The organism is Rhizobium sp. LjRoot98, assembly GCF_964252935.1.
Classification (GTDB): domain Bacteria; phylum Pseudomonadota; class Alphaproteobacteria; order Rhizobiales; family Rhizobiaceae; genus Pararhizobium.
In genome coordinates this window covers 456,596-514,266 of sequence record NZ_CAXUPW020000003.1, presented here as the reverse complement: position 1 = coordinate 514,266, position 57,671 = coordinate 456,596, and the positions used below count along the sequence as shown (strand labels likewise).

General features: G+C 60.1%; 46 protein-coding genes and 1 tRNA gene (2 of these 47 running past the window's edge). 26 read left to right on the top strand and 21 right to left on the bottom strand.

Annotated elements, in window-relative coordinates; genetic code table 11:
• The 3 genes in view from ACSQ3J_RS14275 to ACSQ3J_RS14265 are tightly spaced (at most 14 nt apart) and all read right to left on the bottom strand, a layout consistent with a single transcriptional unit that may run on beyond the window.
• Positions 1–956: the 5' portion of an AGE family epimerase/isomerase gene (locus tag ACSQ3J_RS14275; RefSeq protein WP_436039336.1), read on the bottom strand. 208 nt of this gene lie to the left of the window's left edge; only the first 956 of its 1,164 coding nucleotides appear in the window; the start codon lies at positions 954–956; the stop codon falls past the left edge of the window.
• A 14-nt stretch (positions 957–970) separates the two neighbouring features.
• The gene (locus ACSQ3J_RS14270; RefSeq protein ID WP_060502818.1) at positions 971–1,465 is read right to left on the bottom strand and encodes a heme-degrading domain-containing protein; all 495 of its coding nucleotides are present in this window, start codon (positions 1,463–1,465) and stop codon (positions 971–973) included.
• Between the two features lie 13 nt (positions 1,466–1,478).
• Positions 1,479–2,375 carry an ROK family protein gene (locus ACSQ3J_RS14265; RefSeq protein ID WP_060502817.1) on the bottom strand — a complete coding sequence of 299 codons (897 nt, stop codon included), beginning with the start codon at positions 2,373–2,375 and terminating at the stop codon, positions 1,479–1,481.
• A 218-nt stretch (positions 2,376–2,593) separates the two neighbouring features.
• Here ACSQ3J_RS14265 and ACSQ3J_RS14260 point away from each other — a divergent pair.
• Together ACSQ3J_RS14260 and ACSQ3J_RS14255 are read left to right on the top strand one after the other, a co-directional pair.
• A tRNA-Arg gene (locus tag ACSQ3J_RS14260) sits at positions 2,594–2,670 on the top strand.
• A gap of 86 nt (positions 2,671–2,756) precedes the next feature.
• Positions 2,757–3,056 carry a hypothetical protein gene (locus ACSQ3J_RS14255; protein ID WP_156393918.1) on the top strand — a complete coding sequence of 100 codons (300 nt, stop codon included), beginning with the start codon at positions 2,757–2,759 and terminating at the stop codon, positions 3,054–3,056.
• On the opposite strand, the gene ACSQ3J_RS14250 is transcribed toward ACSQ3J_RS14255, so the two are convergent.
• The 3 genes from ACSQ3J_RS14250 to ACSQ3J_RS14240 all read right to left on the bottom strand — a co-directional run bounded on the left by ACSQ3J_RS14250 (position 3,050) and on the right by ACSQ3J_RS14240 (position 6,726).
• The gene (locus ACSQ3J_RS14250; protein WP_164491974.1) at positions 3,050–3,214 is read right to left on the bottom strand and encodes a hypothetical protein; all 165 of its coding nucleotides are present in this window, start codon (positions 3,212–3,214) and stop codon (positions 3,050–3,052) included. The genes ACSQ3J_RS14255 and ACSQ3J_RS14250 overlap by 7 nt on opposite strands.
• A gap of 340 nt (positions 3,215–3,554) precedes the next feature.
• Positions 3,555–4,838 (bottom strand): cystathionine gamma-synthase family protein, encoded by a 1,284-nt coding sequence (locus ACSQ3J_RS14245; RefSeq protein WP_060502816.1) that lies wholly within the window; start codon positions 4,836–4,838, stop codon positions 3,555–3,557.
• Positions 4,839–5,007: 169 nt separating this feature from the next.
• Complete coding sequence (locus tag ACSQ3J_RS14240) at positions 5,008–6,726, bottom strand: cation:proton antiporter domain-containing protein (protein WP_436039346.1); 1,719 nt, start codon at positions 6,724–6,726, stop codon at positions 5,008–5,010.
• 233 nt (positions 6,727–6,959) lie between these two features.
• On the opposite strand from ACSQ3J_RS14240, the gene ACSQ3J_RS14235 reads away from it, so the two are divergent.
• The 4 genes from ACSQ3J_RS14235 (at position 6,960) to ACSQ3J_RS14220 (ending at position 10,346) form a co-directional block, all read left to right on the top strand.
• Positions 6,960–7,097: a hypothetical protein gene (locus ACSQ3J_RS14235; protein WP_156393919.1), complete on the top strand. Its 138-nt coding sequence runs from the start codon at positions 6,960–6,962 to the stop codon at positions 7,095–7,097.
• A 137-nt stretch (positions 7,098–7,234) separates the two neighbouring features.
• Positions 7,235–7,447, top strand: coding sequence for a hypothetical protein (locus ACSQ3J_RS14230; RefSeq protein ID WP_060502814.1), 213 nt, complete (start codon positions 7,235–7,237; stop codon positions 7,445–7,447).
• Between the two features lie 120 nt (positions 7,448–7,567).
• Positions 7,568–9,028, top strand: a complete 1,461-nt coding sequence (locus ACSQ3J_RS14225) for an FAD/NAD(P)-binding protein (RefSeq protein WP_060502883.1) — start codon at positions 7,568–7,570, stop codon at positions 9,026–9,028.
• Positions 9,029–9,116: 88 nt separating this feature from the next.
• Positions 9,117–10,346: an SfnB family sulfur acquisition oxidoreductase gene (locus tag ACSQ3J_RS14220; RefSeq protein WP_436039334.1), complete on the top strand. Its 1,230-nt coding sequence runs from the start codon at positions 9,117–9,119 to the stop codon at positions 10,344–10,346.
• Between the two features lie 489 nt (positions 10,347–10,835).
• Here ACSQ3J_RS14220 and ACSQ3J_RS14215 read toward each other — a convergent pair whose 3' ends face one another.
• Both ACSQ3J_RS14215 and ACSQ3J_RS14210 read right to left on the bottom strand, forming a co-directional pair.
• Positions 10,836–12,047, bottom strand: a complete 1,212-nt coding sequence (locus tag ACSQ3J_RS14215) for an acyl-CoA dehydrogenase family protein (protein ID WP_060502812.1) — start codon at positions 12,045–12,047, stop codon at positions 10,836–10,838.
• Positions 12,048–12,120: 73 nt separating this feature from the next.
• Positions 12,121–13,167, bottom strand: a complete 1,047-nt coding sequence (locus ACSQ3J_RS14210; protein ID WP_060502811.1) for a substrate-binding domain-containing protein — start codon at positions 13,165–13,167, stop codon at positions 12,121–12,123.
• Between the two features lie 354 nt (positions 13,168–13,521).
• Between ACSQ3J_RS14210 and ACSQ3J_RS14205 the strand changes: the two genes are divergently transcribed.
• The 6 genes from ACSQ3J_RS14205 to ACSQ3J_RS14180 all read left to right on the top strand — a co-directional run bounded on the left by ACSQ3J_RS14205 (position 13,522) and on the right by ACSQ3J_RS14180 (position 20,837).
• Positions 13,522–15,003 carry a sugar ABC transporter ATP-binding protein gene (locus ACSQ3J_RS14205; RefSeq protein WP_436039333.1) on the top strand — a complete coding sequence of 494 codons (1,482 nt, stop codon included), beginning with the start codon at positions 13,522–13,524 and terminating at the stop codon, positions 15,001–15,003.
• On the top strand, positions 15,000–16,046 hold the full coding sequence (locus tag ACSQ3J_RS14200; RefSeq protein WP_060502809.1) for an ABC transporter permease: 1,047 nt from the start codon (positions 15,000–15,002) through the stop codon (positions 16,044–16,046). The genes ACSQ3J_RS14205 and ACSQ3J_RS14200 overlap by 4 nt, the downstream gene beginning before the upstream one ends.
• Before the next feature lie 145 nt (positions 16,047–16,191).
• Positions 16,192–17,202, top strand: a complete 1,011-nt coding sequence (locus ACSQ3J_RS14195) for a sugar ABC transporter substrate-binding protein (protein ID WP_436039332.1) — start codon at positions 16,192–16,194, stop codon at positions 17,200–17,202.
• A gap of 80 nt (positions 17,203–17,282) precedes the next feature.
• On the top strand, positions 17,283–18,821 hold the full coding sequence (locus tag ACSQ3J_RS14190; RefSeq protein WP_060502807.1) for a sugar ABC transporter ATP-binding protein: 1,539 nt from the start codon (positions 17,283–17,285) through the stop codon (positions 18,819–18,821).
• A complete protein-coding gene (locus ACSQ3J_RS14185) occupies positions 18,811–19,839 on the top strand; it encodes an ABC transporter permease (RefSeq protein WP_060502806.1) in 1,029 nt (342 codons plus the stop codon). Before ACSQ3J_RS14190 ends, ACSQ3J_RS14185 begins: the two co-directional genes overlap by 11 nt.
• Before the next feature lie 2 nt (positions 19,840–19,841).
• On the top strand, positions 19,842–20,837 hold the full coding sequence (locus tag ACSQ3J_RS14180; protein ID WP_060502805.1) for an ABC transporter permease: 996 nt from the start codon (positions 19,842–19,844) through the stop codon (positions 20,835–20,837).
• A gap of 106 nt (positions 20,838–20,943) precedes the next feature.
• Here the strand turns inward: ACSQ3J_RS14180 and ACSQ3J_RS14175 are convergent, their stop codons facing one another.
• Positions 20,944–21,657, bottom strand: coding sequence for an META domain-containing protein (locus tag ACSQ3J_RS14175; protein ID WP_060502804.1), 714 nt, complete (start codon positions 21,655–21,657; stop codon positions 20,944–20,946).
• Positions 21,658–21,825: 168 nt separating this feature from the next.
• Here ACSQ3J_RS14175 and dxr point away from each other — a divergent pair, with 168 nt between their 5' ends.
• Together dxr and ACSQ3J_RS14165 are read left to right on the top strand one after the other, a co-directional pair.
• Positions 21,826–23,016, top strand: a complete 1,191-nt coding sequence (gene dxr / locus ACSQ3J_RS14170; protein WP_060502803.1) for a 1-deoxy-D-xylulose-5-phosphate reductoisomerase — start codon at positions 21,826–21,828, stop codon at positions 23,014–23,016.
• Positions 23,017–23,335: 319 nt separating this feature from the next.
• Positions 23,336–25,471: an Ig-like domain-containing protein gene (locus ACSQ3J_RS14165; protein WP_244481960.1), complete on the top strand. Its 2,136-nt coding sequence runs from the start codon at positions 23,336–23,338 to the stop codon at positions 25,469–25,471.
• A gap of 183 nt (positions 25,472–25,654) precedes the next feature.
• Here the strand turns inward: ACSQ3J_RS14165 and hemA are convergent, their stop codons facing one another.
• The 4 genes from hemA to ACSQ3J_RS14145 all read right to left on the bottom strand — a co-directional run bounded on the left by hemA (position 25,655) and on the right by ACSQ3J_RS14145 (position 30,879).
• Positions 25,655–26,872, bottom strand: a complete 1,218-nt coding sequence (gene hemA / locus ACSQ3J_RS14160) for a 5-aminolevulinate synthase (RefSeq protein ID WP_037097469.1) — start codon at positions 26,870–26,872, stop codon at positions 25,655–25,657.
• A gap of 225 nt (positions 26,873–27,097) precedes the next feature.
• Positions 27,098–27,898: an FAD binding domain-containing protein gene (locus tag ACSQ3J_RS14155; RefSeq protein ID WP_060502802.1), complete on the bottom strand. Its 801-nt coding sequence runs from the start codon at positions 27,896–27,898 to the stop codon at positions 27,098–27,100.
• Between the two features lie 12 nt (positions 27,899–27,910).
• Positions 27,911–30,259 carry a xanthine dehydrogenase family protein molybdopterin-binding subunit gene (locus tag ACSQ3J_RS14150; protein WP_060502801.1) on the bottom strand — a complete coding sequence of 783 codons (2,349 nt, stop codon included), beginning with the start codon at positions 30,257–30,259 and terminating at the stop codon, positions 27,911–27,913.
• A gap of 131 nt (positions 30,260–30,390) precedes the next feature.
• The gene (locus ACSQ3J_RS14145) at positions 30,391–30,879 is read right to left on the bottom strand and encodes a (2Fe-2S)-binding protein (protein WP_060502800.1); all 489 of its coding nucleotides are present in this window, start codon (positions 30,877–30,879) and stop codon (positions 30,391–30,393) included.
• Positions 30,880–31,320: 441 nt separating this feature from the next.
• On the opposite strand from ACSQ3J_RS14145, the gene ACSQ3J_RS14140 reads away from it, so the two are divergent.
• The 3 genes from ACSQ3J_RS14140 to ACSQ3J_RS14130 all read left to right on the top strand — a co-directional run bounded on the left by ACSQ3J_RS14140 (position 31,321) and on the right by ACSQ3J_RS14130 (position 39,552).
• Positions 31,321–31,578: a glycine zipper domain-containing protein gene (locus tag ACSQ3J_RS14140; RefSeq protein WP_060502799.1), complete on the top strand. Its 258-nt coding sequence runs from the start codon at positions 31,321–31,323 to the stop codon at positions 31,576–31,578.
• Positions 31,579–31,830: 252 nt separating this feature from the next.
• Positions 31,831–33,741 carry an autotransporter assembly complex protein TamA gene (locus tag ACSQ3J_RS14135; RefSeq protein ID WP_060502798.1) on the top strand — a complete coding sequence of 637 codons (1,911 nt, stop codon included), beginning with the start codon at positions 31,831–31,833 and terminating at the stop codon, positions 33,739–33,741.
• Positions 33,742–33,840: 99 nt separating this feature from the next.
• Complete coding sequence (locus ACSQ3J_RS14130) at positions 33,841–39,552, top strand: translocation/assembly module TamB domain-containing protein (RefSeq protein WP_436039331.1); 5,712 nt, start codon at positions 33,841–33,843, stop codon at positions 39,550–39,552.
• Positions 39,553–39,587: 35 nt separating this feature from the next.
• On the opposite strand, the gene ACSQ3J_RS14125 is transcribed toward ACSQ3J_RS14130, so the two are convergent.
• Positions 39,588–40,031, bottom strand: coding sequence for an Lrp/AsnC family transcriptional regulator (locus ACSQ3J_RS14125; RefSeq protein WP_060502796.1), 444 nt, complete (start codon positions 40,029–40,031; stop codon positions 39,588–39,590).
• Positions 40,032–40,169: 138 nt separating this feature from the next.
• Here ACSQ3J_RS14125 and rocF point away from each other — a divergent pair, with 138 nt between their 5' ends.
• The 5 genes from rocF (at position 40,170) to ACSQ3J_RS14100 (ending at position 45,524) form a co-directional block, all read left to right on the top strand.
• Positions 40,170–41,105 (top strand): arginase, encoded by a 936-nt coding sequence (gene rocF / locus ACSQ3J_RS14120; RefSeq protein WP_060502795.1) that lies wholly within the window; start codon positions 40,170–40,172, stop codon positions 41,103–41,105.
• Positions 41,106–41,133: 28 nt separating this feature from the next.
• On the top strand, positions 41,134–42,339 hold the full coding sequence (gene rocD / locus ACSQ3J_RS14115; RefSeq protein WP_060502794.1) for an ornithine--oxo-acid transaminase: 1,206 nt from the start codon (positions 41,134–41,136) through the stop codon (positions 42,337–42,339).
• A 348-nt stretch (positions 42,340–42,687) separates the two neighbouring features.
• The gene (locus ACSQ3J_RS14110) at positions 42,688–44,478 is read left to right on the top strand and encodes a methyl-accepting chemotaxis protein (protein ID WP_060502793.1); all 1,791 of its coding nucleotides are present in this window, start codon (positions 42,688–42,690) and stop codon (positions 44,476–44,478) included.
• Positions 44,478–44,957, top strand: a complete 480-nt coding sequence (locus ACSQ3J_RS14105) for a chemotaxis protein CheW (RefSeq protein WP_037097448.1) — start codon at positions 44,478–44,480, stop codon at positions 44,955–44,957. The genes ACSQ3J_RS14110 and ACSQ3J_RS14105 overlap by 1 nt, the downstream gene beginning before the upstream one ends.
• A 150-nt stretch (positions 44,958–45,107) precedes the next feature.
• Positions 45,108–45,524 (top strand): hypothetical protein, encoded by a 417-nt coding sequence (locus ACSQ3J_RS14100; protein ID WP_060502792.1) that lies wholly within the window; start codon positions 45,108–45,110, stop codon positions 45,522–45,524.
• Between the two features lie 65 nt (positions 45,525–45,589).
• Here ACSQ3J_RS14100 and ACSQ3J_RS14095 read toward each other — a convergent pair whose 3' ends face one another.
• Together ACSQ3J_RS14095 and mprF are read right to left on the bottom strand one after the other, a co-directional pair.
• Positions 45,590–46,969: a virulence factor family protein gene (locus ACSQ3J_RS14095; protein WP_060502791.1), complete on the bottom strand. Its 1,380-nt coding sequence runs from the start codon at positions 46,967–46,969 to the stop codon at positions 45,590–45,592.
• Positions 46,966–49,566, bottom strand: coding sequence for a bifunctional lysylphosphatidylglycerol flippase/synthetase MprF (gene mprF, locus ACSQ3J_RS14090; protein ID WP_060502790.1), 2,601 nt, complete (start codon positions 49,564–49,566; stop codon positions 46,966–46,968). Before mprF ends, ACSQ3J_RS14095 begins: the two co-directional genes overlap by 4 nt.
• Positions 49,567–49,787: 221 nt before the next feature.
• Here mprF and ACSQ3J_RS14085 point away from each other — a divergent pair, with 221 nt between their 5' ends.
• The 4 genes from ACSQ3J_RS14085 to ACSQ3J_RS14070 all read left to right on the top strand — a co-directional run bounded on the left by ACSQ3J_RS14085 (position 49,788) and on the right by ACSQ3J_RS14070 (position 53,384).
• Entirely contained in the window at positions 49,788–50,594 is an 807-nt protein-coding gene (locus ACSQ3J_RS14085; RefSeq protein WP_060502881.1) for a potassium channel family protein, read from the top strand.
• 107 nt (positions 50,595–50,701) lie between these two features.
• The gene (locus tag ACSQ3J_RS14080; RefSeq protein ID WP_060502789.1) at positions 50,702–51,100 is read left to right on the top strand and encodes a hypothetical protein; all 399 of its coding nucleotides are present in this window, start codon (positions 50,702–50,704) and stop codon (positions 51,098–51,100) included.
• A gap of 299 nt (positions 51,101–51,399) precedes the next feature.
• Positions 51,400–52,272 carry a DUF6030 family protein gene (locus ACSQ3J_RS14075; protein ID WP_060502788.1) on the top strand — a complete coding sequence of 291 codons (873 nt, stop codon included), beginning with the start codon at positions 51,400–51,402 and terminating at the stop codon, positions 52,270–52,272.
• Between the two features lie 221 nt (positions 52,273–52,493).
• The gene (locus ACSQ3J_RS14070) at positions 52,494–53,384 is read left to right on the top strand and encodes a sugar transferase (RefSeq protein ID WP_244481958.1); all 891 of its coding nucleotides are present in this window, start codon (positions 52,494–52,496) and stop codon (positions 53,382–53,384) included.
• A 128-nt stretch (positions 53,385–53,512) separates the two neighbouring features.
• On the opposite strand, the gene ACSQ3J_RS14065 is transcribed toward ACSQ3J_RS14070, so the two are convergent.
• The 5 genes from ACSQ3J_RS14065 to ACSQ3J_RS14045 all read right to left on the bottom strand — a co-directional run.
• Positions 53,513–55,231 carry an ABC transporter substrate-binding protein gene (locus tag ACSQ3J_RS14065; RefSeq protein ID WP_060502786.1) on the bottom strand — a complete coding sequence of 573 codons (1,719 nt, stop codon included), beginning with the start codon at positions 55,229–55,231 and terminating at the stop codon, positions 53,513–53,515.
• 71 nt (positions 55,232–55,302) lie between these two features.
• Positions 55,303–55,722: a DUF2160 domain-containing protein gene (locus tag ACSQ3J_RS14060; protein ID WP_060502785.1), complete on the bottom strand. Its 420-nt coding sequence runs from the start codon at positions 55,720–55,722 to the stop codon at positions 55,303–55,305.
• The gene (locus ACSQ3J_RS14055) at positions 55,722–56,546 is read right to left on the bottom strand and encodes a carbohydrate ABC transporter permease (protein WP_060502784.1); all 825 of its coding nucleotides are present in this window, start codon (positions 56,544–56,546) and stop codon (positions 55,722–55,724) included. The genes ACSQ3J_RS14060 and ACSQ3J_RS14055 overlap by 1 nt, the downstream gene beginning before the upstream one ends.
• A gap of 18 nt (positions 56,547–56,564) precedes the next feature.
• Positions 56,565–57,431, bottom strand: a complete 867-nt coding sequence (locus tag ACSQ3J_RS14050; protein ID WP_060502783.1) for a carbohydrate ABC transporter permease — start codon at positions 57,429–57,431, stop codon at positions 56,565–56,567.
• A gap of 2 nt (positions 57,432–57,433) precedes the next feature.
• A protein-coding gene (locus ACSQ3J_RS14045; protein ID WP_060502880.1) for an ABC transporter ATP-binding protein crosses the window boundary here: on the bottom strand, positions 57,434–57,671 show its 3' portion. Its footprint extends 833 nt past the window's final position; the window shows 238 of its 1,071 coding nt (coding positions 834–1,071); its start codon lies beyond the right edge, outside the window — the gene reads right to left on this strand; it ends in the stop codon at positions 57,434–57,436.

Sequence of the window (57,671 nt, the reverse complement as noted above, 5' to 3'; positions counted from 1 at the left end):
GTCAGCGCCGCAAAACGAACAGCGGCCTTCAGCCACTCCGTTTGCGGCCAAAGCCGCGCAATCGGATCGGCGACGGAGAAATCGTCCAGCAGCGTCATGACAGCGACGTCGCGTGGCTGGGCAATGCCATATTGTTCGCCAATTTCGAACAACCGCCGCGCCTTCACCAGTGCATCGGCATTGCCGCGCCGCTCGGCCCAACGCAGCAAGAGCCAGGCCCATTCGAACTGGTGGCCGGGCTCGACGATACGGCCCTTGTCACCAGGCATTGGCGCCCAGTCCTGATCGAAGAATTCACGCAGCGCGCCGGTTTCCCGGTCGATGAAATGCTCCATGCAGAGAAAGGCGATTTCATCTGCCAGATTGGTCCAGGCCACGGTGTCGAAGCCCTCCACCGTCTCGCTGGCAAGGCATGCCTCGAACAGGTGCATATGCGGGTTGGAGCAAAGCGGCAGGCGTGATGGATTGTCTTCTTCAAACCCTGCCGACGGATGCTTGCAATGCGCTTCCAACCTGCCGTGCAGCGCATTGCTACGGTCGATCATCTCCGCCTTGCGATCAGGAAAGACCTGCGCCAGATAGGCGAAGGACAGAAGCGCAAAAGCCTGATTGTAGAGATCGAATGACGCGTCGATCAGAGTGCCATCGGCGTCGGCAAGAGCGCCATAAAAACCGCTTGGCTGCAGATAGACCCTATCGAAATAGGCGATGCCATCGCTGGCCACCGTCTGCCAATCGCCGGACCAACCACGTCGCCCGGCTTCCGCGAAGCAATAGACCTGACGAGGCTGGACGCGCGAACGGCGATTGGCCCGCGTCGGCTGCCCGGACATGTCGATCGTCTCGACAAAGCCGCCGCCGACACCATCAAAACCCTTGTCCCGCCAGAGCGGCAAGGCTTTTTCGGAAAGCCACGCGTTCAGTTTTGCGGAAAAACCGGCAATATCCATTGTCATCAATCCGTTCAATCTTATTCGCTCAGCTGCAACTCACCAAGATTTTTACCGAGAAGTTTGGCCAGCGCTTCGATGACCATGGTGTGATCATCACGCTGCGGCAAGCCCGAAACAGTCACCGCGCCGATACAACCAGTACCCTTGACGACGATCGGGAAGCTACCGCCATGCGGCGCAAATTCCGCATCCGGCAAGCCGAACTTGGTGGTGATATCGGTGCCTTGCTTGGCGAGCGACAAGCCCACCGCATAGCTGCTCTTCAGGAACCGGAAGACGCAGTTTCGCTTGCGGCGCACCCAATTCGGATTGTCGGGCGTCGAGCCTTCCAGCGCCGTGTAGAATACCGGCATGGAAAACAGCGTCACATCGATGACGACGCCGAGCTTGCGCTCCACCGCCATCTCGCGCAGCAGCGAACCCAGCGCCCAGCCGGTTTCCAGGCTGAAACTGTCGAACTGAAGTTCGCGTTCCTGCAGTGCAATCTGCTCCAGATCCGCCTCGATAATCATCGTAATCCCTCCATCAATCCTTCCAGAGCCAGGCGGCACCGCGCACGCCGGAACTGTCGCCATGCACCGCCTTGCGGATCGGTGTTTCGAAGCTGTCGCCGAAGATGTATTTGACGATCAGGTCCGGCAATTCGTCGTAGATCTCATCGACATTCGACATGCCGCCACCCAGCACGAACACATCCGGATCGACGATATTGGTCAGAAGCGCCAGGCTGCGGGCAAGCCGGTCGACGAAACGCTCGTAGACGGCGGCCGCTACCGGCTCGCCGTTGCGCTTGTCGGCAATGATATCGCGACCGCGCCGGTCGGTACCCGTGGTCAAGCGATAGTCCAGCTCTACCCCGGTACCGCACGCATACATGTCGAGACAGCCATGTTTGCCGCACCAGCATTTGTGGCCGGGATATTCGTCCCTGGTCATCCAGGGCAGCGGATAATGGCCAATTTCAGCGGCAATGCCCTGATAACCGGCATGTACGTGCTTGTTAATCGCCAGCCCGCCGCCATGGCCGGTCCCGACAATCACGCCAAAGACTGTATGCGCATCCTTGCCGGCACCGTCGACAGCTTCCGAGATCGCCAAGCAATTGGCGTCGTTGGCAAGCCGGACCTCACGGCCGAGTGCGGCGCCAAGATCGCGCCCCAGCGGCTGGCCATTGAGAAGCACCGCGTTGGAATTGCGTACTATGCCGGTGCGCGGATTGAGGCTTCCGGGAATACCAATACCGATCGTTCCCGTTTCGCCAGCGCTCTGCTCGGCGGCTGCGACAAGCTCCTGTACCGCGCGGATACAGGCATCATAGCCGCTGGTCGGCGTGGCGATGCGATGCCTTGCCCGTGTTGCGCCATCGCGATCGAGCGCGATGACTTCCATTTTCGTGCCGCCCCAATCAATTCCGATGAACATGCTGGATCAAACTCTATGGGTGTCATTGTCAAAGGCGGCGCCATCGCGGCCGGGTCTCCTCCCCGTTTCGCCGCACCCTGCTTATCATCGGAAAACCGTTCCGCGCCAGCCCCGGCCTGCATCACACACGTTAGAAAACCCAGTTCGCAGAAAACCACTCAAACCACACCGGAAACACTTGGCTTCCACGCCCACCTTTTGTAAGGGTTCTTCAGGTTGGTCCCATAGCTCAGCAGGATAGAGCGCAAGATTCCTAATCTTGAGGCCACTGGTTCGAATCCAGTTGGGATCACCACTTTTGTCCTGCCCAATACTTGGGGAAAACGCGGACACGACCACCAGCATTGCCTTGGACGATATCGAACCGGCTGGAACTTCGCCGTGGCCGATCAACCTGTTTCCGCCCGCATCAAGGATTTCCATGAACTCGGCGTGAAGAACCGTTCAGAACGGCTACTCTGTGTTTCTGACGATGGCAACGCCGCTGAACAGCCCAAAAAAGAGCACGCCGGAATGAGTGCGGCGATAATCCAGACAGGGGTGCAGCAAGCCCGCCGTAAAGTTTCAGCTGGCGCGCACACAGGAAAACCTTGTTCAACGCCGCCGCATCAACTGTCATGCACGGCTTGCAGGGGCATCCACAATGCCCCTGCAAGCCGTCACCTCAAAAAACGTCAGTAACCGATGCGCACGCCACCGGCATCAGAGGGACCGAGGTCCGGTATCGGTCCATAGCCCTGGTATTGCGCGTAGGTCGTGTTATTCGCGCCGGTGCTGGCGCATCCCGAAAGCGCCAAAAGCGCCAGCGCCGCAACGGCCATCAGAGATTTAAGGGACATAATTTTCTCCTGTCGAGGGGATTGGCCAGCAGGCCGGACGGCCATGGCAAATGTTCGTCTATATCATCGGCAATGACAAGTGGGATCATCCCCGCGAAAGGCGAGATACAAACGACAGCGTAAACACACCTTGAAAGGCAAACCAGACGGCGGGAAATCCGCAAGCATCCGGACAAAGAAAAAGGCCGGGTGAAAACCCGACCTCTCCGACCCGTCTCGACAGCGATTGCCAGTACATCCGTGGTCAACCGCTGGAAACGAATTCCGTATGCCCAATATGGCAAGGGAATGTAACCGTTTCAAGACAAAGCGAAAAATAAGAAAAAAACGGGGCTCTCTGTCAGGCTGCATCCAGCGCAATCGTCAGGTCGGCGATCAGATCATCCGGATGCTCGATACCGATCGAAAGCCGGATAGTCGATTCCAGCACGCCGATCCGCTGGCGGACCTCCAGCGGCACGCCGGAATGGGTCATCGTGGCCGGATGACTGGCCAGCGATTCCGTGCCACCGAGACTGACGGCGAGCTTGAAGATCTGCAGCGCATTGAGAAACTTGAAGGATGCAGGCTGGCCACCGCGGATATCGAAGGAAAAGGTCGAGCCAGCGCCGGTACACTGCGCAGCAAATGTCTTGCCAAGTGGCGACTGCGGGTCATGATAGGGCAGATAATGAATGCCCTCGACCTTGGGGTGATCGCGCAGGAAATTGGCAACCTCGAGTGCATTGTTGTTGGCCTTTTCCATGCGAATCGACAATGTCTCAAGAGACCGGCCAAGCATCCAGCAGGAATGCGGATCGAGTTGCGTGCCGATGGCGCCGCGCAGTGCCTTGACCTGTTTCATCACCGCCTTGGCACCGAGAGCCGCACCCGCGATCAGGTCCGAATGACCACCGACATATTTGGTCAGCGAATAAAGCGAGATATCGGCGCCATGTTCGATTGGCCGCTGGAAGACCGGGCCAAGCAGGGTATTGTCGCAGGCGACGATCGGCGTATGCCCCTGCTTGCGGCCGATCGCATCGGCAATCCGGCGGATCATCGCGACATCGACAAGGCTGTTGGTGGGGTTGGCCGGCGTTTCGATCAGGATCATCGAGACCCGGCCTTTGGTCATCGCCTCTTCAGCCGCCGATTGCACCGACGCCTCGTTGACGCCATCGGCAAATCCAACCGCAGCAACACCCATGTTGAGAAAGGTTTTTGCCAGCAGCGTTTCGGTTCCACCGTAGAGCGGCTGGGAATGAAGAATGGCGTCGCCCGGCCGTACGAACGCCAGAAGCGTCGTTGCAATCGCTGACATGCCGGAGGAAAACAGCGCGCAGCTTTCCGTCCGCTCGTAAACGGCGAGACGGTCCTCAACAATCTCGCTGTTGGGATGATTGAAGCGGGAATAGACCAGCCCCGCCCCGGTCCCCGCAGGCGGCTCGCGGCGGCCGGAAACGAAATCGAAGAAATCGCGCCCTTCTTCGGCCGACTTGAACACGAATGTAGACGTCAGAAAGACCGGTGGCTTGACCGCGCCCTCGGAGAGCTCCGGGTCATAACCGTAATTCAGCATCAGGGTTTCGGGATGCAGTTTGTGATTGCCGATATGAGTCTTGGAGGGATGTGGAGCAGTCATGACGGTCTCCGGGATTTGCGGCCAATGACGCAGTCTACATCAATTTTCGACACCGCTTCTTGCCATTCTTCGGGTTTTTTCATCCGAAAATTGCGCTACAGCGATGGATGACCGGAAAAACCGGATAGTGCAGCACTGGCCCGTCGTCTGCGAGGCCAACGTTTCGCAATCAATCCACCGCACCGCTCTTGAGACTGCCAGGAACATTCATCTTCTTACGCTCACGGGCCATGTCGCTGACGGCGGCACGCAGCCGCGGGTGCCGGGCCATGAAGATATTGAAATCGCGCCGGTCGAGTTTCAGGAACTGGCAGAAATCCACAGCGATCACGTCGGCGGTGCGCAATCCGCCGCTGAGAAGTGCCATCTCGCCGAAAAATGCGCCGGCTTCCAGCATGATGGCATTGCCCGGCAAGCGGACCTCGGCAGCACCGGCCGAGATGAAATACATGGCATCGCCACGCTCCCCAACCCGGATGACCTTGTCGCCCGGTGAGGCCGAGGCCGGACGGAACAGGAGGAGAAGCTCCTCGAGCGCATGCTCGTTGACTTCGGAAAACAGCGGGAAAGTGTGAACCAGCTGCTGTTTCTTCAGCTGCTGTTGGCTTTCCTTTTCCTCCGTCCGCGCCTTGATGATGTCGAGCTCGCGGCTCAGTGTTGCAAATTTCCGCTGGCCATAGTTCGGCATGGCGCCGCTCAGCGCCGTCTTCAGCTTTGCCGCAGCCCAGAAAATCAGTGGGTTGAGGGTAATCGACAGGATGGCGCCTGCCAGGATGAGGTCATATCCCTCCTGTGACATCAAGCCCAGGGAGACGCCGAGACCGGCGACGATGAAGGAAAATTCACCGATTTGCGCCAGGCTCGCCGCCACGGTCAACGCCATCGACAGGGGATAGCGCAGCATGAGCACGAAGGCGGCGGCAATCAGCGATTTTCCAAGCGTGATCAACGCCACAATGGCGAGGACTGCAAGCGGCTGATTGATGAGGATCATCGGGCTGAACAACATCCCGACGGACACGAAGAACAACACCGAAAAGGCATTCTGCAACGGCAGCGAATCGGCTGCCGCCCTGTGGCTGAGATGTGATTCGCTCATGACCACGCCGGCAAAAAATGCGCCGAGCGCAAACGAAACACCAAAAAGCGTGGCCGAACCAAAGGCGATGCCCAACGCAATGGCAAGAACCGTCAGCGTGAACAATTCGCGCGATCCGGTGCGGGCAACCAGCGTCAGAAGCCAGGGAACGATTCGTGGCCCAAGAACAATGGCAAGAACAGCGAATGCACCAAGCTTGACCAGGGTCAGCACGATCGTCAGCGCAACCGGCGTAGAGCTCGCTTCTGCTCCGTGCGCCGCGGCACCTTGAGCGCCCAGAACCTCCGCGACGATCGGCAGTAAAACGAGTGCCAGCACCATCGCCAGGTCCTCGACGATCAGCCACCCGATGGCCACCCGCCCATTCGGCGAGTTGACCAGATTTCGCTCCTCCAGCGCCTTGAGCAGAACGACAGTACTGGCAACCGAGATGCTCAAGCCAAAGACCAGTCCGGCGCCGAGGTTCCAACCCCAGAGTGTGCTGAGACCAATTCCCAGAAGCGTTGCCAGGGCAATCTGCCCGATGGCGCCGGGGATGGCCACGCCGCGAACGGCGATAAGATCGGCAGCAGAGAAATGCAGGCCGACACCGAACATCAGAAGGATGACGCCGATCTCGGCCAATTGGGTGGCAAGGCCGGCATCCGCCGTAAACCCGGGCGTAAAGGGTCCCATCAGAATACCGGCAACGAGATATCCGACCAATGGCGGCAGGCGGAGCCGATCCGCGACATAACCGCAGCCCGCAGCCAGCACGAAGCTGATTGCGACGGTTGCTACCAACGCCATATCGTGATGCACGCACTACCCCCCGGCTGCCTTCATTCCATTCATCTGATGTATTTGCATCGGAAGCCTCCGGCAAGCGCTCGGCCAAGTATCAAATGGGGGAAGGCTGATTTATCGTTTTCCAGGTGCCAGGAGGGTTGATGCCCGCATCAGGACCAACCTTGCGGCCGCCGCTTTTGGAACAAGCCTTCGATCCACACGTTTGCGGGCAAGCTTAAACAGGAAAAAGCACAATGCAAATGACCATGCGCGCCGTTGTCTTCGTTATCGTCGGATCGATCCTCAGCATTCTTGTCATCAAATATGCCGACAACGATCTCAATGCGGCCGTGCCGATGATGGACCCGGCCGCAGAAGCAGCGCCTGTCTGATCCACAACGATAAAAAACCGCCACAATCAACCGTCACTCGTATCGCTCAAGGGCGCGCAGCAACTCTGAACGCGGCGTAAGCCTTGTTGCAGTCCGGCATTGGCAGGTCCGCCTTAGCTGGCACCAGGAGACGAAGCATGACGAAATGGCGCAATGAACCAATGCTCCCCAACCATGTGCAGTTGTGCCAGCGTGTCTTCGACAAAGCAAAGTCGGCCCGCAATATCGCCCCTGACAGCGACGCCAACGACCCGGTGGCGGCGCTGGTGCTGACATTGTACCGCCACGGCGTTCGCGGCGAAGAAGAATTGTTGACCCGTGTTCTCCTAGCACTGGACGAGAAGTCCTGACCGCGATCAACGCCTGCCTCACCATGCTTAAGGCTTGACCGCCGAATAATATTGATAAAAACTATAGACTATCAAACGGCTCGACGGTGAGGTGTGATGAACCAGTTGATCGTCAACCCGATGACATTATCCGGCACCGCTGCCAGCGAAGCGCCGGTGGGATCGCAACGGCCAGTCGTCGCCATTATCGGCGGCGGCGTGTCGGGTGCGGCAACGGCCTTTCATCTCGCGTCGTCAAACCAGACCTGCGCGCCGCAAATCATCGTCTTCGAACCGCGCGAATGTCTTGGCAAGGGCCTTGCCTATGATACGACCGAACCTGCCCATCGTATCAACGTGCCAGCCGCGCGCATGAGCCTCTTGAGCGACGAACCGGATCATTTTCTGCGCTGGATTGCGGCGAATTCGGCAACAGCCGGCGATGTCGATGCCCTGCGGCCGGATGGCGCTCTGTTTCCACGCCGCAGCGTGTTTGGCGATTACGTCAATGCCATGCTGCAGCCACTCGTTGCCAGCGGTGCCATCCAGCATCGACGCAACGCCGTCGCCCATGTCCTGCGCGAGGATGCGCACTGGTGGATCAGCGGCGACGATGGCACGCAGACCAAGGCCGACATTGTCGTCATCGCCACCAGCCACCCGCCACCGGTGGCGCCGGGCCGGCTTCACGCCCTGCTGAAAGACCATCCCCGTTTCGTTCCCGACCCAACCAGTGCGAATGCGCTTGCGGCCATCCGGCCATCAGACCGGGTGCTTATCGTTGGCAACGGCCTCACCTCCGCCGACGTCATCGCAGCTCTCGCGCTGAAGGGTCACACCGGCCCGATTACCGCGATTTCACGGCGTGGACTGCGCTCGCGCGGCCATGCGCCGGTGGCGCAGGACCCCACCGGCGACTTTCTCACGGAACCGGCCTTTACGGCGCGGGCATTGCTCAAAAATATCCGCCGCACAATTTGGCAGGCCGGTCTGGGGGGCCGGACTTGGCACGGCGTCATCGATCAGGTCCGCGCACAGGGACAGGCACTGTGGCAGGTTTTGCCGATGCAAGAACGACAGCGCATCGTCCGGCATTTGCGGCCGTTCTGGGACGTGCACCGGTTCCGCGTCGCGCCGCAGGTGGAAGCAGCACTTGATACGGCGATCGCTGAAGGGCGCCTTGAAATCCTCGCAGGCTCGGTTGCGGCAAGCCGGATTGAAGCGGATGTGATTCATTGCGCGCTACACCTGCGGCGCTGTCCCGGCACCATCGAGAAGAGTTATGACGCCGTGGTCGTCACCACCGGCCCCGGCCATGGCGGCATTCTCGCCAGCCAGCCTTTCCTCGTCGAGCTTTCGCACAACGGTTACCTCGAACTCGACCCGACCGGCCTTGGGCTCTCCTGCACGCGTAACTCGGAAGCCATTGGTCCGGCGGCGGGCGTGACATCGTCCCTGCTGATCGCCGGACCCCTGGCACGCGGCACGTTCGGCGAGTTGATGGGCCTGCCACAGGTGACCGACCATGCCGTGTTTGTTGCCACGAAGATTGCCGAATTCTTGTCGGCGCAAAGGCCAAAGGCGGCGCAAAAACCGCTTTAAGAAAAGACTTTTCTTAGTATAGTGGATCTATAGAAATTATAATCTTATCTTTCCGCCCGACTTCTTCCACCCATGGTCCGTACAAAAAATGGAGCGTGCGATGGAAACCATCCTGCAGTATCAGCCAATCGTCAAACAAACGGCCGGTCGCCTCCGCAGCGATTTCGAAGCCATCGAAACTGCCCGGGCACTGGCCGCCGATTTCGCCACCCGAGCCGCCGATCGCGATGCCAACCGCACCCTGCCCTACGACGAACTCGAGGCGATCGCCGAGTCCGGGCTTCTAGCGATTACCGTTCCCGCCGAATATGGCGGGCTGGATGTGTCCAATGCGGTGCTGGCGGAAGTGACTGCCATCCTGTCCGAAGCGGATGCATCGATCGGCCAAATTCCGCAAAACCATTTCTACATTCTGGAAGCCTTGCGGGTGGACGGCAGCGAGGAACAGAAGCGCTACTTCTTCGGCCGTGCGCTGGCGGGCGACCGTTTCGGCAACGCACTTTCCGAACGCGGCACCAAGACGGTGGCCGATTACAATACCCGCATCACGCCGGAGGGACCGGGCTACCGCGTCAACGGTGAAAAATTCTATTCGACCGGCGTCCTTTTCGCCGACTGGATCACCGTGTTCGCACTCGATCCCGAGGATCGGCTAACCATGTCCTTCGTCGCCAAGGGCACCGAGGGTATCGAGATCATCGACGATTGGGATGGCTTTGGCCAGCGCACCACCGGCAGCGGCACCACCGTCTTCAAGAATGTCTATGTCAATGCCGATGTCATTGTCTTCCATCACAAAGGCTTTGAGCGGCCGACCACCATCGGTTCGGTCGGCCAGATCATCCATGCCGGTGTCGATCTCGGTATCGCGCGTGCCGCCTTTGCGGAGACGCTGGATTTCGTCCGCACGCAGAGCCGTCCGTGGAAAGATTCCGGCGTCGAGCGCGCCACAGACGATCCGCTGACCATCGCCAAGATCGGCGAGATCGCAATCAAGATCGAGGCCGCTACAGGGCTGATCGAGCGGGCTGGCCGCAAGGTCGATGTCGCCCAAATGGACGCGACCGAAGCCAATGTCATCGACGCTACACTCTCGGTCGCCGCGGCAAAAGTCCTGACGACCGAAGTCGCGCTCTCAGCGTCCACGACGCTGTTCGAACTCGCAGGAACATCGGCCACCCGCATCGGCCTCAATCTCGACCGCCACTGGCGCAATGCCCGCACGCACACCCTGCACGACCCGGTGCGCTGGAAGGCCCATGTCGTGGGCAATTATCACTTGAACGGCGTCGTACCACCGAAGAACGGGGCGTTGTGAGACAGACAATTGCGGCGGTGAAATTCTGCGGCCGCAAACGGCTAGGAGACCCGAAAGCGATAGACTGATGAGGACCGCCCCTCACTCCCTGTCATGCTCTCCTCAGGTTTCAACTTGAGGACCTGTGGCGGGCATCCAACGATCCAACGTCCGCCCGGTTAAAGACTCTTCCACTCGAAGACCTAAACGGCACCCCGAATCGGCAGGGCTATCGCATATGGAAGGAGGCAGTCTGGGAACGATCCTATCTTCTCCCCAGCGGGCAGAAGTGCCGAGCGGATGCGAGGCGATGAGGGGGCTTCGGCGAAGCCGGAGCCGGACAAAGGTGGCCTTCGGCCCCTCATCCGGCGCTTCGCACCACCTTCTCCCCGCTGGGGAGAAGAGGGAGGGCGCCGCCAATGGCACATGCGACGGCCCTGCCCACATTCGGGGATACCGCATCGCTCACGCCGCATCCCAGCTGTAAATTGCGATTTCCCTTCACGCTGCTCAGCTGTACAAACTCACCACCGGGATTTTATCGTTCAGCACGAACTCGCCGACCTCCTTCGCCTTGTAGAACACCGGATCGTGCAGCGTGTGGGTGCGCACATTGCGCCAGAAGCGGTCGAACCGGTATTTTTCCGCCGTCGACCGAGCTCCGGTCACCTCAAAAACGCGCGCGGTGATATCGAGGGCGACATGGGTGGTGTGAACCTTGGCAGCGTAGGCCTCGGCCGCCGCCTCGCCGCGTTCGCGCGCGGTCACATCCCGTCCCTTCGAAAGGGCGGTTTGCACCGCCAGCGCTGCACCGTCCGCAAGAGCCACGGATGCCTTCAGCGCGGCCGTGAACTCACCCACGCGCTCGAGAATATACGGATCGTCCGAGGCGCGTTCGACACCCGACGTCACCCAGGGACGGGTCGTGGTGCGGACATAATCGACGGCGGCGGCCAGCGCGCCTTCAGCGGCGCCCAGATAAAAATTGACGAAGACCAGCTGAATCAGCGGCGTATTGAACGTTGCCAGAGCCGGTGGCGGCGCATTTTCATCGGCAGGTGCTGCGACGAAATCTTCGTCGTAGACCGGAAAGTCGTGGAACTCGACGCTTCCGGAGTCGGAGAGCCGCTGGCCGATATTCTCCCAGTCGTCATTCGCGACATAGCCAGGCCGATCGGTTGGCACGGCGAAGTTGGCGATCTTGCCATCCAGCGTCGCGCTGGCATTGATATAGTCGGAAACCCGGGCGGCGGTGGAGAAGGATTTACGGCCGTTCAGCACGTAACCGGTGCCACGGCGCGTCAATGTCAGGCCGGCGTCGCGGGGGTTGACCGCCGCACCCCAGTAAAGGTTCTGTGCCACGGTCTCAGCGCCCAGCACCTGCGCGCGCGCCTGATCCGCAAAAGACCAGTAGATCGACTGGCTGTTGACATAGTGGTAGCCGAGCAACTGGCCGACAGAGCTTTCGCCGCGTGCCAGGATGCGAACGAGCTTCAGCCCATCGACCCAATTCAGCCCACCGCCACCAACCTCACGCGCATGCAGGGCATTGAGCAGGCCCGATTTCTTCAGTTTGACGATCTCGCCGATCGGCGGGCGCCCTTCCCTGTCGAGGTCTGCCGCGCGCAGCGACAGGTCGTGGGAGATTTCGGCGGCACTGGCAAACAGGCTATCGCGGGTGACGCCGAGACCGGCGGCATAGACGACATTGGATTGGCTCATGGGAAAAGCTCCAGTTCTTTAACGAGGAAGAACGGCGGAACCGTCGGCGGCTCCGCCATCGCGATGCAAAAGCTCAGAACAGCTTGGCCGGAATCCAGTTTGCCGTAACCGCATCGCTGGCGCTGAAAGCCGGGATCTTGGCGGCGAGTTCCTCGATGGTTTTGACGCCGGCGTCTCTCAGGCTTTTCTGGGTCAGCAGCGTCGGCTCGACGGTGATCTGGCGAGGAACGTCCTGTCCGGCAATTTCAAGCGCAGCCGCGCGGATCGAAACGGCGCCAACCACGGCCGGATTGGTTGCGACCGTTGCGACCCAGGGACTGCCTTCCTCGACAATCTCCTGGATATCGGCAGTGGAAACATCCGCCGAATAAATCTTCAGCTTGTCGGCGATGCCGAGATCGGCCGCCGCCAGCTTCACCCCACGGGCAAATTCGTCATAGGGCGCGAAAACCACGGTAATATCCGGATTGGCCCGCAGTGCCGCTTTCGCCTGATCGGCCGTGGTTGTCGCTGTCGTGTCGCTGACATTGCCGAAACGCGCCTTCTCGACGACCCCCTTATTCTCCGCCTTGAACGCATCCCAGACCTCGTTTCGGCGATCGAGCGGCGCAAAGCCGGCGACATAGACGTAACCGGCATTGAAGCTGGTGCCGTTATCCTTGACCGCCTGTTCGAGAGCCTGTTTTGCCAACGCGTGATCGCTTTGCTCGACTTGAGGCACTTTCGGATTGTTGAGATTGACATCAAAGGCGACGACCTTGATGCCCTTGTCCAGCGCCTGCTGCACGACATCGGCGAGCGATTCGGGAACACCGTGATCGATAACGATGCCTTCGACGCCGAGATTGATCGCCTGCAGAATCTGCTCGCGCTGTTCCGCCGCGTTCTGGCGTCCAGGGAACACCCGCAGATCGACGCCGAGCGCCTTCGCCTGTGCCTCAGCACCGGCCTGATAGGCCTGGAAAAAATCACCGGTGGAAATGTAGCTGATCAATGCCAGCTTGACGCCGCCCTTGTCGAACGGCGCCGGTGCGCCTGCAACACCATCGGCCTTGGCAGCAGAGACGAACAGGAAGGGAATGAAGGCGGCGGTTGCCGCCAGACGGAGAATGGTTTTCATAAAAAGCGTTCCTTCTGAAGACAATCGGAGACGTCACCGGCAGCAGCCTTCTCGGGACGCAACATCTATTAAATATTCAATCAATAAATTTAATAGACTAATTAGTGCCAATTTTCTGGATTGATAGAGAAACGTGTTTCACGGAAACCGAGCTCACCGGCAAAGTCCTACCGGCATCGCGCCGCTCGACAGCCGCTGCCCGCGCGGCGCGAACTTTCTGCCGCACTCCGTCCCTCAGCAAAGAAATTACCGGCTCAGACGGTACTTCGCAAAGCTGTTCCGCCAGCCCGGCTGTCACCAGCAGGAAATATATGACAAATTATATAGATAATAAAGATATCAGGATTCCCATTCATGCCATTGCTTCACATCGATGCGCTCAACCGCAGCTTTCAGTCCACGCGCGCCCTCGTAAACGCAATGCTGAAGATCGATGCCGGAGAGATCGTGGCATTGATGGGGGCAAACGGTGCCGGAAAATCGACACTGGTGAAGATCCTCTCCGGAGTGTTGCCCGCCGATAGCGGCGTAATCACGCTGAACGGCCGGCCCTATGTCCCGCGCACGCCCGCACAGGCCGCCGCTGCAGGCATCGTCACCGTCCATCAATCAACTGATCTGGTGGGCGCGGCAGGCCTCACCGTTGCAGATACGCTGCTGCTGACGCAGTTCAGCCAGCGCGGCCAACCTTTCTTCATCTCCCGCGCCAGCGTCAGACGGCAAGCACAGGCAATTCTCGACGCCGCCGGGTTCGATCTGCCGCTGGACCGCGACTTCGCCGATCTCACGGCAGCCGACCGGCAACTGGTGGCCATTGCCCGCGCACTGGCCAACCGGGCGGACCTCTTGATCCTCGACGAGCCGACAGCCAGTCTTTCCCTTGCCGAAAGCCAGCGCCTGTTTAACATTCTCAAGCGCTTGCGCGATGGCGGCCTTGCCATTCTCTACATTTCGCATCGGACCGCCGATCTCCAGGCAATTGCCGACAGGGTGCTCGTCATGCGCGGCGGGGCGATCGCTGGCGTCTTCGAACGTCCGATCGATTTTGCCGCAGCGATCGAGGCAATGATCGGCCGCAAGCTGCAATCGGCGCGGCCCGGCATTCGCCCGCCTGAAGGGCAGCCGGTCTTTGAGATGCGCGACGCGCGGCTGTTGCCCGGCTCCCTTCCTTTCGATCTCGCCGTCCACACCGACGAGGTGGTGGCGATCACCGGTGTGCTGGGGGCCGGCAAGAGCCGCCTGCTCTCCGCGATCTTCGGCAACGGCCGCCTTGCTGCCGGAGAGATGTATCTGGACAGCCGCCGGCACCGGCCGAAAACACCGGCAGAGGCGATTGCCGCCGGTGTCGCCATGGCCGCAGAAGACCGGCACCGCTCTTCCTTGATGCCAGCCGATTGGCCAGGAAGTTCACTGGCAGCCACCATCAGCCTGCCGCATCTTTCCAAATGGTATCCGCACGGCCTGCTGTTTGGCGGCCGTGAACGGCGCGAGGCGGAACAGGCAATCGACCGCCTGCGCATCAAGGCATCCGGACCACTGGCCCCGATAACCTCGCTTTCCGGCGGCAACCAGCAAAAGGTGGTTCTGGCCCGCTGGGAAGCCGAACCGAGCCGGCTTCTGCTGCTCGACGAACCCTTTCAAGGCGTCGATGTCGGCGCCCGTCACGATATCATCCAGGCGATCCGCAGCCGCAGCGACCGTGCCACCCTGATCGCCACCTCCGACCCGGAAGAAGCCTACGAGGTTGCCGACCGCATTCTGATCATCGACCACCACAGCCTTGCCGCAGCGCCCGGCGGCGCGCGCGGCGGTCTTTCCGAGGAAATCCACGCATGACATCGACCATTGACGAAGCCGCTCCGGTACAACGCAACGCAAACCGGGTTGGCTGGCTTGCAGACCTCGGTACGGCCTTGCGATCGAGCGCCGTCTTCATTCTTCTGGCAGCGCTGCTTTTAGGCTTCTCTGCCGCCGAGCCCGCCTTCGCCAATCTCGGCAACCTGATGAGCATCCTGCAGGCCGTGGCCGTCGTCGCCATTCTCGGTGCGGGCGTCACAGTGACGCTCGCCGTTGGCGGCTTCGATCTGTCGATCGGCGCGATAGCCGCCTCCAGCGTCATGGCCGCCAGCTATGCGATGATCGTCTGGGGGCTCGGTGCCATTGCCACCGTGCTGCTGGTGCTTGCCTTCGGTGCGCTGATCGGCCTTGTCAACGCCTTCCTCATCGTCCGGCTGAAGGTTCCCGATCTCTTGGCCACGCTGTCGATGATGTTTCTGCTCTCCGGCCTGCAGCTGATCCCGACCGCCGGCCGCTCGATCTCCGCCGGACTGATCCTGCCGAACGGCACAACCGCCACCGGCGTCTACGATCCCGCCTTTCTCCTGATCGGCCGCGCCAACCTGGCCGGCATCGTCCCGGTTTCCGTCGTGCTGATGGCCCTCGTCGCCATCGCCCTGTTCGTGCTGACGGAGCGGACCCGCATCGGCCGCCTGCTGTTTGCCACCGGCGGCAACGCGGTAGCGACGCGGCTGGCGGGTGCATCAACGGCGCGGCTGAAGATGCTTGCCTATGTGATCTCCGGCACGCTTGCCTCGCTCGGCGGTATCGTCATTGCTGCCCGCGTCGGGCGCGGCGACGTCTCCTCCGGCGGCTCATTGCTGATGGATGCTGTCGCTGCCGCCCTGATCGGCTTCGCAGTGCTGGGCAAGCGGCGGCCGAATGTTCTCGGCACCATTGTCGGTGCCGTCTTCGTCGGCGTTCTGCTCAACGGCCTGACCATGCTCAACGCGCCCTATTACACGCAGGATTTCGTCAAGGGCGCCGTCCTCGTCGGCGCCTTGGCGCTGACCTACGGAACTGTTCGCAGTCCCTCCCCCTGACATGACCCCGCCGGCCGGGATTTCGCCCGGCTGCGTAACTTCCCAGCCCAAGTTTTCCGGCCGCTGTTCCATCTTTGGAAATTTCTTCCTCGGCAAGCCGCATAATACACTTATTCTATAGATATTATTTAAACGGGGATTGACCATGACACAGGATAAAGCGGTACAGGGCGTCGGCCGGCGTGACCTTTTGAAACTCTCGGCAGTCGCCGGTGCGGCCATTGCCGGAGCCAGCCTTATCGGCAGCCGGACAGCGGCGGCGGAAGGTGAACTCTCACTGAAAGGCAAGCGCATCGCCATCAGCGCCACCGGCACTGATCACTTCTTCGACCTTCAGGCCTACAATGCCCAGATCGAGGAAGTGAAGCGCCTCGGTGGTGAGCCGATTGCTGTGGATGCAGGGCGGAACGACGGCAAGCTCGTATCGCAACTGCAGACGCTGATTGCCCAGAAGCCGGACGCCATCGTCCAGATTCTTGGAACGCTCAGCGTCATTGATCCCTGGCTGAAAAAGGCGCGCGACGCGGGCATTCCGGTCCTGACCGTCGATGTCGGTTCGACCAATTCGATCAACAACACCACTTCCGACAATTGGGGCATCGGCAAGGACCTGGCGCTGCAGCTGGTTTCCGATATCGGCGGTGAAGGCAATATCGTCGTCTTCAACGGCTTTTACGGCGTCACGCCCTGCGCCATCCGCTACGACCAGCTGGTCAATGTCGGCAAATATTTCCCCAAGGTCAAAATCCTTGAGCCGGAATTGCGCGACGTCATCCCGAACACGGTTCAGGACGCCTTCACGCAGATCACCGCGCTTCTCAACAAATACCCGGAGAAAGGCTCGATCAAGGCGATCTGGTCGGCCTGGGATATCCCGCAGCTCGGTGCCACCCAGGCGGTGGCCGCCGCCGGCCGTACCGAGATTCTGACCTACGGCGTCGATGGCAGCCCTGAAGTGCTGCAGCTCGTTGCCGATCCGAATTCGCCAGCCGGTGCCGATGTCGCCCAGCAGCCGGCCGAAATCGGCCGCACGGCAATCCAGAATGTCGCTAGGCTGCTCGCCGGCCAGACACTGCCGCGTGAAACCTACGTGCCAGCGCTGATCGCCAACAAGGCAAACGTCAACGAAGTCAGCAAAAAGCTCGGTATCGGCTGACATCAGCATGTCTTCGGGGCGATCCGGACCGATACCGGATCGCCCATTCCATAAGGGTCGATCAGCAGGACGGTCATGCCATGAGCACAGCTTCACCAGACGAAACCGGCGATGCCATTCATCTCGACGGGATCGTCAAGCGCTTTGATGGCGCACTGGCGCTGAACCACGCCTCGTTGCGCGTCCGGCGCGGTACCGTTCACGGCCTCGTCGGCCAGAACGGCGCCGGCAAATCGACCCTGATCAAGCTGCTCGCCGGCCTGCATCAGCCGGACGAAGGCCGTATCAAGATCGATGGCGAGGCTTACGACAGACTGACGCCGCACCGGGTCGAGGAACTCGGTATCCATTTCATCCATCAGGACCGGCTGCTCGTTCCGACCTTCACGGTCGATGAAGCCCTGTTTCTCGGACGCGAACCGCGCATCGCCGGTACGCCCTTTCTCGACCGGCGGCTGATGCAACGCCGAGCCAGCGAAATCCTCGACGATTATTTCGGCATCAAGCTGCCCAACAGCGCGCTGATCAGCGAGCTTTCCACCGCCGAAAAACAGATCGTCCAGATCACCCGTGCGCTGCTAGACCAGCCGAAAGTCCTCGTCTTCGACGAGCCGACGGCGGCTCTTGTGCGCCGCGAGGCGGATATTCTCTTCCGCCTGATCCGCCGCCTGCGCGACGAGGGGGTGACGATCATCTACATCTCGCATTATCTCAACGAGATCGAAGAGCTCTGCGACACCGTCACGGTGCTGCGCAATGGCGAAGACGTCGCCACCTTGCCGCTTGGCGAAACGTCTGCTGCGGCCATCGCCCGGCTGATGGTGGCGCGCGACATCGCCGACCTCTACCCGAAACGCGACGTGACGCCCGGCAAGGACATCCTGACGCTCGAACGGCTGTCGGCACATGGAAAATATCAGGATGTCTCCCTGACACTGCGGCGCGGCGAAGTGCTCGGCCTGACTGGCCTTCTCGGCTCCGGCGCCAAGGACCTGATCCGTACACTGTTCGGCCTGGAAAGTGCCTCATCGGGGCAGATCACCATCAATGGCAAACCGGTGCGCTCAGTCAATCCCGCCCAAGCCGTCGACCGGCACCTTGCGCTCGTCCCGGAAGACCGGCGCGGCAACGGCGTGGCGCTTGATCTCAGCGTCAAGGAAAACATCACGCTATCCTCGTTGAAGCGCTTCACTCGCCTCGGCTTCCTTGATTTCAACAGCGAACGGCGCGAAGCGGATGATCTTATCCGTCGCCTCGAGATCAAGACATCGGGGTGCAATGCCCTTGTGCGCACGCTCTCGGGCGGCAACCAGCAGAAGGTGGCGATCGCCAAATGGCTGAGCCGCCACTCCGAAATCTACCTGCTGGACGAGCCGACGGTCGGCGTCGATATCGGCTCCAAGGTCGAGATTTACAACCTCATCGGCGATCTCGCCGCCCGCGGGGCCGGTATCATCGTGCTGTCATCGGATCTGCCGGAACTGATCGGCATTACCGATCGCATCCTCGTCCTCTTCCGCGGCAGTATCATCAGCGAATTCACCTCTTCGCAAACATCTCCGGACGACGTGCTTGCCGCATCCACCGGCTCCTCAGAGGTTCTCCGCCATGTCGGTTGATATCCAGCTCGCACCCGTCATCCATTTTGAACCGGGCTTATCGACGTCCAAGCCGAGCCGGGGTGGAAATCTCGCCGCCGGTGCACTCCGTGCCGGATCGCTGGTAGCCTTCGTTACCATCCTGCTCGTCTTTTCACTGACGGCACCTTACTTTCTCAGCGTTGGCAATATCGGCAACGTGCTTGGCCAGTCGGCGATATCAGGCGTTCTGGCCATCGGCCTGACCATCGTGCTGATCGCCGGCGGTTCCAACGTCGTCACCGGCGGCATCGACCTGTCGCTTGCCGCCAATATGGGCCTGAGCGCCGCCGTCTATGCGACGGCAGCCCAACTCGGCTATGGTGATGCAACGGCGGTTGCAGGCGCCCTCCTCACCGGCCTCCTGATCGGCGCGATCAATGCCATCGCCGTGGTCGGCGCAGGCATCGTGCCGCTGCTTGCAACGCTTGCCGTAATGAACATCGTCGCCGGCCTCGAACTGGTGCTGACGCAAAACACCGTCATTCCCGCCTCGACACCGCTGCTGACGGATCTGTCCTCATCCGGCCCGCTGGGCATTCCGGCGCTCGCCTATGTGCTGCTGGTCTTCACGCTGATTGCTGCAGCCATCGTGCAACATACCCCGGCCGGACTTCGTCTCTACGCCGTCGGCGAGTTTCCCGATGCAGCCCGCGCCGCCGGCCTGCCGGTTCGCCGGCTGGTCGCAGGCGCCTTCATGGCCAGCGGCTTTTGTGGTGGGGTCGCCGGTGTTCTGTCGGTGTCCAATCTCAGCGGCAGCACCACGGGCTCCGGCGAAATGCTGCTGCCGGTGGTGGTTACGGCCCTGCTCGGCTCCGTCTTCTCGCGGCGGCTGGTGCCCACTGTCATCGGCACGCTGTTATCCACCCTGTTCGTCGGTTTCCTCGTCAACGGTTTCCAGCTTCTCAACATTTCAAGCGTGCTGGTGAGCGGCGTCCAGGGTCTGCTGATCCTGCTCGTCGTTTCGGCAACGACATTGCTGCGCAGGCAGGAGGCCTGATCATGACCCTGCAGACCTCCGCAATCGAACCGTCCGTCCCCCGCGCCCTCATCGGCGTGGTCGTCGATAACGCACTCGTGCTGGCGCTCGTCACGGTGTTTGCGATCTTCTCCTTCGCGACCCCGACGTTTCTGACCATCGCCAACCTGCAGAGCATTCTCGTCAACAATTTTACGCTGCTCGCCATCGCCGCCATTGCCATGACCTCTGCCGTCTCGGTTGGCGGCATTGATCTGTCAGTCGGTACAGCCATCGATTTCGCCAGCTTCGCCTTTGTTTCCCTGGTCCTCGCAGGCCAGCCCGTCGCGATCGCCGCCTTGGCAGGTCTTGGCGCCGGCGCAGCGGTCGGCGCCTTCAATGCGGTGCTGATTTCGGGCATCGGCATATCGCCCTTTCTCGCCACGCTTGGCACGCTCTTCATCGGCCGCAGCATCCAGCAGCTCCTGACCAATGGCGGCAACCCCGTTTACCTGCCGCCATCAGGCATTCCCGAAACCTTCCGCTTTCTCGGGCGCGGCGCGATCGGTGGCATTCCGGTTCCGCTCATCATCACCGCCATCATCATCGTTGCTGCAACCGTAATCCTCACCCGCGCCCGCTTCGGCCGTGTCGCGCTCGCCATCGGCATTCAGCCGAGCGTCGTGCGCTATTCCGGCATCGCAGCGCGAATTCATGTGGCGATGGCCTTCATTCTGGCGGGCCTTATCGCTGCAGTCGCGGGGCTGATACTGTCGGCGACGGTCACCGTCTACATCCCCTCCTCCGGCAGCGCCTTCCTGCTCAATGCCATCGGCGCTACGTTCATCGGCACGACTCTGTCGCGCCTTGGCCGCCCCAATATCCCGGGCACCGTACTTGGTGTGCTTTTGCTTGGCATCGTCGCCAATGGCCTGCTGCTCACCGGGCTGAATTTCTACTGGCAACAGGTCGGCACCGGCCTGCTGATCTTCGCCGTGCTGGCCCTGAGCTTCATCACCCGGCGCAAGGCTTCGGCCTGACATCAAAGACAGAGGTTCCTACTCTCGACGGCCGGGAAATACGCATCGCGGCTACGAATTAGAACCAAAAGAAAATCCGCCGGCATCGACCGCCGGCGCGCTTGGCTCATCCCACTTTCGAGCAGGTGACGCCCGGGGCGTTTTCGCCCTTCATGGTATCGATCAGCGTCGCCTCGTCGCCTTTCGTCCACCAGATATATTGCCCGCCTGTATATTTGGCGCCCGATGCCGACAGCACGTTTGCGGCGACCACGAACTCGCTGCCGATCGTCAAGGTGACCAGGGAAACAGGACCAGCATTGATATATTCCGCAGCGATCGATTGGCCGGCGCAGTCGTACCGCAAAGCTTGCCGGTCAACCGTCCGGGCGCCGGGGATATTGATGAGAACGTCTGACGATACGGTGTGCGGGGCAAGCCGCAGAGCAGTTTTCGAATCGGCCTTTGTGAGGACCAGCTTCGTTTCTTCGATCTTCCAGGACAGGCCAGTCTTCAAAGCCGCGAAAAACTTCGTCTCCTGATCCATCACCGCCGGTACGCACATCTTGCGTGTCGACCCGGCAGGACCGAAGGCGATTTCTCCGCCCTGCAGGTCGAAGGTGCCTGTGTAATTGTTACAGCCAGCAAAACCGGAATAGGTGCCGTCATCGTTGATTTCCAGCGTCGTCTGCAGATAATCGATGACGCCGCCGCCGCCGATATCCTCGGCCAGCCATGTCCCCACAAGCTCGCGGGGGACTGATTCGGCAGCAATCGTGGAGACAGATGTCGCATCGATCAACACGCAGGAGCAGGAAAGAAACAGCGCAAGTTTCAGCATTAGATACACCCTTTCCGGCGAACGGCAGATCCCGGCCGGCCCGCCAAGGCCGGTGATTCGCAACATCTGCGACCCTATCGCCACCACCCGGAGCGAAGCTACCCTTGTTGGCACCCGCTTTCACCTGTAGAGCCTAACATGAAAAAACAAAAACAACGGGACTTGGCCATGACCTCCGGCGCGCAAGGCAAACGCCGCTTGACCATTTTGGGCTCGACGGGCTCGATCGGCACCAACACGCTCGACGTCATCCGCCAACTTGGCGGACGCGATGCGTTCGATATTGCCGCATTGACCGGTAACGGCAATGTCGCGCTGCTTGCAGAACAGGCGATAGCAACGGGCGCCGAACTCGCCGTCACAGCGGACGAGGGCCAATATGAAAACCTCAAGGCGGCCCTTGCCGGCACCGGCATCGAAGCCGCGGCCGGTCGCAACGGCCTGATCGAGGCGGCGCAGCGTGATGCGGATTGGGTGATGGCCGCCATCGTCGGCACGGCGGGTCTTGCCCCCACTCTGGCCGCCGCACGCCGCGGCGCCGACATTGCCCTTGCCAACAAGGAATGCCTGGTTTCCGCCGGTGATCTCTTCGTGGCCGCCGTCCATGCCGGCGGTGGCAAGCTGCTGCCGGTCGATAGCGAACACAATGCCATTTATCAGGTGCTGGAAGAGCACCAGCGCCACGCAGTCGAGCGCATTATCCTCACCGCGTCCGGCGGCCCGTTCCGCCGTTCAACGCTGGCCGAAATGCGCGATGTCACCGCCGCAACGGCCCGCGCCCACCCTAACTGGTCGATGGGCCTGAAGATCTCGATCGACAGCGCCTCGATGTTCAACAAGGCGCTTGAGATGATCGAGGCCAAGCATCTGTTCGGCATGAGGCCAGACCAGATCGAAGTCATCGTCCATCCGCAATCGGTCATCCATTCGATGGTCGGCTATAGCGACGGTTCGGTGCTGGCGCAGCTCGGCTGCCCGGACATGCGCACCGCCATCGGTTACGCCCTGTCGCACCCGGCACGGCCAGCGCTCGATGTCGAGCGGCTGGATTTCGCAAAACTGTCGCGGCTCGATTTCGAAGCACCGGACGAAGAGCGCTTCCCGGCTCTGCGCCTCGCCCGGCTGGCGATGGAACGCGGCGGCATGCAGAGCGCTGTTCTGAACGCTGCCAAGGAAGTGGCGCTGGAGGCGTTTATCAGTGGGCACATCGGCTTCCTGCAGATGGCCGAGATCACTGAAACGGTCATGGAGGCGATGACCGCTATACCGGCGGCATCCAGCATGGATGAGGTGTTTGCCCTGGACGGCGAAGCCCGGCGCATCGCCAAAACGATCGTCGAACGCGAGGTTGCGGCCTGAGATCCCACCACCCGTTGCCAGAAGACGCGGCGGCGCTCCCGTCTGTCATTCGCGAACGGCAGGCAGCGTCACCCCACCATTTGATTCCTCGGTAGTTAGCCCGCCCCAATTTCGGTATCCGATGGGTTGCATCCTGGGTAGACCTCCCCTTTTGCAGGACAACCCAGTCGGGTCTTATGCCAAAGGATGTACACCTATTTGATCGGTGGCCTATTCCGAAGCCGAAGTGGCACAATCCCGCCAAATGGAGGGAATTGCCCGCGTGGTGGAGAAGAGAGAGACGAGAGGTTTAATTCTGATCGCCGCTGCACTTTTAGCGATGATCACACTGACCGCGGTAGCACCTTGGACCGGTAAACCACTGGCCGTGGCCGGGCTTACTCCGATGGCAGACGCTACCGATGTCGACCTCGGCGCAGCAATCATGGTCACCTTCACCGAGGACGTCGATCCAGCCACAATTGGGCCGAACTCGCTCCAACTCTCCGAAATGGGCATACCGGTGAAGGCGAGCGTCTCTTACGATACCTGGACCAACTCCGCAGTGCTCACAACCAAGATGCCGCTGAAAAGTGGCGCAAGATACACCGCGACCCTTGCCGCAGGCCCAAGGGACAAGGCCGGCAATACGCTGGAGACCAGTCAGAGCTGGTCGTTCACAACGCGGCGCGATTTCGAGCACGGTTTCGGCGGGCCAGTCTTGATCATTCACTCATCCGACTTGCCATTCAGCAAATATCTCAGCGAGATTCTGCGGGCAGAGGGTATCGGGTCGTTCGAAAGCGCCGATATTTCCAGCGTCACTGCAAAACTGCTCGACCGTTTCGACCTTATCCTGATTGGCGAAGTACCACTGGACGACGCCCAAGCCACACTGTTTTCGCGATGGGTCGAGGCCGGTGGCGATCTGATTGCCATGCGCCCCGACAAGAAACTCGCCAGTCTCCTCGGATTGCAGGACAAGGGCGAATCGCTGACCGAAGGTTATCTGCTGATCGACACGGTGTCGGCTCCCGGACGCGGCATTACCGGCCAGACGATTCAGTATCACGGATCGGCCGACCTCTACACGCTGAACGAAGGCACGACCGAGATAGCCCGGCTCTACAGCAACGTGTCGAACGCTACGCCAAACCCGGCTATCTCGATCCGCAATGTTGGAGATGCCGGTGGACAGGCGGCCGCATTCACATACGATCTCGCCCGGTCCGTCATTTACACGCGGCAGGGTAATCCCGCCTGGGCAGGAGACGAACGCGACGGCAATTCCGTCATCCGGCCCAATGACCTGTTCTTCGGGGCCAAGGAAGGCGATGAGCAACCCGATTGGAACGACTTCAATCGGATCGCCATTCCAGTGGCGGATGAGCAACAGCGGCTGCTCGTCAACCTGATGAACTTCATGCTCGAAGGCAAGGCGCCGTTACCAAGGCTCTGGTATTTCCCAAAAGGACACAAAGCGGTTCTCGTGATGGCCAGCGACGATCACGGAACACGAAGCGGAACGGAGGACTCGTTTGAGCGGCTGAAGGCCGTTGAACCGGAAGGATGTTCACTGGCCGACTGGGAGTGCTTTCGCGCCACGTCATGGATTTACACGAGCAGCGGTTTATCAGCCGAGGAAGCCCGCACATACGCTTCAGAGGGCTTTGACATCGGCGTGCACGTCAATACGGGCTGCAGCAATTCACCTCCAATGGACTTTGCGCGGATGTTTAGCCACGATCTCTACGCTTTCCGCATGAGATATCCTGACTTGCCGGCCCAGACCGGAAGCCGCACACATTGCCTGGCATGGAGCGACTGGGCCTCGACGCCGAAGGCAGAGGCGCGCTACGGCGTCCGCATCGATCTCAGCTATTACTATTGGCCCGGCCCGTGGATTAAGGGCCGCCCCGGCTTCAAGACCGGCTCCGGCCTGCCGATGCGCTATGCCGATGTCGATGGAAGCATGATCAATGTCTATCAAGTGGCGTCTCATCTGGTGAACGAAAGCGGGATGAGCTTTCCATCGGCCATCGACACACAGCTTGATCGCGCTCTTGGACCAGAGGGGTATTTCGGTGCGTTCGGAACACATTACGACTTCAGCGACGGCTTCGACCTCCAGTTGACCGCTGCGGCAGTGGCGCGTGGCGTGCCGTTGGTGTCAGCGCAGCAACTGCTAGATTGGACGGAGGGCCGCAACAATTCCCATTTTGCCCATATCGAATTGAGCCAAGAAGCGCTCACTTTCGACGCGTTCACAGACAGACGAACCGGGACGATGCTTCGTGGAATGATCCCGGCGGAAATCAGTGGCAAAGACATACTCACGATCAGCCGCGACGGCTTGCCGGTCAACTTCGAGAAGACGATCATCAAGGGAATTGCCTACGCCATGTTTCCTGTCGAAACGGGCGTTTATCGTGTGAGCTTTCCTACCGATGATCAGCGGGTGGAATTGACCGAATGATTCCATTCTGCACGTCATCAAGCGCCATGCAGAGATCAGCATCGGCTCCAGCGGCGATTGGAAATCGCGGTTTGCGGACGAAGCAGCCACTGCACCTCGTCTAAGCCTTCCCAAAGGAAGGGCATAAAAAATGCGGATCGCCCTTCGACAATCCGCATTGTAACGCCAAGCGACCAACAGTTTTCAGGCGACGGCCCTTGCGAGCGCGCAACGCGACCAGAGCTGGTGCAGCGCGCCGACCAGATGATCGAGATCGGCATCCGAATGCAGCGGCGTCGGCGTGATGCGCAGACGCTCGGTCTTCTTCGGCACCGTCGGATAGTTGATCGGCTGAACGTAGACGCCGCAATTGTCGAGAAGCAGATCGGAGATCCACTTGCACTTCGACGCGTCGCCAACAATCACCGGCACGATATGGCTCGGATTGTTGAGGTGCGGAATGCCGTTCTTGTCGAGCAGATTGCGCAGACGACGGACACGTTCCTGATGGGCGAAGCGTTCGACTTGGCTTTCCTTCAGATGCCGGATCGAGGCGACCGCACCGGCAGCCAATGCCGGCGGCAGCGCCGTCGTGAAGATGAAACCGGATGCGAAGGAGCGGATGAAATCGCACAGCGCCGTCGATGCAGCGATGTAACCGCCCATGACGCCAAACGCCTTGCCGAGTGTGCCTTCGATCACCGTCAGGCGGTGCATCAGGCCTTCGCGCTCAGCGATACCGCCGCCACGTGCGCCGTACATGCCGACAGCGTGCACTTCATCGAGATACGTCATCGCGCCATACTTGTCGGCGAGATCGCAGATTTCCTTGATCGGGGCGATATCGCCATCCATCGAGTAAACCGATTCAAACGCGATGATCTTCGGCGCGCGCGGATCGGCGGCCTGCAGCTTCGCTTCGAGATCCGTCAGCGAGTTATGCTTGAAGATCACCCGCTCGCACTTGGAGTAGCGGATGCCTTCGATCATCGATGCGTGATTCCCGGCGTCCGAAAAGACGATCACACCGGGAATCTTCGAACAGAGCGTTCCGAGCGCGGCCCAGTTGGACACGTAGCCCGAGGTAAACAGCAGCGCCGATTCCTTGCCATGCAGATCAGCAAGTTCGCGCTCAAGAAGAACGTGATAGTGGTTGGTGCCTGAAATATTCCGGGTGCCCCCAGCACCCGCGCCACACTGGTCGATGGCGAGTTTCATCGCCTCCGTAACCTTGGGATGTTGGCCCATGCCGAGATAGTCGTTGGAACACCAGACGGTGACATCCTGCTTCTCGCCGGCCGAATTGTAACGGGTTGCCTTGGGGAATTGTCCGCTCTGGCGCTCCAGATCGGCAAAAACGCGGTAGCGGCCTTCCTGATGCAGGCCGTCCAACTCACCTTTAAAGAAACTCTCGAAATCCATCATTGTCTCCAGAACCTTGCCGTCTTTTTGATCCAAAGCGTGGCGGCGTCAACCTCTGCGAGGGTTATCGCGGCCGAGTGCGGCAAAAGGCCCCTAATTTTGAACAGTTCCAAACTATCCATCGTGAATTTAATTCCACCTAACCTTGATCTGAGTCAAGACCATGCAAAAAGGACGGGGCATCCCGTCCTTATATTCTGTTTCAAGGAAATCAGCGGTAATTCCTCAAGAGGCCGCTGCAACGGCGCGTTTGGCCATGACCTTCACCAGATTGGCGCGATACTCCGAACTGGCATGGATATCCGCCATAAGGTCCGACGGATCGACCGTGATAGCGGCAAGCGCATCCGGCGACCAGTTGGCGGCAAGAGCTGCCTCCATGCCGGAATGCCGAAAGACCCCATCCGCACCGGCACCGGTCACCGCCACCCGCACATCGCCATTGTCCCGGCGGGCAACGAACACGCCGGTCATGGCATAACGCGACGCCGGATTGCGGAACTTCGCATAAGCGGCCTTGGCCGGTGCATCAAACGTGATGGCGACGATCATCTCGCCGTCCTCCAGCGCGGTCTCGAACAGGCCGGTGAAGAAGTCTGCCGCCTTGATCTCGCGGGCATTGGTGACAACGATAGCATCGAGCGCCAGAAGGGCTGACGGATAATCCGCCGCCGGATCGTTGTTGGCCACCGAACCGCCGATCGTGCCCATATGGCGCACATGCGGATCGCCGATATGATGGGCGAGATCGCAGATTGCCGGACAGACGGCCTTCAGGTCCGCGGACGAGGCAACATCGAAATGCGTCGTCGCAGCGCCGATCCGCACGGATTTCCCGTTGACGGAAATGCCCTTCAGATCGGGGATATGCCGGAGATCGACGAGATCGCTCGGCGACGCCAGCCGCTGCTTCATCGTCGCGATCAGCGTCATGCCGCCGGACAGATATTTGCCTTCGTCAGCGCCTGATTTCAGTTTCACCGCATCCTGAACAGAGGATGCGCGATGGTAATTGGTCGCATACATATCGTCTCCTCCTCAATTGGCCGCGTTGAGTGCAGCCCAGACCTTTTGCGGGGTCGCGGGCATCGTCAGGTTATTGTTTCCGATCGCATCGGTAATGGCGTTCATCAGCGCCGGTGGCGAACCGATCGCACCCGCCTCGCCACAGCCCTTGATCCCCAACGGATTGGACGGACACGGCGTGTTCTGGTGCGACAGCTTGAACGACGGCAGGTCGTCGGCGCGCGGCATGGCATAATCCATGTAGCTCGCCGTGATCAGCTGACCGTTCTGCGGATCGTAATGGACGTTTTCGAGCAGTGCCTGACCGATCCCTTGCGCGATCCCGCCATGCACCTGGCCCTCGACGATCATCGGGTTGATGATATTGCCGAAATCGTCGGCCGCAACGAACTGGATGATGTCGGTCACGCCCGTTTCCGGATCGACCTCGACCTCGCAGATATAGCATCCGGCCGGGAAGGTGAAATTGGACGGATCGTAGAACGCGCCCTCCTTCAATCCCGGCTCCATGCCGGCTGGCAGGTTGTGGGCGGTGTAGGCGGCCAGCGCCACCTGGAACCAGGGCAGCGTCTTGTCGGTACCCGCCACCTTCACTTCGCCATTCTCGATGACGATATCGCTTTCGTCCGCCTCCATCAGGTGGGCGGCGATCTTCTTGGCCTTGGCCTCCACCTTGTCGAGCGCCTTGACCACCGCCGACATCCCCACGGCGCCGGAGCGGGAGCCATAGGTCCCCATGCCCATCTGCACCTTGTCGGTATCGCCGTGGACGATGTTGACACTATCGATCGGAACGCCGAGACGGTCGGCGACCAGCTGGGCAAAGGTGGTCTCGTGCCCCTGGCCATGACTGTGCGACCCGGTCATCACCTCGATCGTCCCGACGGCATTGACCCGGACCTCGGCCGATTCCCACAGTCCGACACCAGCCCCAAGCGAGCCGACCGCCGCCGACGGCGCAATACCACAGGCTTCGATATAACAGCTCATGCCGATGCCGCGCTTCTTGCCGTGCCGGGCAGCTTCCGCCTTGCGGGCGGCAAACCCGTTCCAGTCGGCCGATGCCATCGCCGCTTCGAGCGACGCCTCGTAGTCGCCGGCGTCATAATTCATGATCAACGGCGTCTGGTAGGGGAAAGTCCGCACGAAATTCTGGCGGCGAAGCTCTGCCGGCGAAACGCCCAGTTCCCGCGCTGCGGTCTCCATCGTCCGCTCCAGCAGATAGGTCGCCTCCGGCCGCCCGGCACCGCGATAGGCATCGACCGGCACGGTATTGGTATAGACTGTGCGGACATTGGCATGGATGGCCGGAATGGCATATTGGCCGGACAACAGGGTGGCATAGAGATAGGTCGGCACGGCGGATGAAAACAGCGACATGTAGGCGCCGAGATTGGCGATCGTATCGACCTTCAGGCCGATGATTCGGTTGTCCTTGTCGAACGCCATCTTCACCGTCGAAACATGGTCGCGGCCATGCGCGTCGGTGAGGAACGCTTCCGTGCGGTCGCATGTCCATTTCACTGGCACGCCGGTCTTCTTCGACGCCCAGAGACAGACGATCTCCTCCGGATAAATATAGATCTTCGAACCGAAACCACCGCCGACATCCGGCGCAATCACCCGCAGCTTGTTTTCCGGCGCGACATTGTAGAAGGCGCTCATCACCAGCCGGGCGACGTGCGGATTCTGGCTTGTCGTGTAACAGGTATAGTGATCCTCGGCGCTGTCATAGATGCCGAGCGTTGCGCGCGGCTCCATCGGGTTTGGCGCAAGCCGGTTGTTGCGAAGGGTGATTTCGGTCACATGTGCGGCTTCCGCGATCGCCTTCTCCGTTGCGGCGCCGTCACCGATCTGCCAGTCAAAGATCAGATTGTTTGGCGCTTCCGGATGCAATTGCGGTTGCCCCGGCTCAAGTGCCTTCACCGCCTCGGTGACCGCCGGAAGAACCTCGTAGTCAACCACCACCGCCTCGGCCGCATCGCGGGCCTCGCCCAGACTCTCGGCAACGACGATGGCAACCGCATCGCCGACATAGCGCACGGTTTCGTGCGCCAGGGGCCGCCACACACCCATGTTCATCGGCGAACCATCCTTGGAATGGATCATCCAGCCGCAAATGATGTTGCCGATCGCATCGACCTGCAGCTGCTTGCCTTCCAGGATGCCGATGACGCCCGGCATGTCCTTGGCCGCTGACATGTCAATGTTCTTGATCCGGGCATGGGCATAGGGGCTGCGCACGAAGAACGCATATTTCATGCCCGGGACGCTCATGTCGTCTGTGTACCGGCCCTTGCCGGTCAAAAACCGCTTGTCTTCTTTTCGCGCAACGCTTGCGCCAATGCCTTCAACACCCATGCTTCATCTCCTCCCGAGATATTTCTGCGTGGTCAGGTCGTGGCAGACGTTGGAAGCAATCGCGAAATGACGACACTACGGGGAGCGCGTTCATTCCGTATCCACCGGCTACCTCAGTCTGCGACCGCTGCTTATTCGGCTGCCTGCTGCGCACCGGCCATTTCGGCGGCGGCAGCGAGGATCGACTTGACGATATTATGGTAGCCGGTGCATCGACAGATATTGCCGTCGAGTTCCGCGCGCACCGTCGCCTCATCCAGATTGGCACCATGCCTGCGGATCATATCGACGGCGGTCATCACCATGCCGGGCGTACAGAAGCCGCACTGCAGACCGTGATTGGCCTTGAAGGCTGCCTGCACGGGGTGCAGTTCGCCGTTTGCGGCCAGTCCCTCGATCGTCGTGATTGTCGAGCCCGCTGCCTGCGCAGCCAGGATGGTACAACTCTTCACCGAACGGCCGTCCATATGGACGACACAGGCGCCGCATTGCGTGGTGTCGCAACCGACATGCGTTCCGGTCAGAGCCAGATTGTCTCGTAAAAAATGCACCAGAAGGGTGCGGTCTTCGCAGTCACTGCCGACCTGCCGGCCGTTGACCGTCATTTTCACTTTTGCCATCTCGCTCCTCCGAGGTTGGTCTTGCCAACACGAGCGGCTGTCGGGCAGATAAACTCGTTCCCGCGACAGAACCGCGTCAACTCTCATGCCTGGACCGCAGGCTTTCTCCTCAAAGCGTTACGGCATTCGTATCATTTGTTTTTTTTTGATCGGCCGCAACCGCTACTTTCAATCCTGCCGAAAATTCTGCCGGACAGAAAATACCCAAGCTGCCACGCCCAAACCTGTCACGAAAGGAACAGCCTTCAGCTTCCGTTCAGGTTGAATAGCATTACTTGCGCCAAGGGGATTTTGCAGGATATCTGTAGACTTTCACAGGCAGGCATTTATCTTTTAAAGGTGCAAGTTCGACCGGAGGGGGACCTTACGTCCATCTTCCATCCCTGGGGAGAAACGGACGGCCGGGAACTTGGGTCTCGCGTCCAGATTTTGGAGAAATAAATGAAGAAGGCCATCGTGCTTGTCCTGCTCGCGCTATCCGTTGTGAGCTGCACGCAGACTGAAAAGGGTGCCGGTATCGGGGCGGTTTCCGGCGCAATTATCGGCGGAGCAATCACCGGCGATGTTCGCGGCGCAGCCGTTGGCGCTGCAATCGGTGGCGTTTCGGGCGCCGTTATCGGCCACGTGACTGAGCAGCCCGGCCAGTGCTACTACCGTGACCGCTACGGCCGCCGCTACATCGACAGCTGCCCGCGTTGATCGCAGGCTTCATAAAAAGGCGGCGCATTACACCGCTTTTTCTCTCAGCCCCGGAGAAATCCGGGGCTTTTTGTTTCCCTCATGCCACACCGGCAGGGGTTTTCCACAAAAAGACGGCCAAAAGTCTTCATCACCCGGTCAATGCTGTGTAGGGTCATCATTAACAAACGGCAAACCTTGTCATGCGATTGTACTCCTGCCGTGATGGCAGGCAGGTGTTCGAAGTGGCCTGAACAGCGGAATGCGGAAATTATGCGTTTGCCGACTATGAGTTTTGCGTATCGGAAGGTTGGTGCTGCTTTTGCGGTCGCGGCTCTGGCTATCTGCGGGCCTCTGTCGGTCGGTGACGCCTATGCCTTCAAGATTTTCGGCATGCGGTTTTTCGAAAAAGAAGAAGAACCCAACGACATCGTCGATCCCGTCAATTTTAGCCTCACACTGAATGAATCCTCCGGCGACGAGGATCTGAAGTCGGCGCTGGAAAACAGTTCCCGTCTGTTTCAGGACAAGGACAAGCCGGTTTCGGGCGATCTTGGCCTCGCCATCAAGGCCCGCGACGACCGCGACCGCCTGCTGGCGGCTCTTTACGAACAGGCCCGCTACGGTGGCGTTGTGGCCGTTAAGGTGAATGGTCAGGACATCGATACACTGCCGCCCGATCCGGTGTTTCCGGACGGTGCCCCGGTGCCTGTCGAAATCACGGTAACCCCTGGCCCAGTGTTCACGCTCGGCGACATTGTTCTAAAAGGTGACGCCATCGGACGCCGGCCGGACGAGTATCTGAAGCCCGGCGCACGCGCGGATTCGACCCTGATCATCAAGGCTGGCGAAAAAGTCGTTGAAGATCTCAAGGAAGAAGGCCGGCCACTCGCCAAGTTGACGGAACGTAGCGTGGTTGCCGATCACGCAACGAATACCGTCGATGTGACGATCGCAGCGCAGGGCGGTCCCGTCGCACCGGTGGGCGCCGTCACCGTCAGCGGCACCAAGACCGTCGACCCGTCCTTCGTTGTCGATTACTCCCGCCTGAACGGCGGCAAGCCCTATTCTCCAGAAGCCCTGCGCAAAGCCTCCGACCGGCTTCGGCAGCTGGGCGTGTTCTCCAGCATCACCATCAAGCAGGCCAATGAACTGGCCCCCGACGGCACCATCCCAATGACCATCGAGGTTTCGGAAGGCAAGCAGCGCTATTTCGGTGCAGGCGCCCAGTATTCCACCACCGACGGCTTCGGCCTCCAGGGCTACTGGGGCCATCGCAACCTGTTCGGCCGGGCCGAATCGCTGCGGCTTGAGGGCTCGGTCAGCCGCATCGGTGAAACCACCGATATCGGCGATCTCGACTATTCGGCTGGCCTGCTGTTTGCCAAGCCGGGCGCATTTGGGCCCACCTCCACCTTCAACGCCAGCCTGAAGGCGCAGCTGCTCGATCCAGACGCCTACAAGGCAACGATCTTTACGGCGGCGGCGGGCGCCACGTTCGAACTGTCCGACACCGACACGGTGTCTGCCGGCGGCGAGCTCGCCTGGGCCGATGTCGATGATGCGTTCGGCAAGAACGAATATCTGACGGCCGCAATCCCGATCGAATATGTCCGCGATACGCGCGACAACAAGCTCAATCCCGTCTCGGGATATCGCGCTTCAATCAATGCCAAGCCGAGCTATGAGATCAACGGCCAGAGCTTCTTCAGCTCGTTCGAGGGATCGGCAGCCGCCTATGTCGGCTTCGGCGCGGAGAACCGCTTCGTTCTGGCCGGAAGGCTTGGCGCCGGTGTGATTGCCGGTGGCGACGGATTGGCCTCAATTCCCGCAAACCGGCGTTTCTATCTCGGCGGCGGCGGCACCGTGCGTGGCTATTCATATCAGGAGATCAGCCCGCGCAACGGCGACAACGAAATCCTCGGCGGCCGCTCCTATGTCAACGCCACGGTGGAAGCCCGCATCGGCATTACCGATACGATCGGCATCGTTCCCTTCATCGATGCGGGAACGGTGTCGTCAAAGACGGCCCCGGATTTTTCCGATATCCGCGCTGGTGCCGGTATCGGCCTGCGCTACAACACACCGTTCGGACCGATTCGGCTGGATGTCGCCGTGCCGCTGAATGCCTATCCGGGCGGCACCAAATACGGAATTTACGCCGGGATCGGCCAATCCTTCTGATTGCGTGAGGGCAGTCACCACGGCCTGAACCCGGTTTGAAAGATTGGGTTTCAGGGAGAAGCAATTTCACCGCAACGCGACTTGCGCTATGGATGAATCATGAATCGTTTGCCCCGTTTTCTGAAGATCGCGCTGCGTTGGCTGGCTTATGGCACAGGCTTTGCCCTGTTCGCCCTCGTGCTCCTGGTGCTTTTCGCAGGCTTTACCGCGCCCGGTGCGCGCTTTGTCGCCGCGATGATCGAGAAATATGCCTCGACGCCGGACCAGATCGTTCGCATCAACGACCCGAGTGCACTGCTCACCGGTGATTTCAAGGCTTCGAGTGTAACGCTGTTCGACAGCAAGGGCGTCTATGCGGAAATCCGCGAGGTCGCCATCGACTGGTCCCCCACCGCCCTTTTCTCCAAACGCTTCGATGCCGCAAAACTGTCGGCCGGATCCGTTCGCCTCGAACGACTGCCGATCCCTTCGCAGGAAACCAAGGAAGTCCGCAAGACCTTTGCCCTGCCGCTCGAGGTCAAGATCGACGCGTTCGATTTTGAGGAAATCATCATCGGCAAGGAGATTGCCGGCGCCGATCAGTTCCTCAATGCGCAGGGTAAGCTGAACGCCACCAATGCCAGCATTGCCGCTGCCCTTGCCATTGCACAACGCGACCGTCCGGACGCCAAGGCGATCGCCGATATCATCTTCAATCCGGCAAACGACGAACTGAAGCTGGAAACCACCATCGAGGAACCGAAGGGCGGGCTGCTTGCCAAAGCCATGCACCTGCCCGGCGAACCGGCGGTCAGCATTTCGGTCACCGGCAACGGTCCACTGACGAAATGGACTGGCACGGCAACCGCAGCCCTTGATGGCAATCAGGTGCTGAAAGTGGACGGTGAGCACACGCTTGCGCCGGATGGCTTTCGCACCATGGCGCTCAAGGGTGGCGGCACGTTCCGCGACCTCCTGCCTGCTGTCTTCCGGCCGCTTTTCGAAGGCACCACCGACATCGACCTTTCTGCGGCGCTCGACGGCACGACCATGCGCATCCAGCGCGGTAAATTTACGACCGCGGCTTTCGCGTTTGCTGCCTCTGGAACCTATAGCACGCTGGGCCAGAACGACCTGCAGGCAAGCCTCACCGGCACCAATGGCCCGATCGACTTCCGGCTACCGCTGGCAAAGGGCGAGGCGCAGCTATCAATCAACAATGCCAGCGTTTCGCTGATCGGCGAGGCCCAGGCAGCCGTGCTCGACATCGGTGCCGATATTGGCAAGGCAACGCTGCCACAGGGCGAGATCGAGGCAATCAGCCTGCACGCCTTTAGCGATGGTTTCAACCTCTCGACGAAGACAGGCCCCCTGAAGACGACGATCGAAACCGGTGCAACCCGCTTCATCAGCGCCGATATCGACCGCCTCGTCAAGGGACCGGTGAAGATCGACGGCACACTATCGGTGACCCCTGAAACCGTCTCTTTCGATCCGCTGACTCTCGAAAGTGCCAGCATTGGCGGTACGCTGACCGGTTCCTATACCATTGCCGAGAACACGCTCGCTACTGGGTTCAAGCTCTTTGCCCTACCGGCTGTCCTGCCCCCTGCCCTCGCGGAAAAATTCGACACGACCATTGCTATCACCGGCAATCTTGGTACTGGCTCCAACGGCAGCCTCACCGTCAACGATCTCGCCCTCAAGTCCGGAACGATCGAGGCGGCCGGATCGGCAGCGCTCGAAACCGGAAACCTGACAGCAGCGGTCAGCGGCGCCGTTCCCGAAATCGGCAAATTCCTCGCAAACGCCAAAGGCGCCGCCAACTTCAAGGCAGATGCCAGTGGTCCGCTCGACGCTCTTGCCATCAAGGCTGAAGTAACGGCAAACGGCGCAACGCTTGCCGGACGCACGCTCAATGATCTCGCCGTCAACGCCGACGCCACCGTCGGTCAGAACGGCCCGAATGCGACGGTAACCGCCACCGGCTCGCTGGACGGGCAGAAAATCGACGCCAAGGCCGAGATCGCCTCCGCCAAGGGTGCGACCAGCCTTCCTTCGATCGAGGCAACGATCGGCCAGAACACACTAACCGGCGCGCTCGACCTGAGGGAAGATTTCCAGCCGAACGGTTCGCTCACGTTCAATCTTCCCGATCTCGGGCTGCTCGCCGCCATGGCTGGGCAGACCGCGTCCGGCGATCTTGCCGGAACAGCCAGCATCACGTCTGAAAATGGCGTGACGTCGGTTGTCGTCAAGGCCAATGGTTCCGGCATAACCCGCGGCGACCTGGTGATCAGCAAGCCCGCCGCCGATATCACGATTGCCGATCTGAAGGCACTCGCGATCAAGGGTGCAGTGACGGTGGAAGAGGTCAAACAGGGCGACACCCGCCTTGCCGGCCTCAAACTCGGCTTCGAACAACAGGGACCGAAAACCAATTTCGCGCTCGACGGCACCTATGACGACGCACCGCTGACGGCACGCGGCGACCTGCAGAGTGCTGGCGGCCAAACGACGATCAATCTCCAGTCGTTCGCCGCCGCACCGAAGAAAATCCCGCTGCAACTCGCAGCGCCGACGACGATTACGATCGAAAACGGCGCGGTCAATCTGCAACAACTGGCAATCGCTGTATCCGGCGGCACCGTCACTCTGAACGGTAGCGCCGGCGAGAAGCTTGATGTGACCGCGACGCTGGCGGGGATCGATACCCGGCTGCCGCTCGAAAATGGCGAAGCGCACGTCGTGCTCGACACCGGAACCGCGTCCATCACCGGTGGCATGCAGTCAGCCATCATCAACGTCCAGGCAAGCGTCGGTCAACTGGCCCTGCCGCAGGGCCGTATCGACGCAATCAAGCTGACGGCCCAGAGCGATGCCTTCAACCTATCGACCCAGACCGGCCTGATCAAAACCCGTATCGAAACCGGCGATACACAACTGACAAGCGCCGACCTCGACAGGCTGGTCAAGGGACCGGTGAAGGTTGAGACCATCCTGGACGTATCGCCGGAACGGATCGGTTTTGATCCCGTCACCATTGACAGCAATAACCTCGGCGGCACGATCAACGGCGCATTCGAGATTGCCGCAAAGGCTTTGAACGCAGGATTCAATCTGTCCGTGCTTCCGGCTGGCCTACCAACGTCCCTTTCCGCCAAGTTCGATACGCCGGTCACGTTATCCGGCATGGTGACCACCGGCGCCGACGGTGCGGTTGATATCAGCAGGCTCGCCGTCGGTTCCGGAACGATTCAGGCCGCAGGCTCCCTCGGTCTCAAGGACGGAGCCCTGACGGCTGCCCTCACCGGCACACTGCCCGATCTCGGCAAGGTGCTGGCGGATGCCAGTGGGATCGCCGACTTCAAGGTCGATGCCACCGGCCCGCTCGACAATCTCGGCATCAAGGCCGAAGTCACCTCCAGCGGTGCAACGTTGGCAGGCCGCACACTCAGTGACCTCCAACTGACCGCAGACGCGACAGCCAATCCGAAAAACCCGCAGGCCAAGATCAAGGCCACCGGTGCTCTTGGCGGCCAGGCCATCAACGTCAATGCCGACCTGATATCCGAAGAGGGACGCACCAGCCTTCCGGTTCTTCAGGTTCAGGTCGGCGACAACCGATTGAACGGCAAGATCCAGTTCACCACCGATTTCCTGCCGCAGGGCAATGTCGACTTCGCCTTCCCCGATGTCGGCTTGCTGGCTGCAATGGCGGGTGAAAAGGCGTCGGGCGACATTGCCGGATCAGCTTCGATCAACAGCACCGGCGGCAAGACCTCGATTGCACTGAAGGCGAGCGGCTCGGGTATCAAGCGCGGCGATCTCGTCATCACCAAGCCGGTTGCTGATATCACCATCGCCGACCTCAAAGCCTTGGCGGTCAAGGGCAATCTCTCCGTCGACGCCTTCGCGCAGGGTGAGAACCGCGTCAACGGCCTGAAGCTCGACTTCGCCCAGCAGGCCGGAAAGACCGATGTGACACTTGATGGCCAGTACGACGGAGCACCGCTCAGCCTGCGCGCCGGTATCGAAACGGCAAATGGCAAGACGACCGTCAACCTCGCCTCCTTCACTGCTACACCACGCAGGATCCCGGTAAAGCTGTCGGCACCAACGACGATCACCATCGAAAACGGAAAGGTCAGTCTGCAGAAGCTGACGATCGGCGCTTCAGGCGGCACAATCGCCGTCACTGGCTCGGCGGGTGAAAAACTCGACCTTAATGTCAATCTCAACGCCTTGCCGGCCAGCCTCGCCAATACATTCGTGCCGTCGCTCGGCGCGGACGGCGCCATCAGCGGCAAGGTCGATGTCACCGGCACCGCGGCTGCACCCGTCGTGGCCTATGATATGCGCTGGGCAAACGCCGCAGTCGCGCAGGCCAAGTCCGCTGGCGTCGGTGCGCTCGATCTCGCGGCGAAGGGGCAATTTGCCAACAATGTCGTGACGCTCGACACAACGCTCAACGGGGCAGGCGGCCTTGCGTTCAAAGGCAATGGCAAGGTTGGCATTACCGGCAACAAGCCGATCGACGTCAAAGCGTCCGGCAACCTGCCGTTCGCTCTCGCAGCCAATCTTCTGGCCGAGCAGGGATTCACCCTGACTGGTGCCGCCAATGTCGATCTTTCCATCACCGGCGCCGCAACAGCGCCCCAGGTGACCGGCACGATCTCCACGTCGGGCGCGCGCTTCGTTGATGTCCGCCGTAATCTGGCTATCACCGACCTCACGGCCCATGTTGCGCTTGATGGCAAGCAGGCGAATATCCAGAAGCTTTCCGGCAAGCTCGCCAGCGGCGGCACGCTGGATGTCACCGGCACGGTTGGCATCGCGCCCGGTTCCGGATTCCCGGCCGACATCGCCATCCGCCTTGCCAATGCGACCTATGTCGATGGCAGCCTGTTCACAGCCAGCATCGACGGCGCGATGACCCTCAAGGGCTCTCTGACCGCAACACCCGTTCTGGGCGGCAAGGTCACCATCCACAAGGCGTCGATCACCATTCCGGAAAAGCTGCCGGCGTCGCTGTCCGAGATCAACATCAAGCACAAGAACGCCCCGGCCAAGGTCAGGCAGATGCAGGCGGATGTCAGCAAAGACACGGGCAGCGGCGGCAGCACCAAGAGCGGCGGCATTGCCTTTGATCTGACTGTCAGCGCGCCCAGCAAACTGTTCGTCCGTGGCCGCGGTATCGATGCCGAGCTTGGTGGTGACCTGACCATTCGCGGAACAGCGGTCGAACCCGCCGTTTCCGGCGGTTTCGAAATGCGCCGTGGGCGGCTGGAAATCCTCGGCAAGCGCCTCGACTTCGCCGATGGCACAATCACTTTTGGCGGCAACCTCGTTCCCACCCTTGACCTCGACGCAACCTCCAGCGCCGGGGCAACGACGATCACTGTCAACGTCGCAGGCCCTGCCAACAACCCGGCCATCACGTTCTCATCGTCACCTGCTTTGCCACAGGACGAAATCCTGGCGCAGCTGATCTTCAACCGGTCGCTGTCCAACCTGTCGGCCCTGCAGATCGCCCAGTTGGCCAGCGCCGTCAGCGAACTGGCCGGCGGCGGCTCAAATTCGCTCTTGAGCGGCCTGCGCAACAAGCTGGGTGTCGATGATCTCGACGTTTCGACGGATGCGACCGGCGGCGCGACGGTGACGGCCGGAAAGTATCTCAACGACCGGACCTATCTGGAACTGCAATCCGGCTCGGAGGCAGGCGGCGGCAAAGCGATCATCAATCTCGATGTCGGCCGCGGCGTCAAGCTGCGCGGCGAAGCCGGCGCCAGCGGCGCAGGTGGCGGGATTTTCTATGAGAAGGAATATTGAGCGAAGCTGCTTCGGCTCGCTCAATACCGTCTGGTTTAAACCGCCGCCGAAATCTTGCTGGTCTTCAAAAGGATGTTCGTCTCGGTGAGGTTGATGCCGTCAATCAGCCGGATCAGCCGCAGCGTTTCGTCGAAGGTGCCGAGATCCTTGTCCTCCAATTCGGCAATGAAATCCCAGCGGCCATTGGTCGAATGAAGGGCGCGCACCTGCGGCATGCCGCGCAGCTGCGTGGCGACGCGATCCGCCATCTTGCCGTGAATTTCGATCATGACGATGGCACGCACGCCGCTGCCGGAAAGCTCCGCTCCCGTGCGGATCGTGAAGGCGGCAATCGTTCCGGATGCGACCAGCCGGTCGATGCGGGCGGCAACGGTCGCACGCGACGCGCCGGTGGTGACGGCGAGAGCTGAGACGGGCGTGCGGGCATTGTGGCGCAGCGCGCTGATCAGGGAATGGTCAAGATCGTCGAGACTTATCATTTTGCCTATCCGCACTTCTCATAGTGTCAATTATTGCAATCTATTTGCCAGTTTTCCATCTATTTGCCAACGAACAAACCCGTATAATCCGCGCACAAACCGGGCAAACCGGCATCACGCGAACTTGCGGGGAAGACCATGGCTGAATCCAAGAAGAACATCGTACTCATCGGCGCACCGCTCGAAGAAGGCTCCGGCCGCCGTGGCGCTGCAATGGGTCCTGCGGCCCTGCGCATTGCAGGTCTCGACACAATGCTGGCCGGCCTTGGCCACAGCGTCACCGACGACGGTGACCTGAAGCCGCTGCCTGCACGCGACCTGCCGAACCACCCGAAAGCCAACAATTTGCAGATCGTCGCGGCGATCACCCGCGCGCTCGACGAATCGGTGCATCAGTCAGCCCGCGCCGGCAATTTCCCGGTCATCCTCGGTGGCGACCACGCCCTGTCGATGGGCTCGGTCTCCGGCATGGCGCGCTATGCCCAGGAACAGAACCGCCCGCTCTTCGTGCTCTGGCTCGATGCCCATGCCGATTTCAATTCGCCTGCGACTTCCCCTTCAGGCAATATGCACGGCATGCCGGTGGCCTTTTTCTGTGGCCAGGCCGAGTTCGCCCCGATCCTCGACAAGGACCGCCCGATGGTCGATCCGAAAAACGTTTTCCAGGTTGGCATCCGCTCCGTCGATGACCGCGAACGCGAGGAAATCGCCGAACATGGCGTCAATGTCTATGACATGCGTGCCATCGACGAGACCGGCATGGCCCATATCATGCACGAGATCATCGCCAAGATTAAAGCCGCCAACGGCCTGTTGCATGTCAGCCTCGACGTCGATTTCCTCGATCCGGAACTGGCGCCCGGCGTCGGCACCACGGTTCCCGGCGGCGCGACCTTCCGCGAAGCGCATCTGATCATGGAAATGCTTTGCGACAGCGGCCTCGTCTCATCGCTCGATCTTGTCGAGCTCAACCCCTTCCTCGACGACCGCGGCAAGAGCGCCCGCATTCTCGTCGAGTTGACCGCAAGCCTGTTTGGCCGCCGCATTCTCGACCGGCCGACACGCAGCGCCTGAGCCAATAACAAAAGCCACTGGAGGACCCATGAATACGACAAACGCACTGATCGAAACCGAATACCGGCTGGGCGCGCATAACTACAAGCCGATTGATGTCGTGCTTTCGCGCGGTGAAGGTGTCTATGTCTGGGACCTTGACGGCAATCGTTACCTCGATTGCCTGTCGGCCTATTCCGCTGTCAACCAGGGCCATTGCCACCCCAAAATCCTGGCGGCGATGATGGAGCAGGCGCAAAAGCTGACGCTCACCTCGCGCGCCTTCCGCAACGACCAACTGGCGCATTTCTACGAGGAACTGGCAACGCTCACCGGCAGCCACAAGATCCTGCCGATGAACTCAGGCGCCGAAGCCGTCGAAACCGCCGTCAAGGCGGTGCGCAAATGGGGCTACGAGGTCAAGGGCGTCGCGGAAAACAAGGCCGAGATCATCGTCTGCTCCAACAACTTCCATGGCCGCACCATGGGCATAGTCGGTTTCTCGACCGATCCGGACGCCCGCTCCGGCTTCGGCCCGTTCGCGCCGGGCTTCAAGACCGTTCCGTTCGGCGATATCGAAGCGTTTCGCGCCGCGATCAACGAGAACACCGTCGCCTTCCTGATCGAACCAATCCAGGGCGAAGCCGGCGTCATGATCCCGCCGCAGGGCTATTTCCCGGGAGTCCGTGCGCTGTGCTCCAAGCATGGCATCACGCTGATCCTCGACGAGATACAGACTGGCCTCGGCCGCACCGGCAAGCTGCTCGCCGAAGAGCATGAAGGCATCGAAGCCGACGTGACCCTGATCGGCAAGGCACTGTCCGGCGGCTTCTATCCGGTCTCGGCCGTTCTTTCGAATTCCGAAGTGCTCGGCGTCCTGCAGCCCGGCCAGCATGGCTCGACCTTCGGTGGCAATCCGCTGGCCTGCGCCATCGCCCGCGCGTCGTTGAAGGCCCTGACCGAAGAAGACATGATCGGTAACTCGGCCCGCATGGGCGAGCGTTTCCAGGCTGGTCTCAAGGACATCCGTTCGAACATCATCAAGGACGTTCGCGGCCGGGGCCTGATGCTGGCCGTCGAACTGGTTCCCGAAGCCGGCGGCGCCCGCAAATATTGCGAAGCGCTGAAGGAGCGCGGCATCCTTGCCAAGGACACCCATGGCGACACGATCCGCATCGCTCCGCCGCTGGTGATCACGGCTGATCAGGTCGATTGGGCCGTCGAGCAGTTCGCCGGCGTTTTGACGGCGCAGTAAGCGGCAAGCATGGGTTTCTGCAACCCCATAATGTACCTATAATACGAACCAATACCCGGCGTTGCGCCGGGTATTGTCATTTGTCATATTTATGCCGGCAGGCGTTCGAAACTCGGCAAATCTTAAATATCTATTGAAGTTTTAGCCCCTAGATATTGCCGTCGCGACCGGTCTGAACCGGGGCATGAAGCTTTCGCGAAAAGCCGGTCATCCGGCATGACCTGACGACGCCGTGCAAAGCGCCGGTATCGTTTGCCAGCCGTCCACATTCCTACTCAGAAAAACCGCCCGATCGCGCGGCACTCAGCCGCGCGCGTTGCAAACCCGCGTGCACAAGGACCGATAGTCATGACCCGTTTTTCGTCACCGTTCCGCAGCGACGCCAAGGCAATCCTGTCTGCGATGCAACGATCTCAGGCAATTATTGAATTCGACCTGCAGGGAAACATCCTGACGGCCAATGAAAACTTCTGCAAAACTGTAGGATACGATCTGGCGGAAATCGTCGGCCAGCACCACCGCATGTTTGTAGATCCGGCCGACGCAGCAAGCAGGGACTATCGTGACTTCTGGGCGCGGCTTGCCCGCGGCGAGTTCGATCGCCGCCAGTACAAGCGGATCGGCAAGGGTGGCAGGGAAATCTGGATCGAAGCATCGTACAATCCCATTTTCCGGGGCTCGAAACCCTATAAAGTGGTCAAGTTTGCCACTGACATAACGGCCGTGAAACTGAGAAGTGCAGAAGATGCCGGCAAGATCGCTGCGATCTCCCGCGCCCAGGCCGTTATCGAGTTCACGCCGGACGGCGACATTCTGACCGCCAACGGGAACTTTCTGTCGACGCTCGGTTATCAACTTGGCGATATTCAAGGCAAGCACCACAGCATGTTCTGCGAGCCCGCCTACGGCAGCAGCGAAGAATACCGGGACTTCTGGGCCAGGCTGCGCAATGGTCAGTTCATCGCCGATGAATTCAAGCGGATCGGCAATGGCGGCAGAGAGGTCTGGATCCAGGCCAGCTACAATCCGATCTTCGATTTGAATGGGTCGGTGAAGAAGGTGGTAAAGTTCGCAACCGACATTACCGGTCGCGTCAATAACAGCCGGGAGCTGGCGGCAGCAATGCGGGAATTGGCCAATGGTAATCTCGATCAGCATCTGGACAGGCCATTCATCCCGGCACTGGAAGCGCTCCGCCTCAGCTTCAACGGTACCATCGACAAGCTGAAAGAGACGATGCGTGCCGTCGGCGCCAATGCGCAAGCAATCGCAGCCGGCTCAGGCGAAATCAGCAGTGCGGCTCAGGACCTTTCAAAGCGTACCGAGCAACAGGCCGCGTCGGTTGAAGAGACAGCGGCAGCACTGGAGCAGATCACCACGACCGTGGCCGATAGCAGCCGCCGCGCCGCGGAAGCAGGCACACTGGTTGCCCAGACCAAGCTCGACGCCGAACGTTCCAGCGAAGTGGTGAGAAACGCCGTCCACGCGATGGGCGAGATCGAGAACTCGTCGCGCGAGATTTCCAGCATCATCGGCGTCATCGACCAGATCGCCTTCCAGACCAACCTGCTTGCCCTCAACGCAGGCGTCGAAGCGGCGCGGGCGGGCGATGCCGGCAAAGGGTTTGCCGTGGTAGCCCAGGAAGTGCGCGAACTCGCCCAGCGTTCGGCAACAGCGGCAAAGGAGATCAAGAGCCTGATCACCACATCCAGCGATCAGGTCAAGGACGGCGTCTCTCTCGTTGGCCAGGCCGGCAAGGCGCTGGAGGAAATCCTGAGCCAGGTGGACCAGATCAACACCAATGTGTCCGCTATTGTAGAAGGTGCAAAAGAACAGGCGACAGGTTTGAAAGAAATTAACCAGGCTGTGAATACAATGGACCAAGGTACACAGCAGAATGCAGCAATGGTCGAGCAATCCACGGCTGCCAGCCACGCCTTGGAAAAGCAAGCAGACGGTCTTTTCAGTCTTCTCAGCCAGTTCAAGGTCGGTGAGGCATCGCAGGGTCGCTTGGCGGCAGCGCGGCAGGACGCAAAACCGGTCGCTTCCCCGGCCCGGGTCATGGCCAGCCGGGTAGCGAAGGCCTTTAGTTCAAACATGGCAGTTGCCGCCAATCGGGATAGCTGGGAAGAATTTTGATGAACAACACGATCTCTACAGGTACCTTCGGTCACGAAACGCTCGAGATCATCGCTTTCCGTCTGCACGATCAGGAGTTCTGCGTGAAGACTACGACGATCCGCGAAATCCGTGGCTGGGCACCTTCGACACCGATTCCGCATTCGCCTGCCGACGTTCTCGGCGTGATGAACCTGCGCGGCACCGTCATCCCGATCATTGACCTTGCCCACAAGCTCGGCATGAAGAGCACGGTTGCCAACGAACGCAGCGCCATCGTGGTTGCCGAAGTGCACAATATGGTCATCGGCCTCGTCGTTGACCGCGTCTCCGATATCCTGACGGTGCGTGGCGACCAGGTTCAGCCGGTTCCGGAAATCACCACATCCTTCGACAAGAGCTATGCAGAAGGCATCATCGCCAACGAAACCGGCATGATCTGCTTCCTCAACCTCGCCCGCATGTTCAAGGAACGCGAAATGGAAGACGTCGCAGCCTGATCGCTGCCCATGCTTACCTCATAGAAGAGCGGCTCCGGCCGCTCTTTTTTGTGTCCAGACTGCATCGCATCCGTTGCGGCAGACCCCGCCAGCGGAACAAAACTTCGCCCGTACGGTTATCAGCGTAACGCAACCACGGAGACGACAGTCATGGAAGTAATCGGCACGCAAGTCCACCCGCAGTCTTCGGCAGGGCTGATGACGGTGGAGTTCGTCGGTGAAGGCGGTGATGTGATTTCGGTTCAGATGCACCATACCGAATCTGATGGCTTGAACCGGCTGAACGCGATCGCAAGGGCCAAGGCGATGATGTTGCAGGTGGCGGCGTTCGAACAGCCCGAAAATGGTGAAGCAGCTGATGGTTCCGGTTCCGGCAATGATACCTCCGGCGAATCTCCGGCCGTTATGTCATTGCGAAGTGCGCGGGCCGCAGGCGATACCGGAACGCTGGAAGAACAGCTCGATGAAGGGCTGGAATCGTCTTTTCCTGCCAGCGATCCGGTTTCCGTGACCACCAGCACGATTCCAAGCGGCCGTGCTGATACTGAAGAAGCCAAGAAGCAGTAGTGTATCGAGTAGACAGGATCGTTCGCGCGGCCGATCCTGTCATTTCAAGCCATGCTATGGGCAGGCTAAGGATTGGCTACAGCCGCCAGCCTGCGATCAAATCCGTCCAAAATCCGCTTGACCAGCGCCGGATAATCCTCGTCGAAATGATGGCCACCATCGATGGCAATGACTTCGACACCCGTATCCTTCAGCGTCGGGCAGACATCGTCGTCCTCATCTGTCCCGTAGATGCACTGCACGAGAGCCGGTTTCATCTTGGTGATATCGTCGGCCGGGTCGCCGGCGCCGTCCGCCGCCGCGGCACCCAACCAGCCGAGAACGGAAATCTTGTAATCCACCTGATGCGACACGGCGAGCAGCGACACCTGCGCCACGCGATCCCGGTCTGCTTGCGGCAGCAAATTGTAGGTCCGGGGCAGGATATCGGCACCGAAGGAATATCCAATCAGCAGGATATGCTTGACGTTCCAGCGCTTGCCGTAAAACGCGATGATGCGGTGCAGGTCATCGGCGGTCTCCTGCGGCTGACGCTCCGACCAGAAGTAGCGCAGAGAATCGATGCCGACCACCGGCATGCCCTGTTGCTGGAGAACATCGCCGACTTCCTTGTCTATATCGCGCCAGCCGCCATCGCCCGAATAGACGATTGCCATCGTGTCGCGTGTCGGCTTGGTTTCAAGCACGGTCAGGGGCAGTCCCAGCGGATTGTCCTCGCCTGCGGAGGCGGTCACGAGCGCCGACAGCGCATCGTAAAAAGCCGTCCACATGTCGTCATCCGTTTCAGTGATCTCGATGTCGCTATGCTTGGCAGTCAACTCGGTGACATGGGCGCGGCCGTCTGCGGGCGCATCCGGCGTGAACAGCACGGTGACCGGATCGGGCAGCGGCCCATCGGTCAAACCGTAGACCATCCGGTCGCCCACCTTTTTCTTGTCGGCAGGCGTGCAGAGCTGTTTGCTCAGTGTGATGCCGGCCTCGGGATTGATGGCCAGCGTTTGCCCAATTGTCGCCGCCGGCGTCTGCGCCGCAATGGCAAGAGCCAGCGCGCCACCCGCCCCGGCACCGGCAATGATCGGCAGCCGATAATCGTTGTTTTTCGCCGCCCGCTGAACTTGCTGGCTCAGCGCTTCGATGTCGGACACCATGTAGATGCAGTCGCCCTCGTCCTTCGCCAGCGATGCAAGATAGCTTGGAAGATCGATACCGATGACCAAGGCTCCGCCATCGGTCAGGCTTTTGGCGAGCGTATCCTCCTTGTCAGACCATCCGGCCTTATCGGAAATAAGCACAACCGCGGCCGCCACATCGCCGGTGGGCAAGAGGATATGTGGCGACGGGATCATGCCCGTATCAAAAGCAGCCGGATCCTCCGAACGCGCCGGAAATGCTGCAAAAAACAGGCTGGCGGCAAAAGCGGCCTGATAGAATCTCTTCAAGATCATTTTTTCACAATTCCCTTCACGCCGCCGCCAATCAGGAATGTTGCATCCATCAGTGCCAGAACGGGATTGATACCACCACCCGCCGCCATATACCGAGGCTGCCAGTGCGGATGGAATTTCGACTTGAAGGCCTTCAGGCCCTTGAAGTTATAGAAGCGTTCGCCGTGTTCGAAAACCGTGCGACCCACCTTGTCCCAAACGGGCGAGGAACGGCGGCCGGAAAGACCGGCCAGAGGCGCCATGCCAAGGTTGAACCGCTTGAATCCCTTGTCACGCAGATATTCCATCAATGACACAAAGAGAAAGTCCATCGACCCTTTCGGTGCCTCCGGCAGGAAGCGCATGAGGTCGATAGTCCCTTCCTCGCAGGCATCCGTCACGAGGATATTGGCGAACGCAACGATTTTTCCGTTCAACCGCAAAATCCCAACCGGTTGGGCGGTAATGTAATCCGTATTGAATGCCCCCAACGAAAAGCCCTTTTCCCTGGCACGATGATGCGCCAGCCAGGCATCGGACACGGCTACGAGATCGCCCATGATCGCCGGGACATCCTCGGGTTCGACAACGGCGAATTCCAGCCCGTCGCGCTGCGCCCGGCTGACCGTCTGGCGCAGGGTGGCCCACTTGCCGCCCTTCAGTTCGAACGTCGTGAGGTCCGCCGTGGCCAGTTCGCCGAGACGGAAGGCCCGCAAGCCGGCATCCGCATAGTAGGAGAGCCCCGCAGGCGAGACCTGATAGAAAACCGGCCGGCAGCCGCAGGAACGGGCCTCCTCAATGAACTGCCAGATCAGATCCGGCCATGCATCACGCGGACCGACCGGATCGAACAGGGCAATCCAGGAACGAGCCTGACGGCCATACATGATGAACGCACGCCCGTCGGAGGAAAACATCAGGCTCTTATCGCCCATCCGCACGAGATTGGCGTCCGACATATCCTGCGCGTTGGCAATGGCGATCGCTTTTTCGATGTCGGCGGCAGAAGACGCTTCCCTTGGGCCTTTGGCGGGCCGCAGCAGGCTCCACAACGCAGCAGCGCCAGAGAAGATCGTCAGACCGAGCACGGCGCGAAGGCCGCGCGGCGCTTCCTCCGACAGTTCGAACTGCCACCAGAGCGTATTGCTGTATTCCACGTCACGATAAACGAACAACAGGACGATCACCGCAAAGGCACAGAGCGCCAGCATTGCCGTCAGCCATGGCAACGTCAACCGCTCGTTCGACAGGTTTGCTGGCCGGTCGAACAGCCGGTGCGTGGCAAGCAGGCTGACGATGAAGAAGGCGAGAAGGCTCGCCTCGATCAGAGCCACCGCCTTGAGGAGAGAAAACAACAGCGCGATAACGGCAACGACAAGCGCCGCCCACCAGGCGCTATCCAACCGTCTTGCCAAGCCGCGCGCGACAATGACGAGAACCAGACCCAGCAGGCTTGCGAGAAAATGCGTGCCTTCGATGATCGGTAATGGCACGTAATCGGCAAGAAAAGCCAGATTGTCGTCCGGCGTCGGCGTGACACTGGAAAATACCAGCATGGCGGCCAAGATAAGTGCAAGCGTCGCCAAGAGAAGCGGTGTCAACCGACCGGCCACGCGGCGCAGGCTGGAACCGACAGGCTTGCGGTAGAGGCTGCGCAGTTCGGCACCAATGACAAAGATGACTGCCAGAAGCAGCGGCAGGACGTGGTAGATCAGCCGATAAAGGACGAGCGCGCCCAGGACTGTGTCGACATCCACCGCCTGGCCCAGCGCCGCGACGATGACGGTTTCAAAGACACCAAGACCGGCCGGGACATGGCTGAGAACGCCAAGTCCGACAGCCACCGCATAAATCGCCAGAAACGCCGGCCAGCCGATCACCCCTTCAGGCAGCAGCACGTAGAGGACGGAAGCCGAGGCGGCCAGATCCAGAACGGTCACAAGGAACTGACGCGATGCCGTGCGTGAATCCGGAACCCGCAGCGAAAAACGCCCCAACTGCAACGCCCGGCCATCGCGGCCCGCCACCATCAAAGTCAGCAGGACGGTCAGGATCAACACAGCGATCGCACGCAGCGCCGGTGAACTCATTCCCACGAGTGGCGCCACTTCCGGCGCGATCATCAACAGGCTGAGAGCCGCGACACTTGCAAGCCCGAGCCCGAAGGCAAGGGTGACAAAGGCGATAACGCCGCCGATTTCTTCCGGCCTCAGCCCGAGGCGGGAATAGGCGCGATAGCGGATGGCGCCGCCACTCAACGGGCCGAAACCTGCGGTATTGCCGACCGCATAGGCCGCAAAAGCCGTCAATGCCACATCGGCATAGGGCAGTCGCCGCTTGAGATAGATCAGCGCCCCGACATCGTAGAAGGTCAGTGCAAAGAAGCTCAAGGCGGTAAAGCCGATGGCCAGTGCAATGGACGTGCCGCTGGTATTATCGAGCGCGGCCATCACGTCTTCATACCGAACTTCACTCGTCAGATGGAAGATCGCATAGCCCGCAAGGGCAAGGATGAGGATCGTGGCAATCGCAGTCAGCAGCCGGCCCTGAAGCCACACCCGCTGAACCATGACTTGAGTGCCACCGGGCTCATCGTTTCTATCGGCTGGATTGGACATGGAGCACCTGGTGGGGCATTTCAAACTCTAACGTCATCGACGATATACATCCTGCCACAGCTAAATAAAGTGAACTTAATGTAATCTTCGATCAACTGAATCCGGGCGTTTGCTTGGTAAGGCGCCCGGCATGAAATTCGACTGAAATGACGGTCAGGCAATGCCAGCGCCTGACAACAGGCAGCATTGACCGCTTCCACACACCAGCCTATCTCAATCTCATGACAGAGCACACCAAGAGCGACGAGCCCGGAGAGCCGATGTTAAACGGCGTACGCGCACGTTTACGTATGCTCTATCTCGGGACCAGCGCCATGGCGATCCGGTTTCAGATAACCATGGCGATCATCGATCTCGCCATCATCATCTTCTTCCTCGTTGGCCCGTATTTCGCCGCGGGGCACACCTACCTCATCATCGACTATGCAATTGCCGCCTTGATCGCCTTCGAGCTTGGCGCCCGGGCGCTGATCGCCTCAAACCTCCGGCGCTGGCTGACACGGCCGATGACGTGGGTCGATATCGCCATCCTGGCAACGCTGCTCTTCCCGGCGCAATTCTCCAACTTCGCGTTCCTGCGCGCCTTCCGCATCTGGTCGCTGGGCCAGAGCAAGGTATTCACGCTGTTGATCAAGCGGGCGGGCTATGGAGAATGGGAAGAGGTCATTCGCGCCTGCATCAATTTCGTGACCTTCCTGTTCCTCGTCACCGGCTTCGTCTACACCGCGTTCTTCTATCACCAGGCGGCCGGCGTCGAAGGGTTCGTCGATGCGCTCTATTTCACCGTCGCCACCATCACGACGACGGGCTTTGGCGATATCACCCTGCCCGGCACGCTGGGCAAGCTGACGTCGATCGTCACGATGATTTTCGGCATCTCGCTGTTCGTACGGCTGGCACAGGCGATCGTGCGCCCGCACAAGGTCGTCTTCCCCTGTCCCCAATGCGGTTTGCAGAGACACGATGCCGACGCGGTACACTGCAAGGCTTGCGGCCAAATACTGAACATTCCGGACGAAGGAAGTTGAACCTTCTGGCCACGATGACGGCCCTGGAAGCGACCAAATTTGGGCTTCGCGCCCAACCATAGTGGGTGCTAATATTCCCCTAAGGACAAGACTTGGGGGGAAGACATATGCCGCGCGTCGCAAAGCTCTATTTCCGCACTGCCATCATTTTCCTGATTATCGGAATTGCAATGGGCCTGAACATGGCCATCTCGCAGGATCACAGCGCCATCGGCGCGCACGCCCATGCCAATCTGCTCGGCTGGGTGACCATGGCGATCTTTGGCGGATACCACGCGCTGAACCCTGCCAAGGCGGGACGGCGGATCGCCATGATCCAGTACGTGGTCTACACGGCGGGCGTCGCCCTGATGGTGCCGGCGCTCTATCTGATGCTGACCGGAAATCCGGCGCTCGAGCCTGTTGTCGCAATCGCCTCGCTGATCACATTTGCGGGCGTCTTGCTGTTCGCAGTCATCATCTATAGCGGGGATACAGTACACCGCCCGGCAATTGCCACACAGTAAGACTATCTTCAAGTTTCGCCCGCGGCGGGATCTCTGAACTGTTGGCTTAGTTCGCGACCCGCACCGTATTGCCGTATCGGCGATGCCGAATACATGACGGTCGCCGCGCCTTGCCTATTTCTTTCAACCAACTCCCCGCCCCGGCGTAACAGAACGGGTTCTTTCATTTTATACCTTGATATGTCTGTTTTTTCTCGACAATACCTATCGCGAGGGTGAGACGAGAAACGCCAGATGGCCAAGGCATGTGGATCCATGATGTCTGAGATCGGCGAAAACTGCGCAGGTCAGGTTTCGGCATGAATGTGCAGCGGAAAAACCGGTCCGGAAAGATATTCTTCCTCGCCGCTGTCGGGTTGGTCTTCGCCGGCATCCTGGCGACGGTTCTGCTTGCCAACAACCACCGCAATCTTGATCTGCTACTGACCTATCTCGGCTACCCCAATCTGATTCCCAATGCCGCGCCGCAGCAGGTGAAGATAACCCAGACCAGAAGCTTACGCTTACCGCCGGCACGCATGGTCCTGCCTGTCTATGCTTTCGCCGACTTCAAGGCCCCGCAACAAAACTTCATCCGGCTGATCCAGAGTGACCCGAGGACCCTGTGCGAACAACTGAGGGACGGCGGTTTCGGCCAATTGGACTGGACCGTCAGCAGCGCTCACAAGGACAATTGGGAATGCTCGTCCTCGGTCGATCTTCCCGCTCCGGATGCCGATAAACCGGAACAGTCCTCGATCTTTATCGTCATCAAGGGCGATGGGGAAAACCGTGTCACCTCCTTTCGCGTCAAGCTGAACATCGAAAATAAAGCCGATACGGCCAAGGTCGCCGAACTTGCCGGGGACGCGGCGAACATCTTCCTGCGCCAGGTCCGTTGGGGAAATCCGGAAGAGATCATCGGCAAGATCCATGCCCTAGAACCCTTTGACATCCGCAAATTCGGTAGCCGCATCCAGTTCAAAAGAGAATTCGGCGAAACACCACGCTACAATTTCCTTGCCAATCAGATCAGTGTGCAACGCAAGAACATGCCGGGAGATCTGTTCTTCGACCGGAGCAAGTGGTTTCCGCTGACCGGAAGCGATGGGCTGCCGATGATTGACGGCATGATGGCCGGGGAAGGCGCTGGCGGAATCCCCCTCACGGACCCAGGCAATCCTGCCCCCTAAGCCAAATCGTCCGCGCACACGATGCGATTGCGGCGCGTTGCAACCGGCTGTCCCCTTACCTGTTTCGATCCGGAGCCGGCCGCTCCGGCCCACCACAATTAACCACAGGAACGGATTGGATTCGCAAGGCCCTACCGAAATCGGTAGTATTTAATAAATCGTTAAAATCGCATATTCCACATATGCGGCGAAGTAACGAAAAGACATCTAACGAAGATCTCGTGCGCTCGCATTATCAAGGTCAATATTCAGGATATTCTGCCGCAGTCTCATCCAGCCATTCCAGCTCCATTGGCAATGCATCTCCTGGTAAAGATCAACACAAAGTAGGTATTCCGGTCGAATTCCGGGGAAGATGTAAAGTCATGACGGAAAAAACGCTGCCGCAACGACGACCTCTCATCCGGGCAACGGAAAGCCGCCCTGTCTGGACAGCGTCCGCTGAACGCCCAGACAAGCAATCGCCGGCATGCGATGACCAAGTTCACCTCGAATCGGTTCGCGTAGCAGACCTGCCCGTTCAGTTTGCGATCAAGCGCACAATCGATGCCGCCTGCGCATTTTCCGGGCTGCTCGTTCTTGCGCCCGTCATGCTTGCCATTGGCGCCCTCATCAAGCTGGACAGCAAGGGGCCTGTTTTCTCCCGGCGACTGCACCTAGGGCTGAACGGAGCTCCCTTCGAGCTGTTGACGTTCCGCTGTACGGCTACGGGCTTTCGCAATGCCGGTCAGCCAGCCACCGATGGTCAACACTTCACGCCGTTTGGACGTTTCTTGAACAAAGCCAATCTTGAAGGGTTACCGCGATTGTGGAACGTTCTCACCGGCGACATGTCGCTGGTCGGCCCTCGCCCACATGTTCCGGACTTGCTTGCGGCAGGCCACAACTACAATGACCTTGTGCAGGGCTACGAATACCGAAACCTGATGCGCCCGGGCCTTACCGGTCTTGCGCAGACCCGCGGCCCTCACGCCGCTGCCGGGCACCGCTGGATGGCGGTCCGACAAATTGTCTCCGATGTCGATTACATCACCCAGTTCTCGCTGCTCCTCGACATGAAGATCATGATGCGCACCGCAATCAACGCCATGAAGCGCTGGACGCGCCGTTAGGAGACTGGCAAGCGCAACAGCCCAAACGCGAAAATGAAAACCGCCCGAAGATTCTCTCTTCGGGCGGTTTTCATTTCAACGGAGGCTGAAGACTGGCGCCGGGACGGACCCGGCGCCAGTCTGTCGTCTTACTGCCAGCTCTTGACCAGTTCGTCGTAGTTGATGGTCTGCGGCTTTTCTTTTTCGTTTTCGATCTTCAGCTGCGGCGCAAGGTTACCCTTCGAGACGGCGTCCTTGTTCCAGTATTCGAGATCGTGTTCTTCGGCGAGCTTCGGACCGATATCGCCCTGAACGCCGGAACGCTCCAGGCGCTGCAGAACCTTTTCCTGCTCAGCGCACAGCGAATCCATGGCTTCCTGGGCGGTCTTGGCGCCGGAGGAAGCGTCACCGATTGCCTGCCACCACAGCTGGGCCAGCTTCGGATAGTCCGGGATGTTCGTACCGGTCGGCGACCACTGAACGCGAGCCGGCGAACGGTAGAACTCGATCAAACCACCGAGCTTCGGCGCACGATCCGTGAAGCTCTTGTCCTGGATGGACGATTCACGGGTCAGCGTCAGGCCGACATGGCTCTTCTTGAGGTCAACCGTCTTGGAGGTGACGAACTGCGCATAGAGCCATGCTGCCTTGGCGCGGTCTTCCGGGGTGGACTTCATCAGCGTCCAGGAACCCACGTCCTGATAACCGAGCTTCATGCCGTCCTTCCAGTAAACGCCATGCGGGCTCGGAGCGAAGCGCCACTTCGGCGTGCCGTCAGCATTGACGACCGGCAGGCCTTCCTTGACGAAATCGGCCGTGAAGGCCGTGTAGGTGAAGATCTGCTGGGCGACTTCACCCTGGGCCGGAACCGGACCAGCTTCGCCGAAGGTCATGCCCTGGGCGGATGCCGGTGCATAAGCCTTCAACCAGTCGAGGTACTTCTGGATCGAATAGACGGAAGCTGGGCCGTTGGTGTCACCACCGCGAGCGACGCAGGAGCCGACTGGCTGGGATTTCTCGTTGACCTTGATACCCCATTCGTCGACAGGCAGACCGTTCGGCAGGCCCTTGTCGCCGTTGCCGGCCATGGAGAGCCAGGCGTCGGTGAAGCGCCAGCCGAGCGACGGGTCCTTTTTGCCGTAGTCCATGTGACCATAGACCTTTTTGCCGTCGATTTCGCGGCCGGTAAAGAACTCGGCGATGTCTTCATAAGCGGACCAGTTGACCGGAACGCCGAGGTCATAGCCGTACTTCGCCTTGAAATCCGCCTTGTTCTTCTCGTCGTTGAACCAGTCATAGCGGAACCAGTAGAGGTTCGCGAACTGCTGGTCAGGCAGCTGGTAGAGGTCGCCATCCGGCGCGGTCGTGAACTTGGTGCCGATGAAGTCGGCGAGGTCGAGACCAGGGTTAGTGACGTCCTTGCCTTCGTTGGCCATCCACTTGGTCAGCGAGCGGGCCTGCTGGTAGCGCCAATGGGTGCCGATCAGATCCGAGTCGTTGACATAGGCATCATAGATGTTTTCGCCCGTCTGCATCTGGGTCTGCAGCTTTTCGACCACGTCGCCTTCGCCGATCAGGTCATGCGTGACCTTGATGCCGGTGATTGCGGTGAAGGCTGCGGCCAGAGTCTTGGATTCGTATTCGTGGGTCGTCAGGGTTTCGGAAGCAACCTTGATGTCCATGCCGGCAAATGGCTTTGCCGCATCGATGAACCATTGCATTTCCTTTTCCTGATCGGCGCGGGAAAGCGTCGAAAGATCGCCGATTTCCTTGTCCAGGAACTGCTTGGCTTCGTCCATGCCCGCAAATGCGGTTCCGGTCAGTGCCAAGAGTATCGCTGCTGTAGATGTTAGTAAGTGCCGTCGCATAATGTCCTCCCTTAAAGGTTTGCGATTGCATTCCGCCCGGCTCCATCCGGACGGCATTTCCAGTCCTTGCCTCACACCAGCTTGAAGACCCCGAAAGCGTAGACAAGCGAGAGGGCAAGAGCCCACCACTGGCCGGTACCGACGAGGCCCAGCCAAGCGAGATTGATGAAGGCGCTGCCGAGCAGCGAGATAAACAGGCGGTCGCCGCGCGTCGTCTCGAAGCGCAGGATGCCGACACGCGGATTGCCGCCGGGACGGGCATATTCCCATACGGCCATCAGCGCGAGCAGCAGGAAGATCGTCAGGAAGAACATGGCCGTCGGGAAAGTCCATGCCATCCAGCCGCCACGGATCAGCGGGGCGAACCAGTCACGCGCGCCGTCCTTGATCGGCAACGCGGAGATGAGCAACCCTGCCAGGGCGGCGTAGACGACGAGAACGGCGGCCAGTGCCAGCGGCCAGCGATTGGTGCGTTGGGACACGGTGGCCATTAGACCCTCCCCAGGGCAAAGCCCTTGGCAATGTAGTTTCTGACGAAATAGATGACGATGGCGCCGGGAATGATGGTAAGCACGCCCGCAGCAGCAAGAACGCCCCAGTCCATGCCGGATGCAGACACCGTGCGCGTCATGATCGCAGCGATCGGCTTGGCGTCGGTTGTCGTCAACGTGCGGGCGATCAGCAGTTCCACCCACGAGAACATGAAGTTGAAGAACGCAGCGACGCCGATGCCCGATGCGATCAGGGGGATGAAGATCCGCACGAAGAATCGCGGGAACGAATAACCGTCGATATAGGCGGTCTCGTCGATTTCCTTCGGCACACCCGACATGAAGCCTTCAAGGATCCAGACGGCCAGCGGCACGTTGAACAGGCAGTGCGCCAGGGCAACGGCGATATGCGTATCGATCAGGCCGAAGGCGGAATAGAGCTGGAAGAACGGCAGCGCGAAAACGGCCGGCGGCGCCATGCGGTTGGTCAGGAGCCAGAAGAACAGGTGCTTGTCGCCGAGGAACCGGTAGCGCGAGAAGGCGTAAGCCGCCGGCAGCGCGACAGAAACCGAAATCACGGTGTTCATCACCACGTAGATGATCGAGTTGATATAACCCTTGTACCAGGACGGATCTGTGAAGATCACCGCATAGTTCCGGAGCGTCGGCGCATGCGGGTAAAGCGAGAACGTGCCGGTAATTTCGGTATTCGTCTTGAAGCTCATGTTGACGAGCCAATAGATCGGCAAGAGCAGAAAGAGGATGTAGATCGTAGGCACGAGCCAGGAGAGGCTGCGGCCGGAAGATTGTGTCGCTGTGGTCATTGTTCTTTCTCCCTTCCGTCAGCTCTGCGCATCGCTATTGGTCATCACGGTGTAGAAGATCCATGAGAGCAGCAGGATGATCAGGAAGTAGATGAGCGAAAGTGCTGCTGCCGGGCCGAGGTCGAACTGGCCGATGGCCGTCTTGACGAGATCGATCGACAGGAATGTGGTGGCATTTCCGGGGCCGCCGCCGGTAACGACGAAGGGCTCGGTGTAGATCATGAAACTATCCATGAAGCGCAGCAGGAAGGCGATCAGAAGTACGCGCTTCATCTTCGGCAGCTGGATGTAACGGAACACGGCCCAGCGCGAGGCGCCGTCGATCTTGGCTGCCTGATAATAGGCGTCCGGGATCGATACCAGGCCGGCATAGCACAAGAGCACGACAAGGCTCGTCCAGTGCCATATGTCCATGACGATCAGCGTCACCCAGGCATCGAAGACATTGTTGACGTAGTTGTAGGGAATGCCGATCGCATCGAGCGTATAACCGAGCAGGCCGATATCGACGCGGCCGAACACCTGCCAGATGGTGCCGACGACGTTCCACGGAATGAGCAGCGGCAGCGACATCAAAACGAGGCAGACAGGAACGCCAAGTCCCGTCTTCGGCATGTTGAGCGCGATCAGGATGCCAAGCGGAATCTCGATCGCCAGGATGATACCTGAGAAAATCAGGTTGCGGGTCAGCGCATCCCAGAAGCGGTCGGACTGCAGCACCTGGATGAACCAGTCGGTGCCTGCCCAGAAGAATTCATTATTGCCGAAGGTGTCCTGAACCGAATAGTTCACCACCGTCATCAGCGGGATAACCGCCGAGAAAGCGACCAGCACCAGCACCGGCAGAACCATGAACCAGGCCTTGTTGTTCCAGGTCTTCTCCATGATCAGGCCTCCCCGCCCACACGCCAGCTATCGGCGTAGATATTGATGGCTGCCGGATCGAAGGTGATCTTCGGTGCCGCCGGGATCTCTCCATCTTCATGAACGACAATGGCGATCGGCCGGTTGGCGAAGGTGGCGCGGACAATTTTCTGGCGGCCGATATCCTCGACCTTGGAGATCGAAACCGGCATGCCTTCGCGGCCAAGCCGGACAAATTCCGGGCGGATACCCAGTTCGGTC

Bases quoted from the DNA above. Each gene is read 5' to 3' on its own strand.
- ACSQ3J_RS14250 (WP_164491974.1), bottom strand. From the start codon at position 3,214: ATGTCCCTTAAATCTCTGATGGCCGTTGCGGCGCTGGCGCTTTTGGCG.
- ACSQ3J_RS14205 (WP_436039333.1), top strand. From the start codon at position 13,522: ATGCCATTGCTTCACATCGATGCGCTCAACCGCAGCTTTCAGTCCACG.
- ACSQ3J_RS14140 (WP_060502799.1), top strand. From the start codon at position 31,321: ATGAAGAAGGCCATCGTGCTTGTCCTGCTCGCGCTATCCGTTGTGAGC.
- ACSQ3J_RS14270 (WP_060502818.1), bottom strand. From the start codon at position 1,465: ATGATTATCGAGGCGGATCTGGAGCAGATTGCACTGCAGGAACGCGAA.
- ACSQ3J_RS14095 (WP_060502791.1), bottom strand. From the start codon at position 46,969: ATGATCTTGAAGAGATTCTATCAGGCCGCTTTTGCCGCCAGCCTGTTT.
- ACSQ3J_RS14135 (WP_060502798.1), top strand. From the start codon at position 31,831: ATGCGTTTGCCGACTATGAGTTTTGCGTATCGGAAGGTTGGTGCTGCT.
- ACSQ3J_RS14110 (WP_060502793.1), top strand. From the start codon at position 42,688: ATGACCCGTTTTTCGTCACCGTTCCGCAGCGACGCCAAGGCAATCCTG.
- ACSQ3J_RS14125 (WP_060502796.1), bottom strand. From the start codon at position 40,031: ATGATAAGTCTCGACGATCTTGACCATTCCCTGATCAGCGCGCTGCGC.
- ACSQ3J_RS14185 (WP_060502806.1), top strand. From the start codon at position 18,811: ATGTCGGTTGATATCCAGCTCGCACCCGTCATCCATTTTGAACCGGGC.
- ACSQ3J_RS14230 (WP_060502814.1), top strand. From the start codon at position 7,235: ATGACGAAATGGCGCAATGAACCAATGCTCCCCAACCATGTGCAGTTG.
- ACSQ3J_RS14210 (WP_060502811.1), bottom strand. From the start codon at position 13,167: ATGAAAACCATTCTCCGTCTGGCGGCAACCGCCGCCTTCATTCCCTTC.
- ACSQ3J_RS14065 (WP_060502786.1), bottom strand. From the start codon at position 55,231: ATGCGACGGCACTTACTAACATCTACAGCAGCGATACTCTTGGCACTG.
- ACSQ3J_RS14050 (WP_060502783.1), bottom strand. From the start codon at position 57,431: ATGGAGAAGACCTGGAACAACAAGGCCTGGTTCATGGTTCTGCCGGTG.
- ACSQ3J_RS14165 (WP_244481960.1), top strand. From the start codon at position 23,336: ATGATCACACTGACCGCGGTAGCACCTTGGACCGGTAAACCACTGGCC.
- ACSQ3J_RS14155 (WP_060502802.1), bottom strand. From the start codon at position 27,898: ATGTATGCGACCAATTACCATCGCGCATCCTCTGTTCAGGATGCGGTG.
- ACSQ3J_RS14190 (WP_060502807.1), top strand. From the start codon at position 17,283: ATGAGCACAGCTTCACCAGACGAAACCGGCGATGCCATTCATCTCGAC.
- rocD (WP_060502794.1), top strand. From the start codon at position 41,134: ATGAATACGACAAACGCACTGATCGAAACCGAATACCGGCTGGGCGCG.
- hemA (WP_037097469.1), bottom strand. From the start codon at position 26,872: ATGGATTTCGAGAGTTTCTTTAAAGGTGAGTTGGACGGCCTGCATCAG.
- dxr (WP_060502803.1), top strand. From the start codon at position 21,826: ATGACCTCCGGCGCGCAAGGCAAACGCCGCTTGACCATTTTGGGCTCG.
- ACSQ3J_RS14195 (WP_436039332.1), top strand. From the start codon at position 16,192: ATGACACAGGATAAAGCGGTACAGGGCGTCGGCCGGCGTGACCTTTTG.
- ACSQ3J_RS14265 (WP_060502817.1), bottom strand. From the start codon at position 2,375: ATGTTCATCGGAATTGATTGGGGCGGCACGAAAATGGAAGTCATCGCG.
- ACSQ3J_RS14150 (WP_060502801.1), bottom strand. From the start codon at position 30,259: ATGGGTGTTGAAGGCATTGGCGCAAGCGTTGCGCGAAAAGAAGACAAG.
- ACSQ3J_RS14235 (WP_156393919.1), top strand. From the start codon at position 6,960: ATGCAAATGACCATGCGCGCCGTTGTCTTCGTTATCGTCGGATCGATC.
- ACSQ3J_RS14080 (WP_060502789.1), top strand. From the start codon at position 50,702: ATGCCGCGCGTCGCAAAGCTCTATTTCCGCACTGCCATCATTTTCCTG.
- ACSQ3J_RS14085 (WP_060502881.1), top strand. From the start codon at position 49,788: ATGACAGAGCACACCAAGAGCGACGAGCCCGGAGAGCCGATGTTAAAC.
- ACSQ3J_RS14245 (WP_060502816.1), bottom strand. From the start codon at position 4,838: ATGACTGCTCCACATCCCTCCAAGACTCATATCGGCAATCACAAACTG.
- ACSQ3J_RS14240 (WP_436039346.1), bottom strand. From the start codon at position 6,726: ATGGCGTTGGTAGCAACCGTCGCAATCAGCTTCGTGCTGGCTGCGGGC.
- rocF (WP_060502795.1), top strand. From the start codon at position 40,170: ATGGCTGAATCCAAGAAGAACATCGTACTCATCGGCGCACCGCTCGAA.
- ACSQ3J_RS14215 (WP_060502812.1), bottom strand. From the start codon at position 12,047: ATGAGCCAATCCAATGTCGTCTATGCCGCCGGTCTCGGCGTCACCCGC.
- ACSQ3J_RS14145 (WP_060502800.1), bottom strand. From the start codon at position 30,879: ATGGCAAAAGTGAAAATGACGGTCAACGGCCGGCAGGTCGGCAGTGAC.
- mprF (WP_060502790.1), bottom strand. From the start codon at position 49,566: ATGTCCAATCCAGCCGATAGAAACGATGAGCCCGGTGGCACTCAAGTC.
- ACSQ3J_RS14175 (WP_060502804.1), bottom strand. From the start codon at position 21,657: ATGCTGAAACTTGCGCTGTTTCTTTCCTGCTCCTGCGTGTTGATCGAT.
- ACSQ3J_RS14055 (WP_060502784.1), bottom strand. From the start codon at position 56,546: ATGACCACAGCGACACAATCTTCCGGCCGCAGCCTCTCCTGGCTCGTG.
- ACSQ3J_RS14105 (WP_037097448.1), top strand. From the start codon at position 44,478: ATGAACAACACGATCTCTACAGGTACCTTCGGTCACGAAACGCTCGAG.
- ACSQ3J_RS14100 (WP_060502792.1), top strand. From the start codon at position 45,108: ATGGAAGTAATCGGCACGCAAGTCCACCCGCAGTCTTCGGCAGGGCTG.
- ACSQ3J_RS14075 (WP_060502788.1), top strand. From the start codon at position 51,400: ATGAATGTGCAGCGGAAAAACCGGTCCGGAAAGATATTCTTCCTCGCC.
- ACSQ3J_RS14200 (WP_060502809.1), top strand. From the start codon at position 15,000: ATGACATCGACCATTGACGAAGCCGCTCCGGTACAACGCAACGCAAAC.
- ACSQ3J_RS14060 (WP_060502785.1), bottom strand. From the start codon at position 55,722: ATGGCCACCGTGTCCCAACGCACCAATCGCTGGCCGCTGGCACTGGCC.
- ACSQ3J_RS14220 (WP_436039334.1), top strand. From the start codon at position 9,117: ATGGAGCGTGCGATGGAAACCATCCTGCAGTATCAGCCAATCGTCAAA.
- ACSQ3J_RS14180 (WP_060502805.1), top strand. From the start codon at position 19,842: ATGACCCTGCAGACCTCCGCAATCGAACCGTCCGTCCCCCGCGCCCTC.
- ACSQ3J_RS14130 (WP_436039331.1), top strand. From the start codon at position 33,841: ATGAATCGTTTGCCCCGTTTTCTGAAGATCGCGCTGCGTTGGCTGGCT.
- ACSQ3J_RS14225 (WP_060502883.1), top strand. From the start codon at position 7,568: ATGACATTATCCGGCACCGCTGCCAGCGAAGCGCCGGTGGGATCGCAA.